This window comes from Gardnerella sp. CCPDSM, from assembly GCF_056754715.1.
Genome location: NZ_JBQEQO010000002.1, coordinates 1 through 57,671, shown reverse-complemented (window position 1 = coordinate 57,671; position 57,671 = coordinate 1). Strand labels below are relative to the sequence as shown.

Below are 57,671 nucleotides of genomic sequence, written 5' to 3'. Positions count from 1 at the left end.
CACGCCACCCTCATACTTCATGCTAGCCCACACGCCATCTTCTGGAGCAGGCGTCCCTTTCGCACGAATCGCAAGCTGCACGTCTTTTACGCCGCCAAGTTCCGTTGAATTTTCGCTTTGGATTACGGTAGTCCAGCCACGCTTTTCCGCGTAACGCATGTACATACGCAATAAATCGCCAGCAAATAGTGCCGCTTCTTCGCCGCCTGTGCCAGCTTTAATTTCCATAATCATATCGCGCGCATCATCCGGATCCCTAGGAATTAGCGCCGTGCGTAGCTTTTCTTTCGCTGCTGGAAGTTGCGCTTCTAAGCGCTTAGCTTCTTCTGCAAAATCTGGGTCGTCGCTTGCCATTTCGTTTGCGGCTTCGAAGTCGTCGCAAATCTGCTTGTAGTTGAGGTAAGCGTTTACGATTGAGCCGAGTTCTGCGTGCCTGCGGCCGAGTTTTCGAATAGCGTCCGGGTTCGACGCAACTTCTGGGCTTCCCATGCGACTTTCAATATCGCGGTATTCTTCTAACGCGGTAACTGCTGCCGGGAATTGTTCATCTACTGACTCAGCCATCATATTCCTTAAGTTAAAAATATTTAATTTAGCACATAAAACGCCAGCCCCGATTCCGCGAGTTACACGAAAGCAGGGCTGGCGTCATAAAAGCTACTTAGTCTTCTTACCGTAGCGCTTCTCGAAGCGAGCCACGCGGCCGCCGGTATCGAGAATCTTCTGCTTGCCGGTATAGAATGGGTGGCACTTTGAGCACACGTCAACCGTCATGTGATCGCCATTAGCGGTGGAACGAGTTACGAAAGTGCTTCCGCAAGAGCAGGTAACCTGCACTGCGTGATAATCGGGATGAATACCCTGCTTCATAATGTCTCCTATGGAATTCGGGCGACCCGGGTCGCAAAGCCCCAATAGCTAAGCGTGAACCGGAACCTTCGTTATTCTAGTCACCACCCTCGACGCAGAAAATTAGTTTTCTTTGTCTTTGCGCTTGCGACGATGCTTACCAGCGAATCCAGCTAAACCAACAGACGCTAACAAGCCAGCAAGTATTGCAGATTGCGCAACATTACTACCAGTTTTAGCAAGCTCAGGCGCAGGATTATTAGGTGCCGGCTTAGAAGGCTCTTCCGTCTCAGGCTCCGGCTCAGTGTAAGACGCAGCGCTTGGCACGAAAGTAGAAGGCGTTGCTTCATTAGGCTCTGCATCCGGCTCGAGATCGAAATCGAAATCAAAATCTGGTTCCGGCTCTGGTTCAGGCTCTGGAGCTGGAGTTGGGATTGGCGATGGAACCGAGTGGTTTTCTTGCTCAACATCAATTTCCATAGTAACTTCCGCTTCGCGACCGTACTTGTCGGTAGTGGTAAACTTTAGCTCGACTTTTGGCTTGCCGTTTACAACCTTCGGAGTGCCGGAAATCTTGCATTCAGTACCATCGCAGATTGCGTTAATGCCGTTTACAGAAGTTAAGCCTCGAGCAATTAACTTGTTAATAGTTAATGGCTCGCCGTCTACTGTAACTGTTGTGTTATTCGCATCGCCTTCAGTCATGTTTTGCAATCTGAAGTTCGTGAAAATACCCTCGCGAGCAGAACCACTAAGCTTAAACTGCATAGGAGCCATCTTCTCGAAGTTGGCTGTAATAGTGGTTTCGTACGTTGGCTGTGGCTCTGGCAGAGAAGTCTCAGGATTTACACCTACACTGCGCAAAAGCTGCTTTAAGGCTTCCAAACTAGACTTCTTGGAGCTTCGAATTATATTTGCAATAAATGGTTTACCCGCAGCTTCAGCAGCTTCAGCAAGCTCAACAATCTCAGCAAGCTTATCGCGTTCAATAGTATTATTAATCTCCAATGGATTAGTAATACTTTGCGCCAGTAAGTTACTCAATGCAACTAAAGTACTGTTATTAGATTTGCGAATCAACTCAGCTAAGTAATACTTACCATTACTTTCCGCGATTTTAGCTAATTGTTCTCTCTTCGCTTCATAAAGTCTCTCTGCATTCTCCTTTTCAGCCTCACTAAGCAGATTCTGCAATGCAGCCAAAGTGGAACTATGCGAATTACGAATAATCTTTGCCACATATGACATACCATCAACAATAGCTATATTAGCTAATACTTCACGCTCTTTACTAGTAGCTTTACGCTGATCTGCTGGAGCTGCTGGCTTTTCAATCGTCTTAGACGACCAATCCTTGAACACGTATCCCTTATCAGCAAGAACGTCCGGAATATAATCTCTTATTGCAGACTCTTTGCCATTACGCACCCAGTATGTGTGCATTGGCGACTGCATGGTTCCGCCATCGCCAGCTACATACGTTACTTTCGTGTAGTTTTCAGCAATAAATTCATATTCCTTCGTACCCTTTTCAGGCAAATCTTTATCCGCAATCACTTTTGGAAGCACACGAATATGTACATTTTTATAACGTACTTTCTTTACATTAGCCTGATCTGAATCTTCTTCAATCCTCACTCTAACAGTGGTAATACCCGGCTTAGTAATTGCTTTGTAAGTATCGTACACGCCAGCACCTTGCACGCCAACGATACTTGTCTTCGAATCAGCGCCATTCCCTCGCACAAGATCATCAGGACCAGGTATGCCGTCGCCAACGCTTAGAACAATATCCGACGCGTTCACATCGTTAATATGAGCCTGTTTTGCAACATATACGCGAGTTTCTTTTTTAGTATAATCAGGTGATGAAGCATTGAGTTCGTTGCCAGCAGCACCATAAATAGACCAGCCACCAAAGCCCTTAAGCTGAACACCTAAACCATCAACTTTATTATTAATATCGCTATAATAGTTACTACTTTCTGGATCAAAGTAGAACACCTTCGGATTGGAAGTGCCATCGGTCCACCTTCTACCAAAACCTGGTAAGAACAAATGTGGCACGTAATTATCCGGGATCTTCTCATTGGTGCCAGGCTCCAACACGTTAGCCACTTTTCTAAAGACAGCTTCGAACTTGGTGTTTTCAGTAAACGGCATCTTAGCAATTTGTTCTTTAGTGTAAAGATTATCCTTTGATGAATTCCCCGTTTCAACAGAACGTACTACACCAGCACCTGTTGTGCTAGGTGCAGATGCATACAAAGCTACCATTGGCAAAGCAGGAGCTGCAGATGAGGAGGTAGATGCAGCAGGTTTCACAGTAGGCGTAGTAGACGCAGCACTGCCCTCAACCATCCTCCAGCCAAGAAACTCGTAGTGGTAGCTCTTATCATCGTGCTTTGTGCCAGTAACTTGAGGAGCTTTTATGCCCTTAGTATAGGTTTTATACTTAATTTCTTCATCGCTAGCCTTCAAGATGTAATATTCGCTACGTCCTAAAGAAGTTCCTTCTTTTCCATCTGGAGTCTCAAACTCTACCTTAACGTAGTTTTTGTCGTTCTTTGTAACAAAATCAAACTCACCAGATTCGCCAATAACTGGTTGTTTATCAGTCTGAGTACCAGAACCAGGCTGCTGAGTACCAGGCTGTTGAGTACCAGAACCAGGCTGTTGTGTACCAGAGTGAGTATTATCAACCTTCGGCAAGCTTTCTTTATACATCAACTGATAAATCACCTTAAGGCGAGCAACGCGCTTATACTTTTTAGGTTCCACTCCGTCCTTGTAATTGACTGTAATCCTTAGAGGCACAGTGTACAAAGAAGGCTTCTTAAGCATTTCAGTCTCAAAGTCTTTTGGATCCTTACCTTCTGGCAAATCGTATTCGATTTTTACATCTTGTACAATAGTCTTTCCATCCTTCGTGACAGTTTCTGCTTCTGCCTTCAAAGCGTCAAGATTTGTCAAATACTTGTCTAACGCCGGAAGTGTGCCATGCTTATCTTGCACAGCAACCAAGTAATCAGTCTGCACTTCTGGCTCTGTCCAATCCTTTTGATCTGCCACAAACTCTTGGAATGGTTCATTGACATGCCAGCCGTCTTTCCAATTATCGTCAGTTTTAGCAACATCTTTAACTTCATCAACCTTCTTACCGTCGTTAAACATGCTGCTTCGAGACCAAGTTCCCTTAGCATTGGTTAGCTTTGCTTTAAGCCTCTCCAAAGCATTAGTAGAGTCGCTAGAGCTGTAAGGAATTTGCGAAAGATCAGTGCCCTTCTTTACGTAGAACACTTTAGGGCCGCTAGTGCCGTCATCCCACTTTCGTCCTGCAGCAGGCTTGAAGATTGCAATTACAGAATCTTCTGGAACTGTTCCGTTGTCAGACGAACTCGAGAAGTAGTCGATTCGCTTGTAAATAGCGTGATAAGTTACGCCGTTGTCTAACTTGACGTTCTTGTAGCGATCGCTTGAATTTATATCAAACGTCTGCTCTGGCTTCTTCTCCTCTGGCTTCTGCTCCTCTGGCTTCGTCGTGCCAGAAGAAGGATTGCCAGAAGAAGGCGTACCAGAAGAAGGTTCTACAACCTTAGTCGCCCAACCCTTGAACACGTAGTGGTAGTTATTATCACTGTAATCCTTGCCGAAGGCTTGCGGAACGCGGATTCTAACATCCTTACCCTTATAAACGTACGCAGTAAGCGTAGTTTCTTCGCCAGTAGAAGTATCAGCATTATCGCTATCGTGGCCAATAAGCTTGCCTTCTTTATTCTTACCAGTAAACTTAATCGGCACGTACTCGTCTTTATGCTTGCTGCCGTAGTCGCTAGTCTTAAACTTCTCCCAATCGCTTGCGTACACCAAATCCGGCAGAACGCGGTACAGCACTTCAGCTTCAGCAGTGTTATTTCCAAGCTTCACTTGCACTTTAATCTTGTGCAAGCCTGGAGTGCTGTCGAACTTTTCGCCAGTCACAAAGCTGAACTTAGCGTCACTTGGATACTTATCAGCATTCTTTATAAGATTCTTAGCTGAATTATTATCCAGATTCAAAGCATCTGTTGGCTTCAAAATCTTAGTATCTATTGCAACAGGAGCTTTTAGCTTGAATTTAACAGTGTAAACAACCTTCGGATTAGGTTGAGACTCAGAAAGAATTGGCAGACGGTCGAAACCATCAGTATATGTTTGCCCACCATATCCATCATCTATATAAATCTTAGAAGTCCATGTTTCAAACTCAAATCCAGGCTTCGCTTTTACTGTTGGAAGCGGCATCTGATATGCCTTCGTACCCTTAATTGCGTCGTACACAAGAGCAGAGCCGTCAGCTACATTGTTTCCTTGCCAGTCAACAACGCTGCCCATAGAGCCTTGACCATCAGCCACTTTGAACACATAGCGCGTGTAGCGATCTGGGCGAGCTTGGGTATCGTCCTGGCGCTTAAGCACGCGAACGTCTTTATATCTGAAGGTGATTGTTTTTTCGCCAATCTGCTTGCCATCTTTGCCAATAGCGTATTCAATATTCTGCTGCGTAGTTTCCGGCATGAAGCCTTCAATCGGCTTGTAGAATGCTACGTCATAGTTTCTATTTACAGAGCTGACTTCGCTTTCTGGAAGAAGTTCCTTGCCGGTTTGATCAACATACTTTACCCTATACTTGCGCGTATTGTACGTTTGGTAAATAAACTCGCCAGTATTCTGATCCTCGTCCTTCGAAGCTTCAAAGCTCGTGAACTGCTTATCTGGGAAGTGCGTTTCGTCGCTGTAAACTGCTTCCGCATTGTAGCGCAAATGCTCACGCAAGCCGGAAACCGTTTGAGTAGAAATGTGATCCACCATCGCGGCCTTGGCTGCAGCATCAGTAGCTTTCTTATAGTCAGCAATCGTGTACTCAGGCTTTAAGAATATATGCTTAAAAGTGCCGTTGTAGCGAGTATCCTTAACCCACACTGCATCAAGCGTTATATCTTCGACTACTTTGTTGCCAAAAGCGTACGGAAGTTTTGTGCCGTTCTTGTCAATCTCCCAGCCGTAGAAGTCGTAGCCTTTGCGAGTTGGAACCTTTATATCTTTATTTTCCTTAATAACATAGTAGTGATCGAACTCTTTTTTCTTAACTACGTCTTGTACAGTGTTGCCATTTTCATCAGTTCCAGGCATGTGGTAGTCAAGCGTTACAGTGTGCTTAATACCTTCTGGCTTACCCCACGCAGCGTAAAGCTTAATGCCGTTGACTGGCATTGTAATATCTTTGTCTTCGCCATTTATAAACCGAGTGCCAGCCTGATCAACAGCCCAGCCTTTAAACACGTAGTCTTTTGGCAAATTATCAGGGCGAACGATGGAGTAAGTTTTGCCGTTAAGCTTGAATGTGTACTTGCCGTCGAATTGCTTAGACTTGTTATCGGCATCGTCTTTAGTTACAGAAGCATCGTAAGACTTAACGGCGCCATCGTTGTAGTACAAGGCTTTGTCGTCGTCATCAGTCAATTTATCGTTGCCGCGCTTGGTCAAGCTATACTCAAACGGCAGTTTTTCTTTAGCAACATCGCTACTACCAGTACCAGCACTTATAGCCTTGCCGTCCGCATTATAAAACTGCACATCGTACGACTGGCGGCTATACTCCATCTCAAGCCAATTGTTTTTGTCAAATGGTGAAAGATTATTGTCTGAACCAAACTTAAGTTTTTCTTCAACGCCAGCGTAGTAGCGACGAAACTCAAGATGATACTTCTTTTTAAACTCGTAATATTTCTTATATGCTGGATCAGTTTTAAGTCTTTCAGCAATAGCATCATTTAAATTTTTAAGAGCAAGTCCTCCATCATCATCATCTTCGCCAGAAGTATAATCAGGGTCAGGAAAAGTGTCCTTATCTTCTTCTGGAGGATCGTCTGGAGTATCTTCACCTGTTACTTCTTCATAAAGATTATGTACTTTTGTATAGAAGTCATCAGCATCGAGATGGTCCTTAATCTTAACACCATCTTTACGATTACTGTTTTCAGGTTTAAGACCAGTTATTTTTGACTCAAAGCCTGCAATAGAAGACGGAGGAAACACATAATCATCACTGCTAGTATCATCCTTACTATAGGAATCTGTAGAAAGCTCATACTTAATATCATCGCCAGTATCGCCATTTTTTGCAGATGCAATGCTCTGTTTTTTAATGATTACCTGTATAGGATCAGCTTGACGTCGTTCAGAATTATCATGGAAATCAAGAATAAGTAGACGCTGATTATCTTTTACAGTATACTTTGGCGCACTAGCATCTGCAGGGTTGTCACTAATCTGCGGAGCCTTGCCATCTTTATACATCCAATGGAATTTTGGATCAACAAATTCTTCTTTCGTTAAACGAAATGGAGGAGTATCACGATATGCACCATGGGTACCTTCATTAACATTTCCACCAATCTTAAAACCTAATGAAGAAGTGTTACCATCATCCATAAAGTCTACTTCATCTGAATTAGGCCAAAAATCAGTAAGACTCTGCCCGTAACGAACATTTACACGGTAACCTTTATGATCAACTTTGCTAGTTACTTCATTAGAACTATTGCCATACGTGTAAGTAGACTTATTGTCTAATTTATCTGAGCAATCACCGCCACCAGCGTAGCAGTAGCTAATTATCTCACCTTTGCGGTTCTTTTTATGTATAACAGCATTATTGCCGCCCATACCATTATTACTGTTCTTAGGAGCAGCAAAAATAAGTTCGTACTCTTTGCGGTCGTAAACTAAGTTAAGAGTGTTGTTTAAGTCGTCCGCGCAAAGCTTCGATTTACTGCGTTTGCCTAAATCTGAGCGACCTGGCACAAAATCATGTTGCTCACGGTTAAGCTTTTTAGTAAGCTCCTTATTCACGTGGAAGTAGCGCGTGAATATATCTTTATAAACTCTTTCGCCCTTAGCATTTACAGTATAATTGTTCGGATCATCAGGATTCTCAGTATTGTACCCATCCAAGTTTGTTACATGCGTATCGTTCATCCAGTTGAACTTTTCAATTAAGCCGTCTGCATAACCCTTCGCCTGCGTACCCTGCAACTCTGCTCTAGTTAAGCCAAGCTCTGGGTTCTTTACATAATCAGTTTCGCTTTCGCCATTAAGCTTACTAGCATCATCAACAACGCCAGCATCATCCATCTTATCAAGCGCAACGTCGCTGTCTGTTTGCACATTCTTGCGCTCAACAAGACCAACAAAGTCGTAGTTTGCAAGCGAATCCGGATGCTCTTTATCAACCAAATCCGCCTTCTGCACCCACACGTTCACGCGGTAGTTGGTGGCCTCGTTAGCCGACCAAGCTGCGCGGAACTTAACATCGTGATCTGGCATAATGTAGTTATGCGCTTCATTAGTTACAGACCTATTAGAAGCACTTGAGCGATTAGCACTCTCCCCCGGTTCTACTATCTGCCACCCCATGAACTTATGACCACGATACGTAGGTTCTGTAACCTCAGGCACTTTCTGGCCATAATACACTTTTTGAGCAGTAACATCCGTGCCGCCAGCAGAATCGTAAGTAACTTCATAGGCCTTACGGTAGTAGCGAAGGTTCAAAACAAGCTTGTCGCTTTCATCTTCAGAATCCGAAAGCGGCGAGCTAATAAGATTGTGCTCCGGTTCGTAGCCTCGAATATACGTTGAAACAGCTGTTACATTCGAGCCAACTGTGCCAGTAATCTCCGTAACGTGAATAACTTCTTTAGTTGTTGTAACTTTGCCATTCTTGTCTTTAGTTTTATGTTCTACAACAATAGGCTTGCCAATATTAGGCGCTTCATCAAACTTATCCTTATCCTTGAGATTCTGCACCAAGTGACGCACATAGTACTTAGCTGTTTTAGGAGCGTAGTTGATGTTCAACTCGCCGTAGTACTGAATGCCGTCTTCTGCTTTTGGCTGCGTAGAGGACGAAGATTGCGGATTTGTAGACTGTGAGGTTTGCGGAGCTTGAGCGCCGTTATTTCCCCCAACAGCCGGCCTTTCCTTTACAGCGTAATCAGTAATCAGCTTCTTGCTTAAACGCAAGTAACGAACAGCATCCGCATCCGTGCCATCGTCAATAACGAACTTGCTTTTATCTCCCTCAACTTTTTTAACGTAGTACTGGTAATCACCGGAGTGATATACGGACGGGCGGTATCCAGCAGACTTTGGAAGCTCAATGTATTCGTAACTATTAACATCGTCAAGCTTATTCAACTTTTCAACGTCAATCGTAAGCTCGTACGGCTGCACAAGCTGCTTATTCGCAGCGCCACCAATCGTGTAGCGAATTTTCAAATTGTACGTAGCTTTTGGCTTTTTGTCAGTTTGTACCTGTTCGTTGGCTTTATCTGTGCTGTCTGCCGTTGGATTATCTGTATTCGGCTTAATTACCTGGCTGTTTGGATCAGTTGCTGTGTTTGTTGCACCAGCGTTTGGAGTGCCAGCGTTCGGTGTGCCAGTGGCAGGTGTAGAAGTAGGTGAAGACGTTGAGCCAGTAGTTGAAGTAGTCTCTGAAGGCGTAGCGCTTTTATCTTCACCTGTGGAACCTGTACCTACACCTGCACCTTGCGCATTATCATGCGAACCTTGTGCAGTGCCTTGTGCAGCACTGCCTGCACTTTGCCCTTGCGTACCCTGCACCTGTGCATTGTTTTGCGCACTTGGTGTTTCTGAACTTGGGTTCGCTGTAGTTCCAGCACCAGCATTAGATTCTGTACCTGTTGAAGGCGTAGAAGCAGACGGTGCAGCTGTATTGTTTGCAGGAGCCGCAGGCGCATTATTTGCAGAAGGTACACTACTCCCGTCGGAAGCACTATCACTGCCATCAGCAGACCTAGGCTTACGCACTTTTGGCGTATTTGTATCGCTTGCTGTATTCGTATTTTCTGCGTGAGTGCTTGAAGGTTGTTCGCTTGTATTCTGCTCGCTTGCAGGCTTTGCGTTTTCAGCATTTGCAGGCTGCTTATTTTCAGCTGGCTTAACTTCTACCGGTTTAACGCCACCAGCATTTGTTGGTTGCTTTGTTCCTTCTGGCTGCTTTGCTTCTTCTGGCTTAGCGGCTGGCTTTGCGTCTGCAGGTTGTGAAGTTTCTGGTTGTGCAGGTTGTTTCGCTGCAGGAGTATCAGCTGGCTTTGCAGCTGGCTTTACGTCTGCTGGCTGTGGTGTCGTAGTCGATTCTGGCTTTGCAGTCGGCTGCACAGTTGGAGTCGACTCTGGCTTTACTGCTGGCTGCGCTTGCTGCACTGGCGCAGGCGCACTTACTGCAGCACCTGCAGGATTTGCAGAAACTGAAGAATCTACTGAACTTTTCTTAATCGCAGCAGAATCATCAGCCGAATTCTTAACGGCAGTATCATCCGAATTCTTAGCAGAATCATCAGCAGAATTCTTAACGGCACTATCATCCGAATTACTACCCGCTAATCTCTCATAATAATCAGGCACAAAGGTGCTCGGAGCCGGTCCAAGATTTTCTCCAAAACTATGCCCATCGTAAGATTGCTTAGATTCATCAATCTTATTATCTTCACTATTATTAGAAGATTTTTGAGATTCTTGAGATTGATTATTTGCTTGAGATTTGCGAGAATTCTCGGCATTATTATCACTTTGCGCATTAGCTTCACGCAACTTTTGCAATTTAGCATCGCGACGAGCAAGCTCCACAAACTTCTGCGTTTGCACGCTCTTATTAATCACGCCAGCGCTCCAACGCTGCATGTTTAATTCGTCTTGATCAGGCTTACCCTTGCCCATTTTTCGCGTAACGCTAGACGCGTCGATAATATCTTTTTGGGTAGGCTGTAGCGCGGAAGCAACAACCGACGGCAGCATCATAGCTAAAGTCGAAGCAACTGCCACACCTGCAACACCAGTTCGTAAAGCACGAGAACGCTTAACGGAATGAGCCTTGCGAAGTGTTTTCTTTGGCATATCTTCATGCAAACCGCTACGATCTACCATCAATTCTCCTTAATCCATCTATCTCAAAGCAGTGCATACTACGCATAAATATTCCACCGCTCAACGCATGCATACTGTACACAAGTATAGTGTATGTGCTTTAAATAAACAAATGTCAATCGGCCTTATGCAATACAACCAACCCGTTGCATAAGCATGCATAAATATGAATCATGCACAAAATTGACATACACAGTTCGCGCGCAACATGCGGAACCGACATATTCAAGCACCTTATATATAATACACCAACGCATATACCCCCCCCCCCCACAATGAACAATAGAATTTTGTGAAAAAGGCGACAAAAAACGCCGGGAATTTTCCGGCAAATATTCCACAACAACGCCAACCAGAGACCCTGGTGCAGTACGCAATCTGCGCGAATGTCTCATTCTGCCATTCTTCAGACCTTAACGCAGAAACTCATCTGCACCAGTGTCTCAAAACAAGCTAAATGAGACACTAACGCAGAAACCATACTGCACGAAAGTCCATAGTTGGTGATTTATCGCTCGCTTGTTAGCTCGCTTACGAAACTCGCGTTGAAAGCACACTGTGCTTTCAACCTAAGCGAGTTTCCGCTCCGAGTTGCCTTCGCGCGCTACGCTCCAAGCGCTCAGGCACGTCGTCGCGCTGCACGAAAGTCCGATAATCGCCAATCGTAGGCCCTGGTGCAGTAACCGTACTGCACGAGTGTCTCAAAACCGCAGCGCTCAAGCAGGTCGTCGCGCGTGTAAAAAAATATGATACAATGTAAAAACGTGTGCTTAAGCGCAACAAATGCGCTTTAAAGCAACGATTGTTTGAAAAATCAAAAGGGGTCGATCGGTTTCGACGGCGATCTGTTCGCCGCGGGGAAGCGTGCCGAGAATGCGAAAGTCCACTCGTAAACGTCCTTTCGCAAAAGAATAAGTGCTAAATCTAATCGCACTGAGTTCGCTCTCGCTGCCTGAGCTTCGCGCCAGGATTAACCAGTGAGCAGCTGCTCCGTTCACCCACTCACGTCTTCGGGGTGGTGCTGAACGTCATTAGAAGACTTGCTTGAATTGCCGGGCTGCAGGGCAATTCAGGGACTTTTTCTGTAGATATGCTCGCCATGAATTGTCTGCGATAACATGGGGGCAGAAAAACTGCCGCACGGCCAGCAGACTACGCACGTAGAAGACCGAGGGTACGGTCACCGGACCGGGGTTCAATTCCCCGCGACTCCACGAACGCAATAACGCCACTGCTACACCATCGCCTAGCGAACCGGTGAACAGTGGCGTTTTTGTTGTAAAACTCAATGTTTCCAATGCTTCAGTCTCAAAAACTAATTAATTAACTTCATTCGATAATAAATGTGCGTGTGAACGTAACTGTTCAGCTAAACTCGCACGCGCAATCTTACCTTCAACAATATTCTGAATCCACTTATATAAAGCATTGTCAAAAGGATTCGCACTATCCTCAATATCAAGAATAATCCCATTATTGCGAAGTAAAGCTACACATGTTAATACTGTTGTACGCTTATTGGCATCAGGAAAAATATGGTCTTTAGCGAGATGCGTAGCAAAGTCAGCGATTTGGTCAAAAATATCCGTATAATTATTTCGATCAGCTGGAGAGCTATCAAAAATAATCGCAAATGAAGAATACAAAACATTTTCAACACTGCCCTGAACTTCTTGCTTAACAGTAGCAAGTCCTTGGCTTGTATCAACAATCTCTCGTTGAATAGAACATACTATCTCTGCGAAGGCAATAATCTGTTCCTCATTCCAAACAAGAGCATCATACTGGCTCATGCGTCACCAAGAATACGCAAAGTATTAGGATACTGTTTTTTTACAGCATCTACAGCACTAATAAAAGTATTTTTCTTAGCAGGATACGAAGTAACATCTGACGATTGCAAAATATTCTGTACAAGAATCGGTTTATTTTGCGACGCATCATACACATTGTGCCACGCACCGCCAGCACGATGAACATAATTTACTAAATCAAACGAATTCATCCAGGCATATTTTTCAACAACAGTATCTACAATGCGATCAGCATACTGGTTGGTTTCGTGATTAGGCGCATTGAAAATACGATTTCGCCCAAACTGCTTAAACTCGTTATAAACGCTAGGTTCTACAGGGCCATATTCCCAAGCTTGAATCTCATCCGTAAATAACGGATGCTCAGGATTATTACGCAACGATTCTACTTGTGCAAAATATACTAGTTTATTCAAAGTGAGATTGGTTAATGCTAGCTTTTTTCCATATCGCTCAATAAAAATTGATGCTATATCTAAAGCTTTCATATTTAATCTCCTTTCAAAAAACTTATTATGCATATACAAGTAAGATATATTTTACAGAATATCTTGTTAATATTACCATAAAAACACAAGATAAGGCGATATTGAGCGCATTGGTACTAAAACGTTATTCTATGAAACTCTTAGAGAAATAAGGCATTAGCGGCTATTAAATGCCAATTCCCCGCGACTCCACAAACGCAAAAACGCCGCTGCTGAAACAGTGGCGTTTTTTGTAGTAAAACCTTCAAAAGCGCTAGCAAGCACTAGCAAACGCTAGCAGAAAGCACTAGTGAAGCGGATCAATCGTCTGCTCAATCTCCTTAGCTGCTTCCGCACCAGCCTTCGGCACATCAACCTCATGCACGCCGGAAATATCATCAATAGACGCCTCCGCAACGCGCTTTTGAGCCTCCGCAACCTGGGCCGCGCTATATTCCACATATTTTCGCGGAACTACATACACTGGCCTCGAAGAATGTTGCAACAAACCCTGGCTAATCGAACCGAGCAACAAACCCGTAAAACCGCCGCGGCCGCGCGAACCAACCACAACAAGATCGTGATTCAAGCTAGCCTGAGTCAGCGCATCTACTGCAGAGCCAGGCACAACAGTGCGGTGAATTTGCAAATTCGGCAAATTCTTCAAAATTGGCTTCACGCGCTCCTCAAGATCTTCCATATAAGATCCCATAACTGCAGTGTCTCCCTCAGCACCTTGCACGCTCGGCACCGCGGAAATAACATCCAGCTCAGCATTCCAACTATCCGCCAAATTGGCGGCAATTTCCAACGCCTTAAGACCCCACTTAGATTCATCCGAACCAACAGCAACGCGAGAAATCGTATTATTCAAGTGAATTCGCTGACCGTCGTCGTCCGTGTAAGGCACAACCACAATCGGGCAGTACGCGTACGCAGGAAGCGAAGAGCTAGTCGTTCCGAGCAAACGCTCAGCCAAGCCGCCCTTACCGCGGTTGCCAATCACAATAAGCTGATAATTGCGCGAAAGCTCAACGAAAACCGACGAAGGATCGCCCGTAACAATCAAAGTAGTTGCGTCAACACCCTGCTCAAGTGCTACAGCCTTAGCTTTTGAAAGAATTTCTTGCGCATCGTGATGAGCTGCGTTATCGTCGCCAATCGCAGTATACGTGGCATCAAACGAAACCGCCGCATAGCTCGGCAAAGAATACGCGCAAACGATTTGCAATTGCAAACCGGCATGTTTTGCGTAATTTGCTGCCCACCAAACTGCCTTATAGCTCGCGTGAGAGCCATCAACTCCAACCAACACAGCCTTTTCGGGAATCATCACCAACCTCCTCATACAGGCACTCGTGGCAGCAGCGTCACTCGTGCGCAAACGTATTTACTATTGTAGCGTAATTTTAGATTGATTGCTGGTAGTTTTGCAGATTTGCGGATTTTGGGGGAAATGCCGGGAATCTTCCGACATGCGCGCAGAACGCCAACTGCACCAATGTCCGAAAATCGACCACCAAAGACCATAACGCAGAACATCATCTGCACCAATGTCGCCGCGAGCCAATCTTCCAACCCGCGCGCAGAACGCCAACTGCACCAATGTCCAAAAATCGACCACCAGAGACCATAACGCAGAACGCCAACTGCACGAATGTCGCATCAAACAAAAAAGCCGGAGAAAAACTCCGGCTAATATTCGCAAATTCGCAACAATATCAGTAGTGAATAAACTGATAGCTATAAAGCTGATTAGCTTCAAACCTACGAGAGAAAGTCCTGCCGTTGAAAGAAGAACCGGACTCAGAAGTCTCAACCGAGCCATCCGGATTAATCTTCTCAACAACCGCCACATGACCATATACCGAGCTAGAACCAGCCTGCCCAGGGCGGAAAACCATAATATCGCCAACGTGACGGGCAGAATTATCAACCCAATAACCAAGCGCACGAGCGGAATCAGCCCACATGCCACCATTACCAAAATGCGAACCAACTGGCAAACCAAGCTGATGACGGCGCAAATACACCCACCAAGTGCACTGGCTAAACTCGTAAGCATTGCCAATATCGCCGGTTCCATGATTTGGATTAAAGTTCTTAGGCAACACGTCAGCGTCTTTATCCATCAACAATGCAACTTGAGGATTATCCGCAGCAGAACGCGACATTTCCGAAATATTAAAGCTTGAGCCAGCGCCAAGATTCCACGAATCCGACTGCGAAGACGTTGTAGAAGCAGTGCCCGGCTGATTAACAGCATCGCCATACGCATTAGCTTTCGCCGAACCAGCATGCACATCGTTTTCCAACTCGTTTACAGCATTGTCGATTACAGCCATAGAGTTAAGCGGCTCACGCTGAGTAGAACGAGACACCTCAACGTTGGAATCATCCACAGTAGACATGGCATTCGCAACTTCAGCAGCGCGCGAATCCAAGCTATTAACTTTAGCAAGCGACATGGTCGTAGCAACAGCACCAACCATTGCAACCAACGAAGCGGAGAAAACCAAGCGACGACGACGATCATTAGCAAGCCTCGACAAGCGAAGTTCGCGCCTAGTTTGCGGAATAAGCTCTTGCAAACGCTGCGAAACTGCCTCTGGAATCTCTACAACAGCACCATTGCTTGCAGAAATAGCAGCTAAACGCTCGCCAGCTAAAGAATTTTGTGCGCTAACTTGTGCGCTAACTTGTGCATTACTTTGCGAAACCGCACGAACACCATGCGCGCCATGTGCGCCATGTGCACCACGTTTCGCTACAAACAACGAAAGCGGCGAATCATTACGCCCCTTTGATTTTGTAGCACCATGTGCAGCATGTCTCATACGAATCACTTTCTAACGATTTCGAATTACGTACCACGGCAACAAGCAACATCGTTACGTTTGCCGAATTACTTTATTAAGGGTACAACGTGGCGCGGATGTTGGAAACGCAGACATCTTCAAATAAGCAATTTTGTGTTTGAACTTCAGTAAGTTTTGTGCTTGAATTTCAGTCAGTTTTGTGCTTGAACTTCAGTAAGTTTTGTGTTTAGACTTCAGTCAGTTGTATGGTTAGAAATATGAAGTTTGCACCTATAGTTAATCCAGATGCGCGTAAGCCTGCACCGAAGCCGCTTCGCGTTGATTTGCGAAAGATTTTTGCTATAGGTACAGTTGCGTGGCTTGTTGCAACATTAATTGCGACTATTATTGCGTTTTTGCATATTACTACGTGGTTTCCTGCGCTAATTTGCGCAAGCGGTGCGACTATTGGCGTTCTGCTTTTAATTTGGGAGCATTTTGATCGGTGGGATTATCGCCGATTAGGTAAGTAAATTAGGCTGATTAAGCAGATTAAGCAGAAGGCTGATTAGCAGAAGGCTGATTAGGTAAATTAGGCAGCGCAAAACTTACCGTCGTCCCCTGCCCCGGCCTACTCCAAAGTGTTATATTTCCGCGATGCGTAAGCGCCACATGCTTAGCAATCGCAAGACCCAAGCCGACGCCATCCTGACTTTTAGTATTCTGATTATTCGCACGATAAAATCGCTCGAAAATTCGCGACTGATCTTTTATATCAATTCCAACGCCGCGATCCACCACGCGAATTACAACGTACTGGCCGTCAGCAGAAAGCGCAGCAGATACTGAAACCGTAGAATTTTTTGGCGAATACGTAATCGCATTTTCAACCAACTTGCGAATTGCAGCTTGAATCTGCTCAGCTTCTCCGCGCACACGCAAGGACGAATCAGCCTTAAAAATAATGCGCACGAAAGAATCTTGTGCAAATGAAGAAACTTGCTTTTGAACGAAATCAAGCAAATTCGCAATAGAAAGCACTTTCGCAGACGAAATATCGATTGGATTTTGCGCGCGAACAAGCCAAAGTAAATCTTCAAGCATATGCTCAAGTTTTTTAGAAGATTTATTTGCGATTTGCGCGATTTCCTTAATTTTTTCTGCCGATACTTGATTATCTTGTAAAATATTCGTAAGTTGCGTCAAGCTGCGAGTTGAGCTTATTAGCTGCTCCGAAACGTTGGAAATAAAGTCGTCGCGAGTTTGCGCAAAACGGCGCGCGGCGCTCGTGTCCTCAATAATCACCACAACCATTCCGCGCCCAACGCTGCCAACCGTAGCAGTAAGCCAATTTGGTCTAGAAACAGTAGTTGATTCTTGAGATTCCTCATCCGCCGCCGCATAGCGCTTAGGCGTGGACGTGACCAAGGAAAAGCGCTCGAATCCGCCGGAAGCGCGCACGGAATTAACAGCTTTAATTACGCGAGGCTGGCACAGAGAATCGTCACTAACAATGCCCAGCAAATAAGCTTCAGAACTTGCGCGAATTACGTCATTTTCGCCATCGATTACGACGGTTGGCATATTAAGCATGGCCAAAACTTGTGAAGCATCGTCGCTTACGTCGTCACTTGCGTCGTAATTTGCGTCGTAATTTGCATCGTCGCGCAAGTCGTCATTTTCGTAATTTGCGTCATTTTTCGAATTGTAACGAGAGACGTAACGAGAGCCGTAACGAGAGCCGTAACGAGAGCCGCGAATCCTATTAAACGCGCGCAACAAAAAGCGCCAAACCGGCGAAAACCAATCCAGCGAAAGCACAATAAGCGCAATCACAACGCATAGCGCAAGCACGCCGAACGCTATAAACACAACCACAGAATAGTCTTGAGGCATACTCTTATATTCTCATATTTCTTGAGATTTAGTAAATTTTTACTGAGATTCCGACATTTTCTTTACAACGCTGTAAAGTAACTGTCGATATTTTCTACACAGATCCAAGATGATGCTGAGTTGCGTGCTCAGTTGCGTCGGAGATGTCGCCGTCAAACTCACCAGCATCCGCAGCATCAACTAGCGCGAGCGCAGCATCCGCAACATCTGGCCGCAACGCGTCAAGCCAGTGAATGCGCGCATCTCGCCCAAACCAGCCCATCTGCTTGCGCGCAAGTCGCCGCGTTTTTTGCGCAATATCCTCAAAAGCCTCGTCCTCGCTCCAAACGCCATCTAAATAATCCATAATCTGCTGGTAGCCGAGCGCACGAGCCGCCGTAACCCCCAAACGCCCGCGAATTGCGCGCACTTCGTCCACAAAACCCTGCTCACGCATCAACTGCGTACGCAAATTCACGCGCTTATCCAAATCATCGCGACGCAAATCCAAACCAATTTGCACGCAATCAATCACATAGTTATAGCGCGGAAGCGTTGCGGAATAAGGCTTTCCGGTAAGCTCAATCACTTCAAGCGCGCGAATTGTGCGGCGAGGATTGCGCGCATCCATATGAGCCGCCGCAACCGGATCCTTCCTCTGCAACTCCGCAAAAAGCGCGCCCGCACCCTCCTTGCGCTCGCGCTCCTCCAAAGCCGCGCGAACAGACTCATCCGTGCCAGGAAAAGTAATATCATCCACGGCAGCGCGCGCGTACAATCCCGAACCGCCAACTAAAATCGGCCTCACACCGCGCGATTGCAGCTCACGAATGCACTTTCGCGCAAGATCTTGAAAACGCGCGACGGTCATTGTTTCTTCCGGATCGATAATATCGAGCAAATGATGCGGCACTTCCGCCTGCTCCTGAGCGCTCGCCTTCGCCGTACCAATATCCATATGACGGTACATTTGGTACGCGTCTGCGTTGATGATTTCCGCGCGAACGCCGCGTTCAGCTAGTTTTTTCGCCAGCGCAATGCCAAGACTTGTTTTGCCGGAAGCTGTAGGGCCCACGATTGAAATCACTTTCGGTACGTGATTCTGCTTATTTTCCGCCACGTCACGCTCCTTCAACACGGCACGCTTTCAATGAATATTTATCTAAATATTATAGTTTACGTTACTATTTGTTTGGTGTTGCGCGAGTTTTGGGGGATTTCTCTCCTCGCAAGTTCCCGTCCTTCGTCGCTTTGGCTGTTAAAGGTTTTACTGTCTGCTTTGTTCTTTAAAGAACGTTGCTTCCTCAGTCCTCTTTTATTGCTCGTAGAGAAATCCCCCAAACTCTGCGTGTTTAATCTTTAATAACCGTGCCTTATCGCAGAGATTTTTCGATTTTTCTTCTTCGCTCGGCTTGTCAGCAGCCTTCGGCTCTGACGTCCGCCTTCGTTCAGTGCGAAAAATCTCAAATCTCTACCACACTAACATCCACACGACTGAATAACGCACAATTAAGATGTAAAAGAAGCTATAATCCCAAGTCCGCTGAAACGATTCTCACGCTTTGCTATTTGGGGCTTCTTCAGCTCGAGGAGCGCCGTTAATATCGCGGTGAATGCCCTGCATCTGCGCCTCAATATTTTGCAAACTGCGCGCGCAATCAAGCAAAGTCTGCGAATGCTCAGCCAACTTAGCATCCGGCAAACCGGCTTTATAGCGTAAAGCATGCTCCAAGCTAGCCCAATAATCCATTGCAATTGTGCGGAATTGCACCTCAACCGGCGTGTAATGCGCGCCCGACGATAAGAACACAGGCACTGCGTAAATCACGTGCAAACTGCGGTATCCATTTGGCTTAGGATTTTTAATATAATCCTTTACTTGCAGCACCTGAATGTCGGTTTGCTTAGAAAGGTACTGCGCTACGGAATACACGTCGTCGCAATAATTGCATATGACGCGAATGCCGGCGACGTCGAAAAGATTGTCGCGTATGGAGCGCGTAGAAATATCGAGGTGGCGTCGCTGCAACTTTTCAAAAATCGAGTGCACTGACTTAAGGCGGCGCTCCATGTGGTGAATTGGGTCGTGTGAGAAGCGCACTTGGAACTCGCTGTCGAGAATCTCAAGCTTTGTGCTGATTTCGTACATTGCGCCTTCGTACACTTGCATCATGTTTACGAATTCGTCGATTTGATCTTCCGGCAGCATTGGGGAGTTGGATTTGCCGCAGTTTGGGCAATTATGCGGAATGTGCTCGTGCTGCTCGTGCGTATTTGTATTAGTATTATTTTCTGCGCCCTGCTCACTAATTGCTTCGTTGCTATGAAGGCGGGCATACAATTCTGCTGCGTTTACGCGATTATGACGATCAAGTATCACGTTTTTCTATAATACTCTAGAAACTGCTAAACTGTAAAAGAACCTATGGTCTATTTGTGCAAATGTACTAAATTGCGTTACATTTTTTAGCATTTTTTAAGATGCGTCATTTAGAATGTTATGAGAACGTTGTCTTGACAGCGTTTTATTTCATGGCTGTTAAGGAGAAATTATGACAAACTTTACTCAAGATTATTACGGGAACAGCGCTCCCGAAGTAATCGACACTAATGCCACGTATGCTTTTGAAGAAGCAAAAAGAGTTTCTGTAGGCCGCACTTATGGCGAAATGACGCTTGGTCTTATTGTTACTGCTCTCGTGGCAATGATGACTCAAACTGGTAATTTATTCTTGAACTTTATGCTTGCAACTCGCGGCTGGGGCTGGCTTTTGCTAATCGGCGCGCAAGTTATCATATCTATTTTTATGGGCACTCGCATTATGAAGATGAGCGCTACTACTGCGCGCGTTCTGTTTTACGTTTATTCTGCTCTGACCGGTTTTACCATGAGCACTATTTTTATGGCGTTTAGCTTAGGTTCTATCGCTATCGTATTTGCGTTAACTGCAGGATTCTTCCTTTGCTTGACTATGCTTGCGCTTACTACAAAAAAGGATTTGCTTAAAGCAGGCCCTATTCTTATGGTTGCGCTTGTTGTGTTGGTTATTACGCAAGTTATTTTGATGTTCGTTGCTCCTGGTGCAGGAGTGTTGCGAATTGTTGCTGCTATTGGAGTTCTTATTTTTGCTGGTCTTACTGCTTATGATGCGCAAGCAACTCGCTCGCTTCTTGATCAGTACGCAAATCAGCCGGAAATGGTAAAGAAGCTTTCTATTTTCTGCGCTTTCCAGCTTTATTTGGACTTCATTAATATGTTCATTTACTTGCTAGAATTGCTTGGAAATAATAGAGACTAGCTTACTGAATATCTAACTAAATAACTAACTAAATAACTAACTAACCCTGCTGGATTCATTCGGCAGGGTTTTTTATGCGCTCAAGCATGTCGTCAGCGCACAAATGGAGCGTAGAGCGAGGGTTAACCCTCCAAACATGAGATAAACTCCCGGCGAATATAGTTAAAAGCAGAAAACAGAGACACGCGCGCAGAACGCAAACTGCACTAATGTCCGATAATAGACCACCAGAGGCCCTAACGCAGTACGCTAACTGCACGAAAGTCGAATTACTCTGTCCTTCAGGCCCTAACGCAGTACGCCAACTGCACCAGTGTCGCAAAACAAGCTAAATGAGACACTAACGCAGAAACCATACTGCACGAAAGTCCCATAATCGCCAACAATAGACCCTGGTGCAGTACGCTAACTGCACTAATGTCCGATAATAGACCACCAGAGGCCCTAACGCAGTACGCTAACTGCACGAATGTCGAATTACACTGTCCTTCAGACACTAACGCAGTACGCTAACTGCACTAATGTCCGATAATAGACCACCAGAGGCCCTAACGCAGTACGCTAACTGCACCAGTGTCTCAAAACAAGCGAAATGAGACACTCGCGCAGAAACCATACTGCACGAAAGTCCCATAATCGCCAATCAGAGGCCCTGGTGCAGTACGCAATCTGCACGAAGGTCGCATAACCGCAGCACTCAAGCAGGTCGTCAGCGCGCACCAGTCACAACCTAGTTTCTAAAGCGCGCCACACTAATCTGCCCTGCCTTCGTCTTTATTGACGAAGGCAGACCTCGCTTGCGTTGAAAGCACACCGTGCTTTCAACCCTTAGCAAGCTCGGCGCTCCGAGTTGCTTTCGCGCGCTAAATCGCAGCGCTCAAGCAGGTCGTCGCGCACGTTTGGAGCGCTAACCACGCTGATTCGCTCCAAACGTGAGAAAAGTTGCGCGCGTTTGGAGCGCTAACCACGCTGATTCGCTCCAAACGCGAGACAAATTTCCCACATTTGGAGCGCTCATGAATACAACAAAAGACCCCACAAGTTTCCTCGCGGGGTCTTTGTTAAGCCTTAGCTAATACTTTCAGTTAAGAAAATACTAGGCAAGAATCTTGGTCACACGACCGGAACCAACGGTACGGCCACCTTCACGAACTGCGAAGGTCAAGCCCTCTTCCATTGCGATGGCCTGGATCAACTCAACAGTGAATGTTGCGTGATCGCCTGGCTGAACCATCTCAACGCCGTCTGGCAAGGTGATAACGCCGGTGACGTCGGTGGTGCGGAAGTAGAACTGTGGGCGGTAGTTGGAGAAGAACGGCGAGTGACGGCCACCTTCGTCCTTGGTCAAGACGTAAACTTCGCCTTCGAACTTGGTGTGTGGGGTCACAGAACCTGGAGCAGCCACAACCTGGCCACGCTCAACGTCGGTACGGGTGATACCACGGAGAAGAAGACCAGTGTTATCGCCAGCTTCGGCCTCATCCATCTGCTTGTGGAAGGTCTCGATGGAGGTAACGGTGGTGGTCTGGGTGTCACGCAAACCAACGATCTCAACTGGAGTGTTGATTGGGAGCTTACCACGCTCAACACGACCGGTAACAACGGTACCACGACCGGAGATGGTGAACACATCCTCGATTGGCATCAAGAATGGCTTGTCAAGATCGTGAACTGGGGTTGGGATGTACTCGTCAACAGCCTTCATGAGTTCCTTGACGGTCTCTACCCACTTGTCGTGATCTGGAGCGTCATCGTGCAAAGCACCGTAAGCAGAGGTGCGGACGACTGGGCAGCCGCGATCGAAGCCGTTTTCTTCGAGGAGGTCACGGACCTCTTCTTCAACGAGGTCAATAAGCTCTGGGTCATCAACCATATCGCACTTGTTCAAAGCGACGAGGATCTTCGGGACACCGACCTGCTTTGCGAGCAAAACGTGCTCACGGGTCTGAGCCATAGGACCATCGGTAGCAGCAACCACGAGGATTGCGCCATCCATCTGAGCAGCACCGGTGATCATGTTCTTAACGTAATCAGCGTGGCCTGGAGCGTCCACGTGAGCGTAGTGACGCTCAGCGGTCTGATACTCGATGTGTGCGATGTTGATGGTAATACCGCGTTCCTTCTCTTCTGGAGCGGCATCAATCTGATCGAAGTCATACTGAGGGTTCAGATCAGGATATTCGCTGTGCAGCACCTTAGAAATAGCCGCGGTCAAGGTAGTCTTACCGTGATCGACGTGGCCAATGGTACCAATGTTAACATGCGGCTTAGTACGCTCGTACTTTTCCTTTGCCATGTGTTTGTCCTCCTGGACGTCTCGTAGTTTGCCTCGCACATTTGTGAGAGGTCTTTCGCTACATATTACTGGGTTTCTGGGTTAGGTGCCACTTCGGTGCCAGAACCCAGTCAACGTAGGAAATTCTAGCGTTGACCGGGGACAGAAAACACCGAAGTAGCGTGCGCTTTATTCGCCGCGCTGAGCCTTAATAATCTCGTCCGAAACGGCCTTCGGGACCTCTGCGTAAGAGTCCATCTGCATGGTGAACATTGCGCGGCCCTGAGTCTTGGAACGAAGATCGCCAATGTAGCCGAACATTTCGCTCAGCGGCACCTTGGCGTCGATGACCTTCACGCCGGTTGCATCAGTCATAGACTGAATGTTACCGCGGCGAGAGTTCAAATCGCCCATGACATCGCCCATGTACTCTTCTGGAGTACGGACTTCGACTGCCATAATTGGTTCGAGAATTACCGGATTAGCCTTTGGAGCAGCTTCCTTGAAGCACATGGAACCTGCAATCTTGAAGGCCATTTCCGAAGAATCGACATCGTGAGTCTGACCGTCGGTGACGGTTGCCTTTACGCCCACAACTGGGAAGCCAGCCAACACGCCGGATTCCATAGCTTCCTGCACACCTGCGTCGATGGAAGGAATGAATTCCTTGGTGATGTGGCCGCCGGTAACTTCGTTGAAGAACTGGTAGGTTTCGCCAGATTCGGTATCGAGAGGCTCGAAGTTCATCAAAACCTTTGCGAACTGACCAGAACCACCGGTCTGCTTCTTGTGAGTGTATTCCTGGTTCATAACAGCCTTACGAATGGTTTCGCGGTAAGCAACCTGTGGCTTACCAACATTCGCTTCGACCTTGAACTCACGGCGCATACGATCAACGATAATGTCAAGCTGAAGCTCGCCCATACCGGAAATCAAAGTCTGACCGGATTCTTCATCAGTCTTAACCTGGAATGTAGGATCCTCGTCAGAAAGCTTAGCCAAAGCCAAGCTCATCTTTTCCTGATCAGCCTTCGTCTTTGGCTCCACAGCCACCTCGATAACAGGATCTGGGAAGGTCATGGATTCCAAGGAGATTGGGTTCTTTTCGTCGCACAAGGTATCACCAGTGCTGACGTTCTTCAAACCAACGAAGGTGTAGATGTTGCCGGCTTCTGCGGAATCTACAGGATTTTCCTTATCAGCGTGCATCTGGAAGATCTTACCAACGCGTTCCTTCTTGGACTTCGTGGAATCGTACACAGAATCGCCTGGCTTAACTTCGCCAGAGTAAACGCGCACGAACACGAGCTTGCCGTAGAACGGATGGGTGGAAATCTTGAAGACCAATGCTGCGAATGGATCGGTGTTCACTGGCTTACGGTCGATTTCAACGGATTCGTCGCCTGGCTTGAAGCCCTTAATGGATGGAACATCCTCTGGGCTTGGAAGGAAGTCAACAACGGCATCCAGCATTGGCTGAACACCCTTATCCTTGAATGCAGAACCGCAAGTTACTGGGAAGGCCTTACGTTCGATTGTAAGCTTACGAATACCAGCGCGCATTTCTTCTTCAGTAAGTTCGCCGGATTCGAGATACTTCTCAACCAATTCGTCATCGGCTTCAGCAACCTGATCCATAAGCTCGGCACGATACTGCTCGGCACGCTCTTGCAAATCTGCAGGAATGTCGACGGTGTCATAGTGAGCACCCATATCGTCCTTAACGTCATTCCAGACGTAAGCCTTCATACGAATCAAGTCAACAACACCAAGGAAGTCGTTTTCAGCACCGATTGGAAGCTGAATAACGAGTGGGGTTGCGCCGAGCTTCTCTTTGATGGTCTTGACGGAGTAGTAGAAATCAGCGCCAAGCTTATCCATCTTGTTAATGAAGCAAATACGTGGAACGCTATACTTATCTGCCTGACGCCACACGGTTTCAGACTGAGGCTCCACGCCTTCCTTACCGTCGAAGACTGCAACAGCACCATCGAGAACACGAAGGGAACGCTCCACCTCAGCGGTGAAGTCCACGTGGCCTGGGGTATCGATGATGTTGATCTGGTAACGGTCATCAACGTCATGAGTTTGACGCTTCCAGAAGCAGGTGGTTGCAGCAGACTGAATAGTAATACCGCGTTCCTGCTCCTGAGCCATGAAGTCCATTGTAGAAGCGCCATCATGGGTTTCACCGATCTTGTAATTCTTACCAGTGTAGTAAAGAATACGTTCGGTGGTAGTAGTCTTACCAGCATCGATGTGTGCCATGATGCCGATATTACGAACCATATTCAGGTCGTTAAGCACATCTTGTGCCATATTCTTATCCTTAGCTCTTTAAGATACCGATTATCTTGTGGATTACCAGCGATAGTGAGCAAAAGCCTTGTTTGCTTCTGCCATCTTGTGGGTATCCTCGCGGCGCTTCACAGAAGCACCCAAGCCATTGGAGGCATCGAGAATTTCGTTGGCCAAACGCTCAGCCATAGTCTTCTCACGACGAACGCGGGAGAAGTCAGTAAGCCAGCGGAGGGAAAGAGTGTTTGCACGAGCAGGCTTAACTTCGACTGGCACCTGGTAGGTTGCACCACCGACGCGGCGGGAACGAACCTCAAGGCTTGGACGAATGTTATCAAGAGCGCGCTTCAAAACAGAAACTGGCTCCTGCTCGGTCTTTGCCTTCACCTGCTCAAGAGCGGTGTAGACGATGTTTTCTGCGATGGACTTCTTACCATCGAGAAGAATTTTATTAATCAACTGAGCCACGACGGTCGAGCCGTAGATTGGATCAGGAAGCAGCTGATGCTTTTTTGCAGGTCCTTTACGTGACATGTTTTACTTCGCCTTCTTTGCTCCATACAGGGAACGACCCTGCTTGCGGTCCTTGACACCCTGGGTATCGAGCGCACCACGCACGATGTGATAACGAACACCTGGGAGATCCTTCACACGGCCACCACGCACGAGCACAATGGAGTGCTCCTGCAAGTTATGACCTTCGCCTGGAATGTAGGCGGTTACTTCAATACCAGAGCTGAGGCGCACACGAGCAACCTTACGAAGCGCGGAATTTGGCTTCTTAGGAGTGGTGGTGTACACACGGGTGCACACGCCACGACGCAGCGGGCTACCCTTCAAGGCCAAAGTCTTTGACTTTTTCGGCTTGGCCTGACGTCCCTTACGGACGAGTTGTTCAATCGTAGGCAACTTAAGTTCTCCGATTCATTGATAACTTCTTTTAGGTGAAAACCGCCACACTGCAGCACACCTTAACGCATGAATCGGTTAAAGAGTAAAAGCCACAGTCCACCGGCCCGATGGCCCTAGTATTTCAAGCCACGCATTACTGCGCGCTATCTTCAATACTTGGGATATCCCAACAAGCACGCCTATTACATAAGGCACGCCGTTGGCACACACGAATTACTATTATACACCAACTCTTGACAATGCGATTTTCTGTTTTACTTACGTTATTTTCTTACGTTATTTTCTTACTTTATTTTCTTACTTACTTAAGAATCGGCCTAACTGGAGACGACACATCCAGCTGTTTCTTATCTCCCATTTTGCTAGGGTCGTCAATAATTTTAGCCACAATCGCCTTTTTTAATTCAAGCTGTGAAGAATTGCCCCAAATAATAGTTCGCTTTATATCCCCAAGCTCAGTTTCCACAGAATCTTGCGTTTTTGCGCTAACTTTAGTAACGCGCGCACGCATTGATTCAGGCAGCGAACTTACTATTTTTACAGCTTCAAGAACGGCGCGATTATTAAAAATTTTCGCCCCATTAGCCACTTCAATCACAGGTATGCCCTTAATAGAAACATTCGCTACAGCGTTTAAAACTCGACCCTTTGCGTCTACTGCAGTAAGTTTGCTGCTATCTTTTGTTTTTAACATTGCAGCAGGGCGTTGTGCGCGAATAACAATATTCAATCCGTGAGGAAAATCTTTAGTAACTTTTGCTTCCGTAACACCAGGAATATCGTTTAGTTGCCCAATTACTTCTTGAGAAGATACTAAAAATAGAGATTTATTTACTTGCGTTGAAGCAATTAAGTAAATTCTTTGCTTACTCACCCACTCGTTAGATCCAGAAATACTAATATTGCTAGATTTTAAAAGAAATATTGGCGAGAAAAATAGTAGCCACGCTGTAGCAGACGCAACAATTGCAACAAGCAGAACAATTAAAAGTCTTTTAAGCGTGAATTGCAAATAAGCAGATTTACGTTCCTTTAAGCGCTCGCGGAAATTCGCCATACGCGGTCGAGCCATCATTCCAAGAGATCCGGATGTTTGGCTTAAAGTTTTCTTTACAAAATCTAGCTTTGGAAGAAGCCTAGCATCCACAAAACTGCCTTGATTGTGCTTTTCTTTATTGCTTACAACGCGCATTTCATCAGTTCGCTGATTAATTATATTGTTTTGTTCGCGCTGTGATTTTTTAATAGAAAAAATTGACCTAGGCTTAGTTAAATGATTTTTAATTACGCGCGTTTTAGCAACGCGAGTTTTAATTACTCGAGTTTTAGAAATACTAGGTTTAGAAATACTAGATTTAGCAATACTAGGTTTAGAAATACTAGATTTATCGACTACAGATTTACTAGAATTCTGCTTGATTGTGTGAGATTTAGCAGTGCGCGGCTTAGTTATATAAGATTTACTAATACGAGATTTAGTAATACGCGATTTAACAGCTCTTGCTAAATTAAGGCTTGAAACGGTACGCGGATGCGGCTTATTTGCAGCACTGTCATCTGACTCGCTTGGCTTTACGCTACCCATACCGTTACCTTTCAAAAACTTTAATCTCTTAAATTAAGCCGACTTTAGCAAATAAGATTACAATGCACCTAGCATAACAGACGTCATAGCAGTAATACTTCCTGCACCAACAGTAAGAAGCACATCTCCAGATTTTGCGCGATTAGCTAACTTCAGCGCAGCTTCACGCATATCGTCAACCGCTTCCATCGGCACGCTAATTTCCTGATTTTTAGCAGCTTCAACGATTGTAGACGCATGAATATTCGCAAAATCTTCCTGCTTTTCTCGAGCAGGGAAAATGCCTGTAACAATCACATCGTCCGCTAAAGCCAAAGCCTTCGCAAACTCCTTCGCAAAAGCGCGAGTGCGAGAGAATAAATGCGGTTGGAATAGCACACGAAGAGAAGCATCAGGGTAACGCCTTCTTGCAGCACGCAAAAGCGCCTCAATTTCTGTTGGGTGATGCGCATAATCATCCACAACCGTAACGCCATTAACGCATCCGCGAATATCAAAACGACGCGAGGCTCCCCTAAAACTTTTAGCACCGCGCGCAGCATCTTCCGGACTCATTCCAAGCAATACTGCGGCAATAATCGCCGCGGAAGCATTCAACGCATTATGCAATCCTGGAATAAGCAAGCTGACTTTTACGACGCAAGAATCCTCACTTTTCACAATATTTTTTGGCAAAACAAGCGTAAATTCTTCCATACCGCTAAAAGCTTGCTCGCTTTCATGCTCAATTGCAGCAAACATTGCTAGCTTTTGCACGCGCTCGCTTACTGAAAGCTTCCAAGTATCCGCGCTACCGTAAGCTACAGTAGAACGCAAAGAATCATCCGACATTGCTTCAAGCACTTGGCGAGCGCCATCATCGTTTGCGCATATTATTACGTTTTTAATTGCGTGACTTACGTGTTCAACAAAAGCTTCTCGATATTTTTCGCCAGATCCGTAATGATCTAAGTGATCCGCTTCTGCATTTGTTACGATTGCTACTTCTGGATGGTATTTTTCAAAACTTCCGTCCGATTCGTCTGCTTCGGCAACCATAACGCTTCCATTTCCTGCGTGGCCGCCGTCTATTACGCTGCCGTCTGCTGCTTGAATTGATCCGCCTATAGCATAGCTTGCATCCGCAAGTTCTCCAGTGCCAGAAACGTTTAATATGTGAGCTAGAAGTGAGCTAGTTGTGGTTTTTCCATGCGCTCCGGCAACAGTTACGCCGCGTTTTGAAGAAAGCAGTAAAGCGAGAATATCGCTTCTGTGCACAAGTTTTACGCGCAGCTTTTGTGCTTCTACAATTTCGGGATTGCTTGGTTTAATTGCGCTTGAATATACGAGCACGTCCGCGTTCATAACGTGAGAAGCGTTCTGACCAATTTTTACTTCAACACCTAATTCTTCCAAGCGTTGAGTGTGATCATTTTCTTCTTTATCGCATCCGCTAACTTTTACGCCTTCTTCGTGAAGCATTTCCGCAAGCACGCTCATACCGGCACCACCTATGCCAATAAAATGAACTCGCCCAAGCGAAGAAAGGCTTTGCGAATTGCTAAATGCTGCTTTTACAGGATTTAAGTCAATATTTTCCGAGTCAATATTTTCACATAATGGATTCATGCTATTTACGCTATTCATGCTATTTACGCTTGTCATCATTTCCGCTTTCTTTTGCGATTTCAAGAATACGCTTTGCCATAACGTCTGCAGCGTTGCGAATACCGTATTTCCAAGCGTTTTCACGCATATTTTGTAAGCGTTTCGCATCTTTCAATAATGCTAAACCTTCGCTTCGCAACCATTCTTCATTAAAATCGGCATCGTTTACTATTACTGCTCCCCCAGCTTTCGCCACAGGCTCCGCATTAAAACGCTGCTCGCCGTTGCCAATAGGAAGCGGCACGTAAACTGCTGGCAAGCCAAGAGCGGAAATTTCTGCAACCGTTCCAGCTCCCGACCTGCAAATAACTAAATCTGCACAAGCAAAAGCCCAGTCGATTCTTTCCAAATATTCCGCAATATGATAATCGCCTTTTCCAGCATTTTCAGGATTAATATCGTTTATTTGAGCTTCCCCAGCTTGATTTGCAACAATATTTCGCACTTCTTTAGATTTTGCGCGACCAGTTAAGTGAATTATTTGCGCGTATTCAAGTAAGTCTTTAGAAGCTTTAGCAACAGATAAATTAATACTTTTAGCGCCTAAAGATCCGCCAGTAACAAGCAATATTGGTTTAAGTGGATCTAGTCCCAGATTGCGAGCGCCTTCAGTGCGTGCAAGATCCGGATTTTCTTCTATTTTTTTGCATAATTTTGCAATTGTTGGCCTTAATGGTAAGCCAACGCGTTTAGTTATAGCACCTTTTTTAGCGCGCAAACCTGTATTTTCGTAAGCACTGCCTATTTCTGTAGCCCAGCGAGCACCAAGTTTATTGGCCATTCCAGCTTTTGCATTCTGTTCGTGAATAATAATTTTAATATGCTTAGAATGCGCTTCTGAATACACAGGCGCAGAAGCGTAACCGCCGAAGCCTACAACAATATCTGCTTTTCGCTTTTTTAGAATATTTGCGACTTTGCGTTTTTCACGCATCCAGCGAATTGGGAATTTAAGAGCATTGAGATTTGGTTTTCGCGGAAACGGCACTTTTTCAATAGTGTCAAGTTCGTATCCTGCTTGAGGAACAAGATTTTTTTCTAATCCTACTGCCGTTCCAATAACGCTAATATGCGCGCTAGAGTCGTAATTTTTAATCGCGTCTGCAACTGATAGCAACGGATTAACGTGTCCTGCAGTTCCCCCACCTGCAAGCACAATATGCACTTCTTTTTTATTCGTATTTTCAGGATTCATCATTGTCACCTTGTTATTTTGATACTTTTAGCTGAGGATTGGCACGCATAAGACCATCAGCTACACCAATTGCAATTAAACACATAACAAGCGAAGAACCGCCAGCAGACACGAATGGCATAGGAACTCCCATAACCGGCAATATTTGCACAACTACGAGAATATTAACTAAGCCTTGCCCAACAATCCAAGTTGCAATACACATTAGCGTAATAGAAATGAATTTTGATTCCGCTTGTAATGCTGAAGAAAGTATGCACCATCCGATTACTATGTATAGCAAAATTACGGCAGACGCAACTAAGAATCCCATTTCTTCGCCAATAATTGCAAAAATAAAATCGTTATGTGCGTAAGGTAAATAATTCCACTTTTCGCGAGAGTTACCAATACCAACGCCTAATAATCCGCCTGAAGCCATTGCGTATTGAGCGTGAATTGCTTGGAAGCACACGCCTTTTGCAGATTTTGCGTCGCAGCCTTGCAAAGTTGCAAGAATACGTCTCATGCGGTTATGGCTTGTTAATACGAGTAATCCAACCATCAAAACAGCAACAAAAATGCTTAAAATAAGCCATTTAGTAGGAAATCCTCCTAAATAAAATGCTATAAGCGCAATCAAAATAATAATTAAAGCGGTACCAAGATCCTTACCGGCAATAACTAGAAGAAGCGAAATACCAAGACCCGATACTGCAGGAATATAGGCTCGCATTTGCACACGCTCATACGCTTGTTTTGCTGCAAGAAGCGCTATTGGTAGCCAAATACACATCGCAAGTTTAGTAATTTCTGCAGGCTGCAATGTTATAGGTCCGAAAGCAATCCAACCTGCGTTACCGTTTACTTCTCGTCTTAAGCCTGGCACAAACGTGAAGAACTGCGCAATTGCTGCAACAGCATAAATAGCAACTATATATTTGCGATAGTAGTTAATTGGCACTCTGGAAGCAAAAATATAGCCTATTAAGCCCAAAACACAGTAAATTGTTTGGTTTACGCCCTGACCCCATGGAGCTACACCGTAAGTAATCATTGTTACGGACGAGCTAGAAAATACCATAAATAAGCCAAATATTGACAATATGACTACTGATATTCTTAAGCCCAACAAGCACCAAAGAGGATTAGTTAAATTTTTCCATCCAAAATAGCGCTTAATCAATAAATCTTGATCTTGATTCTGCTTTTCAACGCTTTTTTTATGCACTAATGAGCGAAACCACTGAGTCGGCTTATTATTGTTGAACACCATGATTATGCACCCATCGTTGAGATTCTTGAGCAAAGCGATTACCGCGATCGGCGTATGAAACAAATTGGTCCATAGAAGCGCATGCAGGAGCTAGCAATACAACATCGCCATAAGTTGCGTAAGCGCCAGCAGCTTCTATTGTTTTATGCATAACATCTTGGCCAAACGAAGAGTTTGCATGAACAAGATTGCTATGCTCAATGCTATCCAAAACCGCGTCATCAATTCCATTATACGATTTAGCGTAAGAACCGTCTGGAGCAACAATTGTTACAGGAATATTAGGAGCAGACGTATGAATAGCTTCAACAATAGGACGCTGATCTACGCCAATAACAACAATTGCTTTTATAACATGCTTCTGCTTAGAAATAAGATCTTCAAAATGGCTTCCCTTTGCTAATCCGCCTGCAATCCAAACAACAGAGTTATTTGCAAAACTTGACAAAGAAGCAGCTGCAGCAAAAGCGTTAGTAGCTTTAGAATCATCAACAAATCTTATGCTTTTTAAAGCATTATTATCTAAAGATTTAAGTGTTGCAACAGTTTGAATACGATGCCCTCCAGGAGCAAACTCGCACAAAGCTTTTAGCGCATTTTCAATATTGCTGTTGTTAATTAAGCCAAGAACTAAAGCCAAAGCAGTAAGAGCATCCGCAAGAAGATGCGGGTAAACTGTGCCGTCCGGCTCGCATAAATGCTTTAAATCACGCAAAGCTACAATACGCTTCGGCTCGCCTTCAACTCCGCCTGCAACACCACTGTTGTCAACAATCCAACCGTCTTTAACACCAATTTCACCAGGCTTAGGCTCCTCTAAAGTAAAGCCAATACGCTTGCAACCTTCTGCAACTTTTGCGTTTTTAGCTAAATCTTTAACGCGAGCATCTTGAGCATTATAAACTAAAGCTTTAGTAACATTATTAAATACTTTTGCTTTATCGTTAGCGTAAGCATCCATGCCACCATGCCAATCCAAATGATCAGCCGTAATATTAGTAATAGCAGCACAATCAAGAGCTAAAGAATCAGTAAAATGCATTTGGAATGAGCTTAATTCCACACATAAAGCGTCATGCTCAGCTTCTAAAGATGCGCAAGAAACAGATTTTCCAATATTTCCCACAGCTGGAGCGTCTAATCCGCAAGCGGTAAGCATTGCAGAAGTCATTTCGGTAGTTGAAGTTTTACCGTTTGTGCCGGTAATTCCAATCCAATAAGCTGGTTTTTTAGTGCGAGTCGAATTTACGCGCAACCTCCAAGCTAGTTCAACTTCGCTCATTACTGGAATATTGTGAGAAGCAGCATCAAGTAAAAATTGTGTACGCGGATTGAATACTGGTGACGTAACAACAGCATCAATAGTATTCCAATCAATAGCTGAAAAATCGTGAATGTCAGCTTCCGGCTTATTCTCGTCAGCAGTTATTGCTTCGCATCCAACAGTGCGTAAAACTTCAGCAGCTCCACGACCAGATATTCCAAGACCTGCTACAAGAACACGATTGAATTTAAATGCGTTGTTTTTAGCGCAAAGTTTAGAAGAAACAGACGCATCGTCACTCATACGAGTATTCATATTGAAGCCTTCCGATTTTTATTAAATAAGTAATCCTGAGCGACCTGCCCAATCAGCGTAGAACATCATAAGCGCTGAAAGAACAAATATAAGCTCAATCATCCAAAAACGAACCACAACTTTGGTTTCTGTCCAACCGAGCAATTCAAAATGGTGATGAATTGGAGCCATTTTAAATACTCGCTTATGCGTAGCTTTAAAGAAACCAACTTGAATAACATCACTTGCAGCTTCCATAACGAATAATCCGCCCAAAATTACTGCCAAAAATTCGGTGTGTGTTGCAATCGAAAGCGCAGCAAACAAGCCGCCCAACGCTAAGGAACCTGTATCTCCCATAAATACTTGCGCAGGATTCGAATTAAACCATAAGAATCCGAAGCAAGCTACAGCAGCACATACTGCAATAATAGTTAAATCAAGAGGATCCGAAACTGCGTACGAGAAGCCAAAATGTCCGCCGCCGCGCACATGGTAGCTTTCCCAAAAAGCAATTAATGCGTATCCTGCAAAAGCGATCATAGAAGATCCTGCAGCTAAGCCATCAAGACCATCAGTTAAGTTCACAGCATTTGACCAAGCGGCAATAAGGAAATTAACCCAAATAATAAAAACGACGATTCCAATTCCTCTTCCAAGAATTGAAAAATCAAGGAATGGACGCTCAATAAAGCTCATTCCAGGCTGCGCGCTTGGAAGTCCAGATTGCGTTGGCAAAAGTAACGCAAGCAAAGCGTAAATACTTGCAAACACAACCTGTCCAATAAATTTAGCGTGAACAGAAAGACCAAGATTCTGCTTTTTGCGAACTTTTGCAAAATCGTCAATAAACCCAAGCAAGCCCATAGAAAGCATCGCAAAAAGAACCAAAACTGCAGACCATGAAGGAGAGCGTCCAACAGATAAGTATCTATACAATGCGGAAGCAGCCCAGCCCACAACGACTGCAAGATTGATTACAACACCGCCCATAGTTGGCGTGCCGCGCTTAACTAAATGGGATTGAGGACCGTCTTGACGAATGTACTGACCGTAGTGCAAGCGATGCACCAAACGAATAAGCAGAGGTGTGCCAACAATCGTCACTACGAGCGACACAACAATTCCTACAATAAGCGCAATCACCGCTTAACCTCCGTTTTACTGTTCGTTTTCTTAACTACGGTTCCGTACGCTGAATATTCGCAAAATTTCGTAAATATCCGTAAATATCCGTAAAATTTCGCAAATATCCGCAAAAATTCAGCTAATTTAAATCAATTCAATTTAAATTCAGTTAATTTTTTGTCCATCGATCCGCTAACGCGCTTAGTCCTGAAGCGTGAGAGCCTTTCAATAACACAACACTACTCGGATGGTCGGCCACAAGCTTCCAAACAATTTCATCAGCTTCGTCAACACTATGAGCCCAATGCACTGCTTCATCTACTTCAAGACTCTCGCTATACCAGGCACTACGCGCGCCTTTATAAATCCAAGAAGCTAAATTATCCAACTTTTCGTCGGTTTTAGAACCAACAGCTATTATTGCATCCAAAGGCGCATGTGCAGCGTACTCTCCTACACTATCATGCAATTGATCTGCATCTTGCCCAAGTTCAAGCATGGAACCAAGCACAGCAATTCTAAAAAGAGCAGATGGTTGAGATTTATCGTTACGCTCGTACGCGCACAATCCGTCAATACCAGCTTTTACGGAATCAGGATTTGCGTTAAACGAATCGTCAATAAGAATAAAGTTTTTATTTTTACGAGAAACAAGACTTAATTGCATACGATGTGGGCTAATGCGAGAAACTTTTCTCAAGCCTTCAGCAATATCAGAAAGATCCATTCCTAAGTAGCGAGCAACATTCGCTGCTGCAAGCGCATTCATAACATTATGCTCGCCTTGTATAGAAAGACGCACTTGAACTTTATTAGCGACTTTAGTAACGCGCTTTTTGGAATTATTTGAATTTTCGTCAATTCCTGAATTATTTACTTCATTAAGAGTAAATATTGGCTTTCCAAGAGTATTTAATTCTACATCGCTTGCGTAAAGTTGATACTCACCTTCGCGAGCTCCCTCAAGAAGCCCGTTTTCAGTATTCTTACCAAACCAGCGAGCATGTGAATTATCAACAAGAGCATCCATTGCTTTAACGTGTTGATCATCAGCATTTAAAACAGCTATGCCACCAGGCACAAGACCTTGTACAATCTCACTTTTTGCTTGTGCAATGCGCTCAACTGAACCAAATTCTCCCAAATGAGCTACGCCAACTTTAAGAACTACAGCAATATCTGGAGGCGCAATATGCGTTAATCCAGCGATTTCACCAACATGATTCGCACCCATTTCTGCTATTAAGAATCTAGTTGAGCTGCCAACTTTTAAAGCAGTAAGAGGCAAACCAATTTCATTATTAAAAGATCCAATAGGAGCTACAGTTTCGCCAAAAGTGCTAAGCAATGCGTTAAGCATATCTTTTGTTGTTGTTTTACCAACAGAACCAGTAATTCCAATAATTGTAAAAGGCTCAGGCAATTGGCGACGAAGCTGTAAATTATGTTTTGCTAATGCTCCCAATGCTTCAACGCAATTTCTAACAACAATCTGAGCAATATTAACGCCTGGAACTAAATGCTCAACAATTGCAACTAAAGCGCCATATCTTTCTGCCATAGAAACGTAATCGTGACCGTCAACATGCTCTCCTGCAATAGCAACGAACACGGAGCCTAAACGAACTTGCCTAGAATCAGTGAAAACAGAAGTCGCAATGCTCTCTTCATCTTCAGAAGAATTATTGCAATCGCTTGTATGTAATTCTCCACTAACAGAAAAAGCGATTTCGCTTAGAGTCATTGGCATCATTTGCTGTTTAGTCTGAATTTTATAAACGCTAGGAGAAACACTAGGAGAAACACTAACGGAAGTATTATCAGAAGTATTATCAGAACTTTTAATAGAATTCGCAATAGAATCCTCGTTCAAAGACTTACCGCAACCCATAATATCCTCCAAACTTTATTTAATGCCTTACAATTTTTATGCTTTACAAATTCACGCTTCTAAATTAGCTACTAAATTATCTACTAAATCAAATTTAGCGCAATTCTCGCGAAACTCGTAAAGCGCTTTTAATAGTTCCACGGCGAACACCTGCAGCTAAAACCATTGCGATAGTTAAGGAAAGATGCTTTTTAACATCCTTGCCACCAATTTGATCAGCTAATTGCGCTAATTCATCAGACTCAGCTGATCTAGTAACGCAATACGCGTGATCTCTGCTAGCAAAACCGTAACGTTGTCGCAAAGAATAAAAACTTAATTGACGCAAAGGCGGCATATAATCTAATGCAGTTTTTTCTACAGAAGATTTTGCTTCCGAATTTGCTTCCGAATTTTCGAAAGAAGCTTTTTCTACAGAAGCTTTTTCTGCAGAAGATTCTACAGAAGATTTTTCTACAGAAGATTCTTCAGCACCAAGCACGTCAATATTAACCGACTGCAACGCGTTTTTTGAAAGCGTAGCAGAATTTAATGCAATAACAACAGCGGCAGCACCATCTTCTGCGCAAACTGACAAAGTATGCTGAACATCCGCAATATGTAACGGATACTGCAACGACAATTCGCGCTGAAGAGACATAGATCCGGAATCACTTATAATTCCTACAGGATTGCCCAACATATGCAAAAAATCAGCCAAACGTATTACGTTAGCGTGAATTTCATCATCATCGTCACCAGCAACAGCAAAAGTTGCAACGCTTGAAGAAGGATCCCCATTAATATCACAAGCAAGCTTGCCTAATGCCACAGGATTATAAGAAGAAACAAGTAGCGGCAAACCTAAGGTTGAAGCTTCGTTACGAAATTCCGGAGGAACTAAAGCTGCGTACGCACCAGCATCTCGAGCTGCTTCAAGCTGACGCTTATCAACATGTCCTATTGGAACGAACAAGCAGCCAGGGCGAACTTGACGCACATCGTGAGCAAGAGAAGTAATAGTAACGCCCGTTGCAAAAGCAGGAACTACTTCAAAACCGTAGTTTTTTGCAGCAAAACCTAACGTAACTCTTACTCTTGAATATTCATCAACTGCATTCATCACACACCCTACTTTATATACGCCAAAATCGTAACGTCCACATTACCAATTTACAGGAACCGGGTTGGTGCGTACAGCGGAAGTTGGAATATCGTACTTCTGCATAAGGAATTCGCAAATTGTTTTAAACAACGGACCTGCAGTAACACCGCCGTAAACGCCTTGAGGATCAAGCAAAACAACAGTAACAACAAAACGCGGATTATCTGCAGGAATAATTCCGGACCAGTCACTAATTCTCGAGCTAAGTCTTCCGTCAGGACCAGCAACTTCTGCAGTACCACTCTTTGCGGCAATTCTGTAGCCTTCAACACCAGCGAAGCGGCTGTAATGCTCACCAGAATTTTCCAAAGCGTCCATCATTTGAGAAGCAACATTTTCGTCAAGAACTCGCGTAGCTTCCGGCTTATGCGGCCTAGTTGCGTGACCGTTAGCGTCAATAACAGACTTCACTATCGATTGACGCAACTTTACGCCTTTATTGCCAATAGTTGCCATAGCGTTAGTAAGCTGCAAAGCGTTAACAGCATAACCCTGGCCGAACAAAACAGTATCTTTCTTACGACCATCCCAAGATTGCGCGCTTGGAAGCAAACCGCGAGACTCACCTTGCAAATTCAATCCGGTATACTGACCAAGACCAAACTTAGCAAGATATTCGTAACGCTTATCCAGCGGATAGTTTTCGCCTGCCATAACCATACCGACGTTAGAAGATTCAGCAAGAATACCTGCCAAAGTCCAGCGCTCTACACCGTGCTCAATAGCATCGTGATACAGCTGGCCATTCTTATTAATATTTCCAGGCACGTTAAATTGATCTGTAAGCTTATGCGCTCCAATTTGCAACATGCCAGACATTGCAAAAGCCTTGCCAATAGAACCAGGTTCAAATGTTTGGCTCACAGCGCGAGACACTTTTACTTTAGCGTCAGTTGTGCCGGCTTTAATATCATCTGTATCTTCCAAAGCCAAGATATCGCCTGTATGAATATCCTGAACTACAGCAATACCCCATGCTGCATGATACGTCTTCTGTCCATCAAGAAGTACTTTTTTCACGTACCAATCTACATCGCTATCAATAGTAAGCTTAATGTCGCTACCATTTACAGCAGGCTTAGTTTCAGTTACAGTTCCAGGAATCTTCTCGTTTCCAACGTTATTTCCTTGATAACGCTGGAAGCCATCAACACCGTTTAAAACTGAATCATTGGTAAATTCGAGGCCGGTAATACCAACTTCTCCCCTACGATTCTTAACATCTTTACGATTAACTTCATCCGCATTAGCAACAGCACCGATTACAGAACCAAGAATTGGTCCGCTAGAATACACGCGCTCGCTGCTATTTTCTGCAACAACTACTCCAGAAAGATTAAGCTTATCAATAGCTCGCTTAACTGCAGGAGTAACATTGCGCTTCAAAAGCACGTAACGACCAACTCCTGCTAATTTTCCGCCAATTTCCACAGAATTCATATGCAATACCGGAGCAAGCAAACGAGCAACCGCCACAGCGCCCGTACCTTCTACCGGCTTTCCATTAAGCATATGGCAATTATGCTCAGTCTGCTTAGTGCAAGGAGTTGGCTTAAAAGCCTGCGCATTTAAAGGATCGCCAATAATATTGAAACGCTCAACACTTTGAGCTAGCACAGCACCATTTGCGTCCAAAATTCGTCCTCGACGAGCAAGAATTGGGCGCACACGGCTACGCTCATCTTGAGCGGCTTGCGCAGTGGAGCTTGCGTTGATTAGTTGAATAAAACTAAGTTTTACGATTGCACCGATGCCGATCAGTGCAAAAACCATAGCGATAACAGTGCATTTGCGTACAAATACCTGCTGGTTGGCGAAACGTTGTTTGATTAAGTGGCGCATCAATGTTTCTCCTGTTTTACTTGCTTTTGTTGTTGCTGTTGTTGTTGCTTTTGTTTGGTTTTATCTGTTGCGGTTTTATCCGTTTTAGATTGATCTTTTTTGGATTGATCGTTTTTAGTTTTATCTTCTTTAGATTTATCTTCTTTAGATTTATCTTCTTTAGATTTTTCGCGATTATGTTTTCGTTTCGCAGCATAATCACTTAAATCAATAGCAATAGAACCTTGCTGCGGAACCATTCCCATATCTTGAGCTTTTGCTGGAAGCTCGGCTTCCAAAGTATCAAGCTTCGCCTGTTTTGTTTCAACATCTTGACGTAAACGAGAAATACGAGATTGCGTAGCAGTCTGCTCGAAAGAAAGCTCAGCCATTTGCGTACGAAGCATAAGCGAAGTAGAAAGCGTAACCACCATAAAAATTACGATAATCATAAAATTAATCAGCGGAACTTTACGCGTATTGCTCCACGCCATAACTTTATGGAATCTGTCAAATACTGCAGAAGATTTGCTATTAGAAGATCCTGCAGAAGATCCGAAAATTGCAGAAGACGAATTATGCACATACTCTTTTCGAGTAGAAGCATCTTTTACGCGACCAGCAGGAGCCGAATTAGAAGAAGACGAGCGCAAAACGCGACTCTTCATATTCAATACCATCTTCACCTGCCTCCTTTACGAGGCTCTACTCCATAAGCTTCATCTTTAAGCCTATTAAGCCAGCGATTAGGAATAGGACGGCACAATTCAACAGCGCGTAAACGCACTGAAGAAGAACGAGTATTATGCTCAATCTCTTCTTTAGAAGCTTTCATAGCTCCACGCGTAAGAGACTTGAAGAAAGGCTTAGCGTCTTCAGGAATAACAGGCATATTCGCTGGAACGTCAACTGTTAAGCCCTGATTCATAAAACGCTTAACTGTAGTATCTTCTAGAGAATGATACGATTCCACAACCAAGCGGCCGCTCTTACGAAGTCGCAAAGCAATTTTTGGAAGAGTGCGCTGAAGCTTATCTAACTCGCCATTAACTTCAATACGCAAAGCTTGGAACACTCGCTTTGCAGGATTGCCTGTAGCGCGATGAGCATTAGGAATAACATCGTCAACTAAGCGAACAAGCTGGCCAGAAGTAGTAAGAGGCTCATTTTGACGCTCTTGAACTATGCGGCGAGCAATAGGAGCAGAAAAACGCTCCTCGCCATATTCGCGGAAAATCTTAGTCAATTGATGAACGTCATAAGTAGCCAAAATCGTTGCGGCAGTAGTAGATTGCGTAGTATCCATGCGCATGTCGAGAGCAGTATCGTGAGAATAAGAAAAGCCGCGATCTGCTTCGTCAATTTGCAAACTAGAAAGACCCAAATCCATAAAAGCAGCGTCGATTCCGTCAATATTATGCTCATCTAAAACTGAATCAATTTCGTCGAAAGCTGCGTGAGCTGGAATAAAGCGATTCTCAAGACCCTCATTGCGCATACGCTCTGTAGCTAAAGCAAGCGCTTCAGTGTCGCGATCAATACCAATAAGCGTTGCGAAAGGAGCTGCTTTAAGAAAAGCAGTTGCGTGACCTGCAAGACCTAAAGTGCAATCTACTACAATTGCGCATTCATGTTGCAAGGAAGGAGTTACTAAATCAACGCAATCTTGCAATAATACCGGTGCGTGAATAGCTGTAATATCTGTCATCACATCACCGCCGGAAGTACGTCATCAGCAATATCGGCATATCCTTGCTCGCGATCAGAAAGATATGCTTCCCAAGCCGACTTATTCCAAATTTCCGCGCGCGTACCAACGCCAATAACAACGATTTCGTTGCCTAAACTGGCGTAATCCCTAAGCATTGGCGGCACAACAATGCGACCCTGCTTATCTGGCTGCTCGTCAACAGCGCCAGAAAGGAATACGCGCAAATAATCGCGAGCGGACTTATTGCTCATTGAAGAACGCTGAATTTGAGTTGTTATGCGCTGGAACTCAACCATAGGAAGCACGTAAACGCAATGCTCCTGGCCTCTAGCCATCACAAAACCTTCGCCAAGCTGCGCGCGGAATTTTGCAGGCAAAGCTACGCGGCCTTTATCGTCGATTTTTGGCGTGTAGGTGCCTAGCAAAATTGGCGTTTGAGGAGCTGATGGCTGGGGATACTGCGGATTCTGGGAATACTGAGAATACTGAGAATACTGCGGATTCTGCGGATTCTGAATGAACGAAGATGGTGCAATTGGCATAGGCGCAGCTTGAGCAGATGAATCAACATAACCGGATGGAGTGGAGGTGAAGGCCGGCGCTGACATCGACTGCTGTACTACTGGCATAGCAGTTTGAGGCATTCCATAATAACCCGAATTTGACTGCATATTTTGATTAACTACAGGCTGCTCGTTTGACTGCTGCAAAACCTCAGAAACCTGCGATTGCAGTGGCATCTGCGATTGCTGGGAAACGTTTAATTTTGCGGAATGATTAGCCTGATTTATGGAATGGTTAGAGGAAGAATTGGCTTTATCTTGCGATTGCTTATTAGCAGCACGACGCGCCATAATCCACCTCCTTAACTCAACATGCACTATGCCATTTGCACGTTAGTCACCATTTTACCCCATTTCTCTCCAAAACTCCCCACTTTTTTGCAAAAATTTTTGATTTTTTTGCAAAAAACACCACCGGAAATAAAAATGAGACACTCGCACAGAACGCCAACTGCACCAATGTCTCAAACCAAGCGAAATGAGACACTCGCGCCGAAACCGTACTGCGCGAAAGTCTTAAACCAAGCGAAATGAGACCCTCGCGCAGAACACAAACTGCGCCAATGTCTCAAACCAAGCGAAATGAGACCCTAACGCAGCGCGACGACTGCACGAAAGTCTTAAAACAGCAAACAAAAGGCCCCAACGCAGTACATCAACTGCGTTAGGGCCTCTAAAGTACGAAGGCGCTCGCGCTACAAGCGCGGCAGGTACTTCTCCAGCTCAAAAGGCGTCACCTGGCGGCGGTACTCTTCCCACTCCTGGTGCTTATTGCGCAAGAAATACTCAAAAGCATGCTCGCCTAATACGCTTGCCACAAAGTCCGAGCGCTCCATAATCTTTAGCGCCTCGTCCAAGGATTCCGGCAACGGCTGAATTCCCATAGCCTGGCGCTCAGCATCCGTAAGCTCCCACACGTCGTCGCTAGTCGGATCGCACAAAGTCATCTGCTTTTCAATACCATCCAAGCCTGCAGCCAAAAGCACAGAGTAAGCAAGATACGGATTCGCCACAGGATCTAAAGCGCGGAATTCCATTCTGCAAGAATTGCCCTTACCAGGCTTGTATTGCGGCACGCGAAGAAGCGCAGAACGGTTGCTATGCCCCCAGCACACGTAGCTAGGAGCTTCCGCACCACCCCACAAGCGCTTGTAAGAATTCACATATTGATCAGTTACAGCGCAAATTTCCGAAGCGTGATGCAAAATACCAGCCGCAAACTGACGCGCAATAAGCGACATATTAAACTCTTGACCGGCCTCATAGAAAGCGTTCGTATCTCCCTCAAACAAGCTCAAATGCGTGTGCATGCCAGATCCCGGCTGGTCGGTTAGCGGCTTTGGCATAAAGCTTGCGTATATTCCGCGCTCAAGCGAAATTTCCTTAACTACAGTGCGGAAAGTCATAATATTATCCGCGGTAGTAAGCGCATCCGCGTAGCGCAAGTCGATTTCGTTTTGGCCAGGCCCGCCTTCGTGGTGCGAATATTCTACGGAAATACCCATCTGCTCCAGCATGCTCACAGCATTGCGGCGGAAGTCCATTGCCGAACTTCTAGGAACGTGGTCAAAGTAGCCGCCCTCGTCAATCGGCACAGGCGCTTTGGACCAATCATCTTGAGCTTCGAACAAATAAAACTCAATTTCCGGATGCACGTAGAAAGTAAAGCCCTTTTCCTTCGCTTTTGCGAGCGCAGTTTTAAGCACGTGACGAGGGTCTCCTAGCGAAGGCTCGCCGTCGGGAGTTAGCACATCGCAGAACATTCGCGCTGTGCCTTCCGGCCCTCCATGCCATGGGAGAATTTGGAAAGTTGACGGATCCGGCTTCACAATCATGTCGTCTTCCAAAACGCGCGTCATGCCTTCAATTGCCGAACCGTCGAATCCAATGCCTTCTTCAAACGCTGCCTCTAATTCCGCAGGGGCAATAGCAACAGATTTCAACGTGCCGAGCACGTCCGTAAACCAGAGTCGAATAAAACGCACGTCGCGCTCTTCAACAGTACGTAGAGCAAACTCTTGTTGTCTATCCATAATTAGCCCCTTGGGTAGCATTTTTACGCAATTAAATGCAATTCTAGTTTATTATCGCGCATTATGCTGCACTAATTACAGCTATACGCAATGAATTTACGTAATTGTAATGAAATTACGCAACACTTACTTTTTCGAATACTTTCCGCAATACTTTTCGAATACTTTCCGCAATACTTTCCGCAATACTCACTGTTTGCCATATTTATTAAATATTTTCATCGCTTGCATATTGCTTAAATCGTCGCTGTCGAACATTTCCAAGCCCTGTTTTTTAACGCTATCAACGCTTTCAATGCAAATCGCAAGATCTTCTACTGTTCTTGACCATAGCGATAATGCCAATGGCGCCACTATTTCTTGCGGCTTTTCATTGTATTGATACACATTCGCAGTTAATTTATCCGCACGATTTGTAATAAGCATTACATCCATTCCGCGGAAGAAGTCCACGAATTTTTGCACATTTTCTTCCGGACCGTTGCCATCCAAATTCTTCAATATTGCAATAGAACCCTTGTCTTCAGCAAAGCATGTTGCACTAACATCCGCCATTTTGCAAAAAGCAGCAAGCAATTTCGCAGGCTCAACATATGTGACCATCATTGCAACTTTTGCTTTATTGCCAAGAAGACCTTGCAAATCTTCTTCAAAATTCGCTTCTTCAATTCCGCGCATTGCTTCTTCAATAGAATTATTTTCTTGATCGCTGCTATTGGAATCGTTTAATAAATCTTCGCTATTTGAGTTGCTTTGATTTTCGTTTTCTTGGAATTCTTTTTCAAAGCCTGCAAGCGCGTTATCTAATTCAGCATCCGTAAAAGAAGCGCGCACTGAATCGTCATTGTTAGTTTCGTTATTATTACGCTCGTTATTATTAAGCTCGTTATTGCGCTCGTCGTCATTATTTAACATTTTTATTACTTTCTCCCCTTTAAATGCAACTTATTTAATATATTAAATACAGCTTATTTAACAGCCTATTTAAATACAGCTTATTTAAATACAACTTTCTAAATACTATATTTTACCAAACTAATACAGCAATTTTCTACGCGCTTGGCAAGCAGTTGGATCCGAAAATAATTTTCATTTCTGCAAATAATGAAGTGTCACGCTTTACGCGGAAATTATCTCCAAAAGTAAGAACTTGCGCACGCCCGGAATCGTCAATTAAAGCCAAGCGCACTTCGCAACAGCCCGGATGACGGTGCAAAATATTACTAAGCTCTGCCACTCGCCCTTTATCTAAAGTTTTACGCGGAACCATAATAGTTATTGGCCTTTCGTCCACTGATTCCAACGTTGGCACTTCAAATTCAGTAGCGCGCATTGAAACTGTTTCGTCACGCACTTCAACTTGTCCGCGAATACGCACAACCTGATCAATCGCAAGATCCTGCGCGGAAGCTTCATAAACTTTGCCAAAGAACATGCATTGCACAGAGCTTTCCATGTCTTCAACAGTAACGATTGCCCAAGCGTTACCTTTTTTAGACACTCTCCTGTCCACACTTGTAACAAGACCTGCAATAGTTACTTGCTGGCCGTCGCCCATAGTTCTTGCGCGATCAATAAGTTGCGCAATAGACATTTCGCGCAATCCCGCAAGAACTGCAGATAATCCACTAAGCGGATGATCCGAAACGTATAATCCAAGCATTTCGCGCTCAAAATTAAGCTTCGTTTTTTTATCCCACTCTTCAACATCAGGCACAGTAATTTGCATATCTCCCATGCCGTTATCCGCGCCCGAGCCGGAAGAATCAAGATCAGCAAATAAGTCAAATTGGCCTTCTGCCTGCTTGCGTTTAAGCGCAATTACAGAATCGATTGCAGGATAGCAAATTTGCTGCAACGCGCGACGGTTTGAATCAATCGAATCAAAAGCTCCAGCTTTAATAAGAGATTCTACAAGCCGTCGGTTTAATGCTGTGATTGGTACGCGCTTAATAAAGTCCATAAAGTTTACGAAACGTCCGCGCTCACTTTCGCGCTCCGCAATAATATCGTTTACTGCTTTATCTCCAACGTTACGAATAGCACCCAAGCCAAAGCGCACAACATCTCCAACAGCAGAATATTCAAGCACGGACTCGTTAACATCCGGTTGCAAAACTTGAATACCCATGCGGCGCGCTTCACCCAAGTAAAGCGCGGTTTTGTCTTTATTCGTACGCTCGTTTTGTAGCAAAGCTGCCATAAATTCCACTGGATAATGCGTTTTTAAGTATGCCGTCCAGTAAGAAATTAAGCCGTAAGCTGCAGAGTGAGCTTTGTTAAACGCGTATCCGGAGAACGGAACCAAAACATCCCACACTGCTTGTGCAGCTTCTTCAGAATATCCGTGCGCTTTCATGCCTTCAAAGAACGGAACCTGCTCTTTTGCCAGCACTTCCGGCTTCTTCTTACCCATTGCTCGGCGCAACACGTCTGCCTTACCAAGGCTGTATCCTGCCAAAATACGCGCGGCAGACTGCACCTGCTCCTGGTAAACAATAAGACCGTAAGTTTCGTCCAAAACTTCCTTAAGAGGTTTTTCAACTTCCGGATGAATTGGAATAATATCTTGCAAACCGTTCTTGCGCTTAGCGTAATTCGTATGCGAATCCATATCCATAGGGCCAGGACGGTAAAGTGCAATCAAAGCCGAAATATCGTTGAAATTATCCGGTTTTAAAGTGCGAAGAAGCGCGCGCATGCCGTCGGAATCAAGCTGGAAAACGCCTAAAGTATCTCCCCTAGAAAGCAGCTGGTACGTTGGCTTATCGTCCAAAGGAATTTTCGTATAATCGATTGGCTCTTTTCCATTATTTTTGATATTTCGCAAAGTATCGCGAATAACTGTCAAGTTGGAAAGGCCTAAAAAGTCCATTTTTACAAGACCGAGCGTTTCGCAAGTGTGATACTCAAAAGTTGTTGTAATCGTGCCGTCAGTGCGCTCAAGAAGCGGAGAAGTGTTTGTGATTGGCTCCGAGCCCATGATTGTTGCGCAAGCATGCACACCGGTTTGGCGAATCAAACCTTCAATACCTTTTGCTTCTTCCGTAATACGATGCGTATCTGGATCCGTATCGTACATTTCGCGAAACTCGCGCGCTTCAGCGTAACGTTTTGATTTTTCGTCGAAAATATCGTGCAAGCTCATATCTTTGCCGTTTTTAGCAGGAGGAAGAACTTTCGTAATTTTCTCGCCTACTGAAAACTCGTATCCCATAATACGCGCGGAATCTTTCAACGCCTGCTTAGTTTTAATCGTTCCGTAAATAACGCACTGAGCAACTTTATCTCTACCGTATTTTTCACCAACGTACTCGAGCACTTTCGCACGGCCATCCGGGTCAAAATCAACGTCAATATCTGGCAAAGATACTCGCTCCGGGTTTAAGAAGCGTTCAAAAATAAGGCCGTGCTTCATAGGATTAAGCTCAGTAATGCCCATTGCGTACGCAACCATAGCGCCTGCTGCAGAACCACGACCAGGACCAACCATTACTCCATGCGCTTTAGCCCAATTAATATAGTCTGCAACAACCAAAAAGTAGCCGCAGAACTGCATTTGGCAAATCACACCACACTCGTAATCAGCCTGCTTCAACACTTCCATTGGAATGTTGTTATTGTAGCGGCGCTCCAAACCTTCCTCAACTTTTTTAAGGAATAGCGAAGTCTCATCCCAACCTTCTGGGCAGTCAAATTGCGGCATAAAAGCGCCATCTTCGCCGTCGTCGAACATAACATTGCAGCGTCGCGCAATCTCAAGCGTATTATCGCAAGCTTCAGGAAACTCTTTAAAAAGCTCGCGCATTTGCTCAGCGGATTTCAAATAGTATCCGGAACCGTCAAACTTAAAACGGTCAGGATCGTCAAGTCTAGAGCCGGAATTAATGCAAAGCATAGCGTCTTGAGCTTCGCGATCCTCCTCATGAACGTAATGCAAATCGTTCGTAGCAAGAAGAGGAGCGTTAAGCTTTTTCGCAATTTCAAGCAAGTCTTTAGTTACGCGCGTTTCGATTGAAAGCCCGTGATTCATAAGTTCAATAAAGAAATTATCGCGCCCAAAAATATCCTGAAACTCGCCTGCTGCGCGTAAAGCTTCTTTAAACTGGCCTAAGCGAAGACGAGTTTGAATAATTCCGGAAGGGCATCCAGAAGACGCGATTACGCCTTTTGAGTATGTTGAAAGCACTTCTTTATCCATACGCGGGTAGCGCATAACGCGGCCTTCAAGATTTGCCACAGACGAAGCTTTAAGAAGATTAGTTAAGCCGGTATCGTTTTCCGCCCACATAGTCATGTGCGTAATTAAGCCGCCGCCTGAAACGTCGTCTGCACGCTGATCTTCCGTTCCCCAATGAACGCGGCTTTTGTCTTGCCTTGCGGTTTCAGGAGTAACATACGCTTCAATGCCAATAATCGGCTTAATACCAGCTTTTACAGCGGTGCTCCACATTTCGTACGCGCCGTGCATGTTGCCGTGATCAGTAATTGCTACAGCCGGCATGCCTAATTCTTTCGCACGATTTACCAAATCAGGAATTTTTGACGCACCGTCAAGAAGCGAATAGTGCGTGTGATTGTGTAAATGTACGAAGTTGGTTTCCGGATGAGTCATAGATGATATTCTATAGTCGAAAGTTGACTGAAAAATTCAAAAACGCTACTTTGATAATGCTCGCATAGCTTCTAAAGCGTGTTGCAAATCAGAAGGATAATTCGACTTTACTGTAATAACTTTGCCAGTTCGAGGATGCATAAAAGTAAGCTCCATTGAATGAAGCCACTGCCTTGTTAAACCAAGCTTTTGAGCCAAAACTGGGTTCGCTCCATACATTGAATCCCCTACCAAAGGGTGACCAATCGACGTAAAATGCACGCGAATTTGATGCGTGCGGCCCGTTTCCAAATTAACACTTGCTAAAGTTGCTTGACCGAATCGCTCAAGAACATCCCAGTGAGTAATAGCAGGTTTTCCACTTGGCGTAATCGTAAAGCGAAAATCCGAAACTTTTGCGCGACCAATAGGAGCTTCGATTGTTGCTTTATCTTTATCTAAATTTCCTTGCACAAGCGCATAATACGTTTTTTTAACAGTATGATTTGCAAACTGCTTTTTCATTTCTTCGTATGCGAAATCTGTTCTGCAAACAAGCATTAGTCCGCTTGTGCCAGCATCGAGTCGGCTTACAATACCGCGCCTATTTTCGTCTCCAGCAGTAGCAGAAATGCCAATTCCGCGTTTTTCTAAAGCTTCTCCAACAGTTGGCCCGCACCACCCTTGTGCTTTGTGAGCAGCCATTCCAACAGGCTTATCTACAACTACAATATCTTCGTCTTTATAAGCAATCGTCATACTCTGTTCGATTGCTTGATTTTCTGCTTGATTTTCTTGATTTAGTATTTGATTTGATACTTGAGATTCTTCTTTAGAAGTTTCATTTTCGTAAATTTTTGCAACAAAATTTTCACTAACTAAATCTTCAAATATTATTTCGTCACTACTAAGCAAAAGTGCAGATTTATTTGCTTTTCGGTTAACAATATGCACGGTTCCGTTAGAAATAAGATCGCTTGCTTTTGAACGCGAAATATTACGCAATTTCGCAATCGCAACATCAAAACGGCAGCCAACTAAATCTTCTGGAACCGGCATATTATTTTGCATAATTATTCGTTACTTTCTTTTGCGCTTACTTTTGCGGCACTTTCGTCACTAGTTTCGTCACTAGTTTCGCCTGGCTTAAACGGCAATTCTAATAAAACTAAAGCAACAAGCCACACGCCTGCAATCGCAAGAATAATATCCGCAACGTTACCAACAGACCAACCGTAGTTAATAAAGTCAATAACTTTACCATCCAAAAAATGCTCGGCATAAATTGCGCGGTCAATCAAATTGCCAAAAGCTCCAGCAAACGCCAAAGAAAGCACAAGAGTCCATTGCAAAGACTTCGTGCGACAAATAGCAAAAACAAGCGCAACGCAAGCAGCAATCGCAAATAAGCTAATAAAACATGTTGCTCCGGAGCCAAACGCAAACGAAGCACCAGCATTCCTAACCAGCGAAAACATTATGAAATTAGGAATGAAAACAATCTGCTTACCGTATTGAAGCGCGCCCATTGCCCACAATTTAGTAACACGGTCTAAAACTAAACCAATAATAACAACAAGTGCAAAAACGGCTACGCGAATACGTAGCCGTTTCACACGCACATCTCTATGCGTCAATTTTTATCCGATCTTTAGTAATTCAAAAGCAGTATCGGTTTTAATGCGTGGGTTCACATAAGATAAGCTAACCCACGCATTTTTAAGAAACTACTCTTGCTTAGCGGAATTGTCAGCCGGATTCTGGCCGAGAGTAGAATAAGCGTTCTCGTCAGAAACCTTATCAACAAGCTGGCGGAGGAAGTCAGTCAAGCGAGTACGATACTCGGTCTCAAACTGCTTGAGGCTTTGAATATTGCCCTCAATAACCTGAGTCTGCTTCTCCAAGTTTTCACGCACTTGACGAGCATAAGCATCAGCAGCCGTACGAGTTGTAGAATCGTAGTCTGCAGCGCGATGCTGAACTTCAGCTTCATACTGGTCAGCCTGATCGTGAGTTTGCTTAGCGTAATCGTCAGCAGCTTGACGAACCTTACCAGAGTAAGCATCCGCCTCGTTATGAGCGCGAGCAGCATAAGCGTCAGCATCGCCACGAGTACGAGTCGAATAATCATCAGCATCAGCATGAGCCTGCTTGCTGTATTCTTCAGCCTCAGAGCGAGTGCGTGCAGAATACTCATCTGCCTTAGCAACAGTTTCGTTATAACGAGCTTGGCTTTCTTCAACAATCTGCTGAGCCTTAGCCTTGCCCTTATCAACGTATTGATCGTGCAATTGCATAGCAAGAGTCAACATAGCAGTTGCGCGCTCTGGCTCAGAACCTTGAGCTTCAGCACCTGCTCCAGCAATCTTCTGCAAGCTACCAGTTTCAGTATTTGGCTCCAACTTAGCAACCTGCTGACGAAGCTGCTCTTCGCGCTGCTGAGACTCTTCAAGCTGCTTTGAAAGCTCTTCAACCCTAGCGTTTTCTTGCTGCGTAACAACCAACTGCTGGCGAATAGTGTCGAGTTCGCGACCCAAGTTTTCACTATTTGCACGGAAATCATCGCGCTCGCGAGTTACAGATTCCAATTCCTTTTGCAATTGCTTTGCGTTATCTGCTTGAGCAGTTTGAGCAGTAAGCTGATCAACCTGAGCGCCCAAACCATCAAGCTGTTCCTTCAACTGCTGGTTTTGAGCAGACAAAGCGCGGTTGCTTTCTTCAGCTTCACGCAACTTAGTAGCAGTTGCCTCAAGCTGAGAAGCAGCTTCTTTAGAATCATTATTCTTCTTAGCGTCGTTATTTGCAGCAAGAGCCGCAGCATTACGCAATTCTTCATTTTCTTTAGTTAAGGACTCGACTTTAGAAGTCAACTCAGCAATCTTGGTATTCAAGCCCGCAACATCGCGGCCAAGAGACTGTGTGGAAGCTCCAAGCCCCTGCACTGCCTGCTGACCAAGCGCTTCTATTGTTTCTGTAACCTGATCGAGAAACTCGTCAACCTCGTCAACGTCATATCCTCCCTTGAAACGTACAATCTGGAAGGTATGTTCTCGAATGTCCTTAGGCGTCAACAGAGTCATATGCTTTACACCTCGCTTTTGGGACGCATCTCATTGATATATATCTATTCGATGCTATCACGTACGCAGAAAATTAGAGCAAATAATTCGAAAATTATTATGCAAAACGCCGATTTTATAAAAATTACGCATAAGCCATAAAAGACGACTCCCTCACGTTTGGAGCGCCACACAGCCTCAAACGCTCCAAATGCGAGACAAGTTCCCCGCATTTGGAGCGCCAAACCTGCCAAAACCCTCCAAACGCGAGACAAGTTCCCCGCATTTGGAGCGCCAAACCTGCCAAAACCCTCCAAACGCGATAAAAACTGCGCACGTTTGGAGCGCCACATTAAGCGAATCGTAAAATAACCTATAGTTCAGTTTGGCGAGATATAATTGCAATGATTTATCAATTATAAGAATAGAAGGAAGTTCAAATGACTGTTCTTGTTACAGGCGGATGCGGTTACATTGGTGCGCACGTAGTTCATGCCTTGCATAAAGCACAGCAAAAAGTCGTCGTCGTTGACGATTTAAGCTACGGAAAGCCTACGCGTATTGAAGGCGCTCGACTTTACGGCATGGATATTGCATCTCCTGACGCAGGCAGAAGACTTGCGCAAATTATGAAAGACGAGAATGTTGATTCCGTAATTCATTTCGCTGCTAGAAAGCAGGTTGGAGAGTCCGTAGAAAAGCCGCTTTGGTATTATCAGCAGAATATTAACGGCATGCTTAATGTTCTTGAAGGCATGAAGGATAGCGGCGTAAAGAAGCTCGTATTCTCGTCTTCTGCAGCAACTTACGGCGTTCCACCTGTTGACGTTGTGCCAGAAGATGTTGTGCCAATGCTGCCAATTAACCCTTACGGCCAAACTAAGCTTTTTGGCGAGTGGATGGCGCGCGCTTGCGAGCACACTTACGGTATTCGCTTCTGCGCATTGCGTTACTTTAACGTGGCTGGTTGCGGCCCGGTGGAATTAGAAGATCCTGCTATTTTGAATCTGATTCCTATGCTTTTTGAACGTTTGCAGCGCGGAAAAGCTCCTGCTATTTTCGGCGACGACTACCCTACTGCCGATGGCACTTGCATTCGTGACTACATTCACGTTTCGGATTTGGCAGACGCACATCTTGAAGCGCTTAAGTATTTGGATCGTGACGAACGCAAGTATGATGCGTTTAACGTTGGCACAGGTAAAGGCACTTCCGTGCGCGAGATTGTTGACGAAGTGCGAGAAGTTACCGGATTGCCATTTAAGGAAACTGTGCTGGACCGCAGAGCAGGAGATCCTCCTCAGCTTATTGGCAGCCCTAAGCGAATCAACGAAGAAATGGGATGGCATGCTCGCTACGATGTGAAAGATATTGTTAAGTCTGCTTGGGCAGCTTGGCAAGCAAATCCTGAGCATCATATTGATGTTGATTCCTGGAAGCAGATTGACTAGAAGATTCGCTAGATAAAACAAAACGCGCGGCAAAAATGTCGCGCGTTTTTTGTTGATTACTTGTGGCTCCGAGCGGGATCGATCCGCTGACCTAGCGATTTTCAGTCGCTCGCTCTACCAACTGAGCTACAGAGCCATGATGAATAAAAAACCCGGCGAACCGGGTCTCCTATTAATCGCGACCCCGGCCGGACTTGAACCGGTGACCTCCGCCGTGACAGGGCGGCGCTCTAACCAACTGAGCTACGGGGCCGTGGCTTTGTTCTCTCGAACAGCCGAGTCACTATCTTACAGAATCCATTTCAAAATGCAAGTGCTATGGCGTGTCCGGCGTGTTGCCGCACAAAATCAACCTTCTTACTCAAGCTCAATCGCACCCGTGCAAAGCTGATAATATTCGCCGCGCTTAGCCAGAAGCTCCTCATGCGATCCGCGCTCAATAATTCGGCCATGATCCAACACCATAATCACATCCGCATTGCGAACTGTAGAAAGCCTGTGCGCAATCACAAACACAGTTCTGCCTTCCATAAGCGAATCCATGCCATGCTGCACCAAAGCCTCAGTATGCGTGTCGATTGAAGAAGTAGCTTCGTCCAAAATTAAAACAGGAGGATTCGCAACAGCAGCGCGAGCAATAGAAATAAGCTGCTTTTGGCCTTGAGAAAGCCCCTCTGCACCGTTTTTAAGCTGCGTATTGTAACCATCCGGAAGATTTAAAATAAACGCGTCTGCATGCGCTAATTTAGCAGCTTCTACGCATTCTTCATCAGTTGCATCAAGGAGACCGTAACGAATATTATCCATAACGCTGCCAGTAAATAAGTTCACATCTTGCAAAACTGTGCCAATAGCGTAACGCAAGTCAGTTTTACAAATATCACGCACGTCAATTCCGTCATACAAAATCTGCCCGTCGTCAATATCGTAAAAACGCGTAAGCAAATTCGCAATCGTAGTTTTTCCAGCACCCGTCGCTCCAACTAAAGCAACTTTTTGACCCGGCTTTGCAAACCAAGTAATGTCGTGTAACACAGGATTCTCATGGTCATACCCGAACACAACATCCGTAAAGCGCACGTCTCCGCGAAGAAGAGTGTAACGACCGTCTTTAGAAGTTAGAGCGTCGCGCTTTGCATGCAAAACCACTTCTTGAGCCATTGCGCTTAAGCTTTTAGCGCGCTGAGTAGCTTTATTGCCATTATCTTGCTTAGCTCTTTTCCAAGCCCAGTAAATATTAGCGCCTTCTTCTTTTTCGTCAACTTCTTGCAAAACGTCAAAAGCAGATTCAGTAGCAAGAGTTTCAGCAGACTGCGCAACTTTAACTTTTACTAAACGAACCGTTCCAGAATCTTCCTCCGGACTTTCGTCAAGAAGCTCAAAAATGCGCGACGCTCCAGCCAAAGCCATCATAAGCGAATTTAATTGCATCGTAATTTCGCCAATAGGATTAATAAACGCGCGTGAAAGAGTAAGCAAAGCTATAAGCGTTCCAATAGTCAAAGGCTCGGAGCTTGCAAGACCGAAAGTTGGAAAACCTGCAGAAACAGCCCACGCGCCAAGCAAAGCAATAAGCACATAAAGAAGATAACTTGCGTTACTAATTACAGGCATAACATTATTTGCGTAAGAATTAGCACTTGCCGAAATTTTTTGCACTTTTTCAACGTAAACATCTAATTTTTTAAGCGCAACTTCTTCGTGATTGAAAATTTTAATAATTTTACTGCCTGTTGCAGATTCTTCTACATACTTATTAAGCTCGCCCAAAGCGCTCTGGAATTGCTTAAAAAGACTGCCCGAACGCTTAAGCATAAATCTAACTAAAAATAGAAGAAACACAGTAAAAACTGCCACAAACGCGGCCACAGGAAGCGAAAGCCACATAATAGACACAAAAGCTGCCGTAATAGAAATAAGCGCAGCAAACGAGTCTGGAAAAGCCCACGAAATCGCCTCACGCAGCACTTCCGTATCGTTCGTGTAGCGGCTCATAACATCGCCGTAGCCTTGAGAATCAAGGTATTTAAGCGAAAGCTTCTGTTGGTGCTTAAACATAGCGTCACGCAAATCGCGCATAACACTTTCTGCAATTTGCGCAACCAGCCTACTCCACAGCCAGCAGCTAACCACGCCAATTACGTAAACGCTTGCCATAAGAATAATCATGCGCACAAGCGGCATCCAATCTGGATTATGCTTGCCAACAAGCGGAAGAATATACACGTCCACAATAGATTGCAAGAACATTGCGCAAGCCGCTTGAACAATAGAACTTACGATAATTGCGAATATGATTACGAAAACTTTTGCGCGATAAGCAAGCACGCATGAAGCTAGTCGTTTTAGAGTTGGCCAGTTGATTGCGCGGGTGTTTTTATTTGTTTTTGTTGTCATTTTTCAACACCTTCTTCCGCAATATTTTCTTCACTTTGCACTCGGCTTTTTGCTTGAGATTCCGCCATATTTTTATAAAGTTCGCAAGAGTTAATTAAGTCGTTATGAGAGCCTTGAGCGAGTATGCGGCCGTTTTGCAAAACAACAATAATATCCGCGTGCTCGATTGAAGAAATGCGCTGAGCAACAATAATTTGCGTAGAATCAGGCATAAAATTCTTCAATCCTTCACGAATTTTACGATCCGTTTTCATATCAACCGCGCTCATTGAATCGTCGAAGATTAGAATTTTAGGCTTTTTTAAAAGCGCGCGAGCAATGCACAAACGCTGACGCTGACCGCCGGAAACATTCTTGCCACCCTGCTCAATATGAGTGTTGTAAGCATCCGGCAAATCGTTAATGAACTCGTCTGCGCAAGCAATTTTGCACGCCGCGCGCAAATCCTCATCACTGGCATCCTTACTTCCCCAACGAAGATTTTCGGCAATCGTGCCACTAAACAGAATATTTTTTTGCAAAACAACACCAACTTCTTCGCGCAAACTTTGAGGATTGTAATCTAAAATATTTGCGCCGCCAACAAAAATCGCACCTTTAGTTACGTCGTAAAGCCTTGCAATAAGTTGCACAAGACTTGATTTTCCGGAACCTGTTGCGCCAACAATTCCAACAGTTGCTCCTGAAGGAATGCTCAAGTTTATATCGTGTAAAATTTCCTGTTCTGCCGAAGAAGATTCATCCGAATTATCTGAATTATCTGACTTCGGATAACGCAACGAAACATGCTCAAAACGCACAGAAGCATCCGAAAGTTTAGTAAGCGGATTCGAAGAAACAACCTCAGTATTTTTAGATTGCAACACTTTTGCGATTCGATGCATAGAAGCGCGCGCAGTTACAGACATAACAAAAACTGCAACCAAATTCGCGAGCGCAAATAAAATTTGCAACGCATACACAACCAAAGCCGCAAGATTTCCTGTAGTTAAACCAAACGCAGGATTATTTCCGGAAGCAACAATCTCATGCGAAGCCATCCACGCAATAAGCAACATTCCAGCATAAAAACACAAATTAAACAGCGGAATGCTGTAATTAAGCACGTACTCAGCATTAAGAAAATGATGGTAAATCTTGTGCGAAATACGCATAAAACGGCTATTTTCGTAGTCGGCGCGCACATAAGACTTCACAACGCGAATATTGTGCAAATTCTCGCCAACTTGATTATTCATCTCGTCAATCATGCGGTAAATTCGCATAAATCTAGGAGCAACAATTGCAGCGCCAACAGCACCAATCAAGCCAACAATCGGCACAAAGCTAAGAAAAACCCAAGAAATAGCAGGACTAATTGAAAAAGTAAACCACCACGCGGCTGCAATAATCACAACGCTACGAACGCCTGAGCGAATGATTAACTGGTAAGCAAACTGCACGTTAGACACATCACTCGTCATGCGAGTCACAATAGTACCAGTAGAAAACTTATCTAAATCAGAAAAACTTAAAAGCTGCAGCCGCGCAAAAATATTATGACGCAAATTTCTACCAAAACCGGCGCTAGAATGCGCACAGCAAACGCCTGAAATAACGCCAGCAATCACGGAAAGAGCTGCAAAAAGAAGAAGTTGCAAACCGTAATACCAAGAAGCGGAATTGGAGCGCGTCACAATGCCGAAATCAATAAGATTCGACATTACTGACGGAATAATTATTTGCATCGCTGCTTCAAAAATAATTGATACGGAAGTAAGAGCACCGAGCAAGCGATAGTTTTTCAAAGAATAAAGAATGGTGCGTAAGGCGTGAGGAGCACGATCGGCGCGGTTTTTTGATTTCTTCGACGATTTTCGCGTTACTTTCTCCACCATTGCGCCCCTTCCTTAAGTGATACTTAACTTTAATAATATCACTTTTGAATATAAGGTAGGCAGGGGTTTACGAGGACTAAATTTCCGGCAAATGTTTCATAGCAGCACTGAATCAGGTAGTAGCGCCAACGCGAGAAAAGTTGCGCACGTTTGGAGCGCATCACAGGCAATAACCCTCCAAACGC

Annotated in this window: 37 protein-coding genes, 2 tRNA genes and 1 other RNA gene (1 of these 40 running past the window's edge); 4 read left to right on the top strand and 36 right to left on the bottom strand. The window is 44.8% G+C overall.

Annotation, left to right across the window (positions count from 1 at the left end; all coding sequences use genetic code 11):
- The 3 genes from prfA to ACTJLE_RS01485 all read right to left on the bottom strand — a co-directional run.
- Positions 1-564: the 5' portion of a peptide chain release factor 1 gene (gene prfA, locus ACTJLE_RS01495; RefSeq protein WP_481267132.1), read on the bottom strand. The gene continues 534 nt to the left of window position 1, outside the view; 564 of the gene's 1,098 nt are visible here — the first part of the coding sequence; the start codon lies at positions 562-564; the stop codon falls past the left edge of the window.
- A gap of 93 nt (positions 565-657) precedes the next feature.
- The gene (rpmE, locus tag ACTJLE_RS01490) at positions 658-870 is read right to left on the bottom strand and encodes a 50S ribosomal protein L31 (RefSeq protein WP_421777476.1); all 213 of its coding nucleotides are present in this window, start codon (positions 868-870) and stop codon (positions 658-660) included.
- Positions 871-972: 102 nt separating this feature from the next.
- Entirely contained in the window at positions 973-10,839 is a 9,867-nt protein-coding gene (locus ACTJLE_RS01485) for an InlB B-repeat-containing protein (RefSeq protein ID WP_481267131.1), read from the bottom strand.
- Between the two features lie 820 nt (positions 10,840-11,659).
- On the opposite strand from ACTJLE_RS01485, the gene ssrA reads away from it, so the two are divergent.
- Positions 11,660-12,056, top strand: a transfer-messenger RNA (tmRNA) gene (gene ssrA / locus ACTJLE_RS01480).
- Between the two features lie 102 nt (positions 12,057-12,158).
- Here ssrA and ACTJLE_RS01475 read toward each other — a convergent pair.
- The 4 genes from ACTJLE_RS01475 to ACTJLE_RS01460 all read right to left on the bottom strand — a co-directional run bounded on the left by ACTJLE_RS01475 (position 12,159) and on the right by ACTJLE_RS01460 (position 15,957).
- On the bottom strand, positions 12,159-12,632 hold the full coding sequence (locus tag ACTJLE_RS01475; RefSeq protein ID WP_481267130.1) for a Fic family protein: 474 nt from the start codon (positions 12,630-12,632) through the stop codon (positions 12,159-12,161).
- Positions 12,629-13,141, bottom strand: a complete 513-nt coding sequence (locus tag ACTJLE_RS01470) for a Panacea domain-containing protein (protein WP_481267129.1) — start codon at positions 13,139-13,141, stop codon at positions 12,629-12,631. The genes ACTJLE_RS01475 and ACTJLE_RS01470 overlap by 4 nt, the downstream gene beginning before the upstream one ends.
- Before the next feature lie 286 nt (positions 13,142-13,427).
- Positions 13,428-14,453: a universal stress protein gene (locus ACTJLE_RS01465; RefSeq protein ID WP_481267260.1), complete on the bottom strand. Its 1,026-nt coding sequence runs from the start codon at positions 14,451-14,453 to the stop codon at positions 13,428-13,430.
- A gap of 388 nt (positions 14,454-14,841) precedes the next feature.
- Positions 14,842-15,957 (bottom strand): CHAP domain-containing protein, encoded by a 1,116-nt coding sequence (locus ACTJLE_RS01460; RefSeq protein WP_481267128.1) that lies wholly within the window; start codon positions 15,955-15,957, stop codon positions 14,842-14,844.
- Positions 15,958-16,196: 239 nt separating this feature from the next.
- On the opposite strand from ACTJLE_RS01460, the gene ACTJLE_RS01455 reads away from it, so the two are divergent.
- On the top strand, positions 16,197-16,451 hold the full coding sequence (locus ACTJLE_RS01455; RefSeq protein ID WP_479691551.1) for a DUF2530 domain-containing protein: 255 nt from the start codon (positions 16,197-16,199) through the stop codon (positions 16,449-16,451).
- Between the two features lie 19 nt (positions 16,452-16,470).
- Here ACTJLE_RS01455 and ACTJLE_RS01450 read toward each other — a convergent pair whose 3' ends face one another.
- From ACTJLE_RS01450 to ACTJLE_RS01440, 3 genes are all read right to left on the bottom strand, one after another.
- Positions 16,471-17,814: a sensor histidine kinase gene (locus tag ACTJLE_RS01450; protein ID WP_481267127.1), complete on the bottom strand. Its 1,344-nt coding sequence runs from the start codon at positions 17,812-17,814 to the stop codon at positions 16,471-16,473.
- A 94-nt stretch (positions 17,815-17,908) separates the two neighbouring features.
- Positions 17,909-18,913: a tRNA (adenosine(37)-N6)-dimethylallyltransferase MiaA gene (miaA, locus tag ACTJLE_RS01445; RefSeq protein ID WP_481267126.1), complete on the bottom strand. Its 1,005-nt coding sequence runs from the start codon at positions 18,911-18,913 to the stop codon at positions 17,909-17,911.
- Positions 18,914-19,348: 435 nt separating this feature from the next.
- Positions 19,349-20,173 carry a GTP pyrophosphokinase gene (locus tag ACTJLE_RS01440; RefSeq protein WP_481267125.1) on the bottom strand — a complete coding sequence of 275 codons (825 nt, stop codon included), beginning with the start codon at positions 20,171-20,173 and terminating at the stop codon, positions 19,349-19,351.
- Between the two features lie 172 nt (positions 20,174-20,345).
- On the opposite strand from ACTJLE_RS01440, the gene ACTJLE_RS01435 reads away from it, so the two are divergent.
- A complete protein-coding gene (locus ACTJLE_RS01435; protein ID WP_481267124.1) occupies positions 20,346-21,092 on the top strand; it encodes a Bax inhibitor-1/YccA family protein in 747 nt (248 codons plus the stop codon).
- A gap of 1,096 nt (positions 21,093-22,188) precedes the next feature.
- Here the strand turns inward: ACTJLE_RS01435 and tuf are convergent.
- The 22 genes from tuf to ACTJLE_RS01325 form a co-directional block, all read right to left on the bottom strand.
- Positions 22,189-23,388 carry an elongation factor Tu gene (tuf, locus tag ACTJLE_RS01430; RefSeq protein ID WP_481267123.1) on the bottom strand — a complete coding sequence of 400 codons (1,200 nt, stop codon included), beginning with the start codon at positions 23,386-23,388 and terminating at the stop codon, positions 22,189-22,191.
- A gap of 168 nt (positions 23,389-23,556) precedes the next feature.
- Positions 23,557-25,686, bottom strand: a complete 2,130-nt coding sequence (gene fusA, locus ACTJLE_RS01425) for an elongation factor G (RefSeq protein ID WP_119487381.1) — start codon at positions 25,684-25,686, stop codon at positions 23,557-23,559.
- Positions 25,687-25,728: 42 nt separating this feature from the next.
- Entirely contained in the window at positions 25,729-26,199 is a 471-nt protein-coding gene (rpsG, locus tag ACTJLE_RS01420) for a 30S ribosomal protein S7 (protein ID WP_004127577.1), read from the bottom strand.
- 3 nt (positions 26,200-26,202) lie between these two features.
- The gene (rpsL, locus tag ACTJLE_RS01415; RefSeq protein WP_003813881.1) at positions 26,203-26,574 is read right to left on the bottom strand and encodes a 30S ribosomal protein S12; all 372 of its coding nucleotides are present in this window, start codon (positions 26,572-26,574) and stop codon (positions 26,203-26,205) included.
- Between the two features lie 304 nt (positions 26,575-26,878).
- Positions 26,879-28,162: a cell division protein FtsQ/DivIB gene (locus ACTJLE_RS01410; RefSeq protein ID WP_481267122.1), complete on the bottom strand. Its 1,284-nt coding sequence runs from the start codon at positions 28,160-28,162 to the stop codon at positions 26,879-26,881.
- A 57-nt stretch (positions 28,163-28,219) separates the two neighbouring features.
- Entirely contained in the window at positions 28,220-29,770 is a 1,551-nt protein-coding gene (gene murC / locus ACTJLE_RS01405; RefSeq protein ID WP_481267259.1) for a UDP-N-acetylmuramate--L-alanine ligase, read from the bottom strand.
- Positions 29,771-29,789: 19 nt separating this feature from the next.
- Entirely contained in the window at positions 29,790-31,004 is a 1,215-nt protein-coding gene (locus ACTJLE_RS01400; protein ID WP_481267258.1) for a UDP-N-acetylglucosamine--N-acetylmuramyl-(pentapeptide) pyrophosphoryl-undecaprenol N-acetylglucosamine transferase, read from the bottom strand.
- A 13-nt stretch (positions 31,005-31,017) separates the two neighbouring features.
- Positions 31,018-32,259, bottom strand: a complete 1,242-nt coding sequence (locus ACTJLE_RS01395) for a peptidoglycan glycosyltransferase FtsW (protein WP_481267121.1) — start codon at positions 32,257-32,259, stop codon at positions 31,018-31,020.
- Positions 32,243-33,838, bottom strand: coding sequence for a UDP-N-acetylmuramoyl-L-alanine--D-glutamate ligase (gene murD / locus ACTJLE_RS01390; RefSeq protein WP_481267120.1), 1,596 nt, complete (start codon positions 33,836-33,838; stop codon positions 32,243-32,245). Before murD ends, ACTJLE_RS01395 begins: the two co-directional genes overlap by 17 nt.
- 21 nt (positions 33,839-33,859) lie before the next feature.
- Positions 33,860-34,963: a phospho-N-acetylmuramoyl-pentapeptide-transferase gene (gene mraY / locus ACTJLE_RS01385; protein ID WP_481267119.1), complete on the bottom strand. Its 1,104-nt coding sequence runs from the start codon at positions 34,961-34,963 to the stop codon at positions 33,860-33,862.
- A 151-nt stretch (positions 34,964-35,114) separates the two neighbouring features.
- Positions 35,115-36,698: a UDP-N-acetylmuramoyl-tripeptide--D-alanyl-D-alanine ligase gene (locus ACTJLE_RS01380; RefSeq protein WP_481267257.1), complete on the bottom strand. Its 1,584-nt coding sequence runs from the start codon at positions 36,696-36,698 to the stop codon at positions 35,115-35,117.
- Positions 36,699-36,930: 232 nt separating this feature from the next.
- A complete protein-coding gene (locus tag ACTJLE_RS01375) occupies positions 36,931-37,938 on the bottom strand; it encodes a UDP-N-acetylmuramyl peptide synthase (RefSeq protein ID WP_481267256.1) in 1,008 nt (335 codons plus the stop codon).
- Between the two features lie 42 nt (positions 37,939-37,980).
- A complete protein-coding gene (locus ACTJLE_RS01370) occupies positions 37,981-39,822 on the bottom strand; it encodes a peptidoglycan D,D-transpeptidase FtsI family protein (RefSeq protein WP_481267118.1) in 1,842 nt (613 codons plus the stop codon).
- Entirely contained in the window at positions 39,822-40,481 is a 660-nt protein-coding gene (locus tag ACTJLE_RS01365; protein ID WP_481267117.1) for a hypothetical protein, read from the bottom strand. The genes ACTJLE_RS01370 and ACTJLE_RS01365 overlap by 1 nt, the downstream gene beginning before the upstream one ends.
- Before the next feature lie 2 nt (positions 40,482-40,483).
- Positions 40,484-41,509, bottom strand: coding sequence for a 16S rRNA (cytosine(1402)-N(4))-methyltransferase RsmH (gene rsmH / locus ACTJLE_RS01360; RefSeq protein WP_481267116.1), 1,026 nt, complete (start codon positions 41,507-41,509; stop codon positions 40,484-40,486).
- Entirely contained in the window at positions 41,509-42,366 is an 858-nt protein-coding gene (gene mraZ / locus ACTJLE_RS01355) for a division/cell wall cluster transcriptional repressor MraZ (RefSeq protein WP_481267115.1), read from the bottom strand. Before mraZ ends, rsmH begins: the two co-directional genes overlap by 1 nt.
- A gap of 404 nt (positions 42,367-42,770) precedes the next feature.
- Positions 42,771-44,108: a type I glutamate--ammonia ligase gene (gene glnA / locus ACTJLE_RS01350; RefSeq protein ID WP_004127624.1), complete on the bottom strand. Its 1,338-nt coding sequence runs from the start codon at positions 44,106-44,108 to the stop codon at positions 42,771-42,773.
- Between the two features lie 189 nt (positions 44,109-44,297).
- Complete coding sequence (locus tag ACTJLE_RS01345; RefSeq protein WP_481267114.1) at positions 44,298-45,023, bottom strand: hypothetical protein; 726 nt, start codon at positions 45,021-45,023, stop codon at positions 44,298-44,300.
- A gap of 136 nt (positions 45,024-45,159) precedes the next feature.
- On the bottom strand, positions 45,160-48,723 hold the full coding sequence (dnaE, locus tag ACTJLE_RS01340) for a DNA polymerase III subunit alpha (RefSeq protein WP_481267113.1): 3,564 nt from the start codon (positions 48,721-48,723) through the stop codon (positions 45,160-45,162).
- 45 nt (positions 48,724-48,768) lie between these two features.
- Positions 48,769-49,773 (bottom strand): RluA family pseudouridine synthase, encoded by a 1,005-nt coding sequence (locus ACTJLE_RS01335; RefSeq protein ID WP_481267112.1) that lies wholly within the window; start codon positions 49,771-49,773, stop codon positions 48,769-48,771.
- Between the two features lie 2 nt (positions 49,774-49,775).
- On the bottom strand, positions 49,776-50,324 hold the full coding sequence (locus ACTJLE_RS01330; RefSeq protein ID WP_481267111.1) for a signal peptidase II: 549 nt from the start codon (positions 50,322-50,324) through the stop codon (positions 49,776-49,778).
- Positions 50,325-50,429: 105 nt separating this feature from the next.
- Entirely contained in the window at positions 50,430-51,782 is a 1,353-nt protein-coding gene (locus ACTJLE_RS01325; protein ID WP_481267110.1) for a DivIVA domain-containing protein, read from the bottom strand.
- Positions 51,783-52,201: 419 nt separating this feature from the next.
- Between ACTJLE_RS01325 and galE the strand changes: the two genes are divergently transcribed.
- On the top strand, positions 52,202-53,212 hold the full coding sequence (galE, locus tag ACTJLE_RS01320; protein WP_481267109.1) for a UDP-glucose 4-epimerase GalE: 1,011 nt from the start codon (positions 52,202-52,204) through the stop codon (positions 53,210-53,212).
- A gap of 63 nt (positions 53,213-53,275) precedes the next feature.
- Here galE and ACTJLE_RS01315 read toward each other — a convergent pair.
- The 4 genes from ACTJLE_RS01315 to ACTJLE_RS01300 all read right to left on the bottom strand — a co-directional run bounded on the left by ACTJLE_RS01315 (position 53,276) and on the right by ACTJLE_RS01300 (position 57,486).
- Positions 53,276-53,348: transfer RNA gene (locus ACTJLE_RS01315), tRNA-Phe, on the bottom strand.
- 43 nt (positions 53,349-53,391) lie between these two features.
- Positions 53,392-53,465, bottom strand: a tRNA-Asp gene (locus ACTJLE_RS01310).
- A gap of 104 nt (positions 53,466-53,569) precedes the next feature.
- Positions 53,570-55,609, bottom strand: a complete 2,040-nt coding sequence (locus tag ACTJLE_RS01305; protein WP_481267108.1) for an ABC transporter ATP-binding protein — start codon at positions 55,607-55,609, stop codon at positions 53,570-53,572.
- Entirely contained in the window at positions 55,606-57,486 is a 1,881-nt protein-coding gene (locus ACTJLE_RS01300) for an ABC transporter ATP-binding protein (RefSeq protein ID WP_481267107.1), read from the bottom strand. The genes ACTJLE_RS01305 and ACTJLE_RS01300 overlap by 4 nt, the downstream gene beginning before the upstream one ends.
- Positions 57,487-57,671: the final 185 nt, after the last annotated feature.

Bases quoted from the DNA above. Each gene is read 5' to 3' on its own strand.
- ACTJLE_RS01370 (WP_481267118.1), bottom strand. From the start codon at position 39,822: ATGCGCCACTTAATCAAACAACGTTTCGCCAACCAGCAGGTATTTGTA.
- ACTJLE_RS01325 (WP_481267110.1), bottom strand. From the start codon at position 51,782: ATGACTCTGTTGACGCCTAAGGACATTCGAGAACATACCTTCCAGATT.
- ACTJLE_RS01460 (WP_481267128.1), bottom strand. From the start codon at position 15,957: ATGAGACATGCTGCACATGGTGCTACAAAATCAAAGGGGCGTAATGAT.
- murD (WP_481267120.1), bottom strand. From the start codon at position 33,838: ATGAATACTCGTATGAGTGACGATGCGTCTGTTTCTTCTAAACTTTGC.
- ACTJLE_RS01435 (WP_481267124.1), top strand. From the start codon at position 20,346: ATGACAAACTTTACTCAAGATTATTACGGGAACAGCGCTCCCGAAGTA.
- ACTJLE_RS01335 (WP_481267112.1), bottom strand. From the start codon at position 49,773: ATGCAAAATAATATGCCGGTTCCAGAAGATTTAGTTGGCTGCCGTTTT.
- ACTJLE_RS01365 (WP_481267117.1), bottom strand. From the start codon at position 40,481: ATGGTATTGAATATGAAGAGTCGCGTTTTGCGCTCGTCTTCTTCTAAT.
- ACTJLE_RS01300 (WP_481267107.1), bottom strand. From the start codon at position 57,486: ATGGTGGAGAAAGTAACGCGAAAATCGTCGAAGAAATCAAAAAACCGC.
- murC (WP_481267259.1), bottom strand. From the start codon at position 29,770: ATGAATCCATTATGTGAAAATATTGACTCGGAAAATATTGACTTAAAT.
- ACTJLE_RS01410 (WP_481267122.1), bottom strand. From the start codon at position 28,162: ATGGGTAGCGTAAAGCCAAGCGAGTCAGATGACAGTGCTGCAAATAAG.
- ACTJLE_RS01485 (WP_481267131.1), bottom strand. From the start codon at position 10,839: ATGGTAGATCGTAGCGGTTTGCATGAAGATATGCCAAAGAAAACACTT.
- ACTJLE_RS01345 (WP_481267114.1), bottom strand. From the start codon at position 45,023: ATGTTAAATAATGACGACGAGCGCAATAACGAGCTTAATAATAACGAG.
- ACTJLE_RS01380 (WP_481267257.1), bottom strand. From the start codon at position 36,698: ATGATGCCAATGACTCTAAGCGAAATCGCTTTTTCTGTTAGTGGAGAA.
- ACTJLE_RS01450 (WP_481267127.1), bottom strand. From the start codon at position 17,814: ATGCCTCAAGACTATTCTGTGGTTGTGTTTATAGCGTTCGGCGTGCTT.
- ACTJLE_RS01400 (WP_481267258.1), bottom strand. From the start codon at position 31,004: ATGAATCCTGAAAATACGAATAAAAAAGAAGTGCATATTGTGCTTGCA.
- fusA (WP_119487381.1), bottom strand. From the start codon at position 25,686: ATGGCACAAGATGTGCTTAACGACCTGAATATGGTTCGTAATATCGGC.
- dnaE (WP_481267113.1), bottom strand. From the start codon at position 48,723: ATGACTCATCCGGAAACCAACTTCGTACATTTACACAATCACACGCAC.
- galE (WP_481267109.1), top strand. From the start codon at position 52,202: ATGACTGTTCTTGTTACAGGCGGATGCGGTTACATTGGTGCGCACGTA.
- ACTJLE_RS01395 (WP_481267121.1), bottom strand. From the start codon at position 32,259: ATGGTGTTCAACAATAATAAGCCGACTCAGTGGTTTCGCTCATTAGTG.
- ACTJLE_RS01470 (WP_481267129.1), bottom strand. From the start codon at position 13,141: ATGAAAGCTTTAGATATAGCATCAATTTTTATTGAGCGATATGGAAAA.
- ACTJLE_RS01375 (WP_481267256.1), bottom strand. From the start codon at position 37,938: ATGAATGCAGTTGATGAATATTCAAGAGTAAGAGTTACGTTAGGTTTT.
- tuf (WP_481267123.1), bottom strand. From the start codon at position 23,388: ATGGCAAAGGAAAAGTACGAGCGTACTAAGCCGCATGTTAACATTGGT.
- rpmE (WP_421777476.1), bottom strand. From the start codon at position 870: ATGAAGCAGGGTATTCATCCCGATTATCACGCAGTGCAGGTTACCTGC.
- ACTJLE_RS01465 (WP_481267260.1), bottom strand. From the start codon at position 14,453: ATGATTCCCGAAAAGGCTGTGTTGGTTGGAGTTGATGGCTCTCACGCG.
- rsmH (WP_481267116.1), bottom strand. From the start codon at position 41,509: ATGACAGATATTACAGCTATTCACGCACCGGTATTATTGCAAGATTGC.
- ACTJLE_RS01305 (WP_481267108.1), bottom strand. From the start codon at position 55,609: ATGACAACAAAAACAAATAAAAACACCCGCGCAATCAACTGGCCAACT.
- rpsG (WP_004127577.1), bottom strand. From the start codon at position 26,199: ATGTCACGTAAAGGACCTGCAAAAAAGCATCAGCTGCTTCCTGATCCA.
- mraZ (WP_481267115.1), bottom strand. From the start codon at position 42,366: ATGGCGCGTCGTGCTGCTAATAAGCAATCGCAAGATAAAGCCAATTCT.
- glnA (WP_004127624.1), bottom strand. From the start codon at position 44,108: ATGGATAGACAACAAGAGTTTGCTCTACGTACTGTTGAAGAGCGCGAC.
- ACTJLE_RS01455 (WP_479691551.1), top strand. From the start codon at position 16,197: ATGAAGTTTGCACCTATAGTTAATCCAGATGCGCGTAAGCCTGCACCG.
- ACTJLE_RS01475 (WP_481267130.1), bottom strand. From the start codon at position 12,632: ATGAGCCAGTATGATGCTCTTGTTTGGAATGAGGAACAGATTATTGCC.